The following is a 57,671-nucleotide window of genomic DNA, read 5'->3' on the forward strand; positions in this document are numbered from 1 at the left end:
GGCATTCATGTCACACATACCATCCGCGATTCCATCGCCTTTGGTAATGGCGCTTATGGTTTTACAAGCAATAGTAATCCAGGTGTGATCGCCATCAACAACATCGGATTTAACAATACGCGTGGTAATATAAGCTTCACCACTTATGATCACATTACTGCAGACTTTACGATTGACGGTTTCTTATCTTACCGAACTGCCAACATTGCAAAAGACCAATATCCAGCTTCTTTAGCTGCGGACAATAATTTCATGTTTGACGGTACGCGATCGGCGAATAAATCAGGTTTAGAACTGAGTGATTCTAACTTTGTCAGCTTAAATCCTGTAGTCAATTACTCTCGGGATACTGACGGGAATATAATCTGGGGCGATTTCTTGAAGTTCATTCCTTTGGATGGGCCGGAACCAAGTCCGACGGCTTCTCCGAGTCCAACGGCTTCTCCAAGTCCGACGGCTTCTCCGAGTCCGACTGTTTCTCCGAGCCCAACGGCTTCTCCAAGTCCGACGGCCTCACCGAGTCCGACTGTTTCTCCGAGTCCGACCGCTTCTCCAAGTCCGACCGCTTCTCCAAGTCCGACGGCTGCCGCGAGCTCAGGCAGTTCCGGATCATCGGTTGGAGATTCGGCCACTACTATACTCCATTTGGACGGTAGCGTAAGGATTGAGATACCTACTACTATGAATGGAGAAAAAGCTAGCGCAATATTGACTGAATCTTCCTTACAAAAGATTATGGCTTTAGCCAAACCTAATTCCGCAGGCCACAAAATCCTAAGAATTCAGCTCGCAGAGGAACAATCGTCAAATGTTAGCTCATTTGAAGTCACTCTCCCTGCCGCAGTATTTCTTGTTGGAACTTCCACACTGCAGCTGGAGATCAATACATCACTAGCTACCTTTGTACTTCCGGATAATCTATTCCCGGCGAAGACACTGGACAATGTGAAGACGGTTACCTTGCTCCTCAAACCTGTCGAAACAACAGGAAGTTTAAAGAAGCGATTGGGTGAAGGTTTGCTTATTGATTACGAGTTACTTTTAGATGGTACAACAGTTCAATTAGAGAGTTTAAATTCGGCCATACAAATTGGGCTTCCTTATCCAGCTGCTGTAGTTCCATTGAACAACGCCTTTATTGTAGTGTGGAACGTCAATGAGCACGGAGTCATCCAACCGGTAGTAGGCGGGAATTATGATTCAGATAAGAAGCAAGCTATTTTCTCAACAACAAATTCATCTGGGCAATATGCCGCCGTCTACAATCACAAAACGTTCAGGGACATATCTGATTCTCATTGGGCGAAGTTTATTGTAGAAGTACTAACATCAAAAGGTGTCATTAATGGTGTAACAGAAACAGAGTTTAGGCCCGACCAGACTGTTACACGTGCAGATTTCGCACTTTTATTGGTTAGAGCTTTAGGTCTATCTGCAGCAGAAGGAAATAGCTTTGCTGATGTGTCACCTAACGATTATTTTTATGAGGGACTTATGACAGCTCAGAAATTAGGGGTCGTTACGGGCCAAACCGACGGCCTTTACCACCCTCATGACTCCATCTCCAGACAAGAAATGTTTGTTATGGCAGCTAGGGCATTGAAGGCTGCTGAGGTATGGGAATCGAATACGACCGCTTCCTCCCCCTCTGCATTAGACAGCTACACTGACTATAATCAAATTTCTAATTATGCGGCAAATGATATTGCGGCGCTGGTATCAGCAGGTCTCATTAAAGGAGACTCTCAGCAGCAGCTTACACCAACTGCCCATTCCACACGTGCCGAAGCCGCCATGCTGATTTACAGAATTATGATGCAAAAATAAAAAAAAGAACTCCAAGACCACTATACTCGTGGTTTTGGAGTTCTTTTTTATCCTCTTCCCTCCCCCCTTTAAGTCTTCTAGTTCATTTCCTTATCAGGAGGATTGGAAACCCGATACCCTTTCGGCGATTGATGGGTGATTTTCTGGAAATTCCGATGAAATGACCGTAAGTTACTATAGCCGCAAAGGTTGGCAACTTCACCAATAGTCAGATTCGAGTTTTTTAATATATAACATGCTTGTGAGATCCGATAGTGATTCAAGTAATCTGTGAAGGGCATTTTCATCAGCTGGACAAATAGCTTTGATAAATACGGGTAATCATATTGCAGATGTTTTGCTACAGCTTTTAATGTGCAATCGGCAGAATAATTTTGTTCTACAAAAAGCAGGATTTTATAGAGCACCTTTGTTTGCGGGGACTGTTTGACCGGAGCAAATGATGTCTGACAGATCAACTGCGCACATACACCATACAGGAAACTTTTCTGGCTATAAATCGAATCCAGCTTTGTACAATCAGGTTCATTCACAGCATGGAGAACATTATCATTTGGTATAAAGCTTTTATAATTCATGTGAAAATCACCTATCAATTCTGTGGAGAAAAGGATTACCATAATCTCCGAAAAATCAATCGTCTCAAATTCATGCATCTGATTAGGAAAAATAAAAACCAGATCATTTTTCTGTACCTGATAGCTTTTCCCATCAATGGTGATAGATAACTGCCCGTCTTTGACATAAATAATCTCAAATGCCCGATGAAAATGAAGTGGAAAATGATAGTTTTTCAATGGAATGAGTTTAAAGTAATCTTTTTCGCTGACACCATGTTTTTCAAAAAAGGGCCACAAGTAGATTCTCCTTCACGAAAACACTAATTTTGTCTTAAAGTGTACTATATAAAGTATAGAACTAACAACGTTATTTCCTATAATATTGGATAAAGTCAACCAAGCGGAGGTTATAGGACAATGGAATATCACATATCAAAAACCGGTTCAGATCAAGGTCAAGGCACTCAGGTGGATCCCTTTTTAACCATCAATAAAGCGGCTTCAGTAGCTGTGGCTGGGGATAAGGTTATCGTTCATGAAGGGATATATCGCGAGTGGGTAAAACCGAGATACAAAGGATTAAGCGAACAAAGAAGAATTATTTATCAAGCCGCTGAAGACGAACAGGTTGTCATAAAAGGCTCTGAGCATATACAAGATTGGCAGCAGGTTGAGAACCAAATATGGAAAGTGATCTTGCCGAACACGTTTTTTGGCAGCTTTAATCCGTATGTTGAGGAAGTGTCTGGCGATTGGCTCGTCACTATAGAGGAGACAAGACACCTAGGGGATGTATATCTAAATGGCATGTCTTTTTATGAGGTCAGTCAGTATGATCAACTGGCAGCTCCTGTCGAAAAGCTGGAGTTCAAGGATCTCTGGACACAAGAGATGGTTCCGGTCCAAAATCCAAAACAGACGACCTACGTTTGGTTTGCCGAAGTAAGCCCTGACCACACCACGATTTACGCTAATTTCCAAGGTGCCAACCCGAACAAAGAACTGGTAGAAATCAATGTACGCAGATCTTGTTTCTACCCTGAAGAAACCGGAATTGATTATATTACTGTAAAAGGTTTTGAAATGGCGCATGCGGCAACACCTTGGGCACCTCCAACGGCAGACCAGCCCGGACTGCTGGGCACTAACTGGAGCAAAGGCTGGATTATTGAAAATAATATCATTCACGATGCCAAATGCAGCGCTATCAGTATCGGCAAAGAAGCTTCCACAGGCCATAATTACCGCACCCTTCGAAAAGACAAACCCGGATATCAATATCAGCTTGAATCCGTCTTCACTGCTGAGCGACAGGGCTGGAGCAAAGAATCGATCGGTTCACATCTTATCCGCCATAATACCATTTATGATTGCGGCCAAAATGCCATCGTCGGCCACTTAGGTTGTATTTTCAGCGAAATTCATCATAACCATATTTACAACATTGCGACAAAACGGGAATTCTGGGGCCACGAAATTGCGGGGATCAAGCTTCACGCACCGATCGATACTCACATCCACCATAACCGGATTCACGATTGTACTTTAGGTTTATGGCTGGATTGGCAGACCCAAGGGACAAGAATCAGCAAAAATCTGTTCTATCAAAATCATCGGGATTTGTTTATAGAAGTAAGCCATGGCCCTTACATTGTTGACCATAATATCTTGACAGCTAAACATGCTTTAGAGAATGTAGCCCAAGGTGGAGCCTATATCAACAATCTGATCGGCGGCAGGATGGTTCATCGAAAGGTACTAAACCGGTCCACGCAATATCATCTTCCGCATAGTACAAAAATTGCCGGTTTCTCACTTATTTATGGTGGGGACGATCGGTTCTATAACAATATCATTGTTGGAAAAGACGGATGGACAGGCGTGGGCACATCACATTTCAATAACTACACCACCTCTTTGGCGGAGTATATCGAGAATGTCCATAAGTTACACGGTGATCTTGAGGAGTTTGAACTCGTTGAACAGCCTATGTTCATTAATAACAACGCTTACTTAAACAGTGCAGAGCCTTTCGAAAGAGAGAATGTAAAGCTAGTTGAAGAAAGCTTTGATCCAGACTTCTTTATTGTAGATCAAGGAGATGAGGGATTCCTTTCCATTGATCTGCCTGAAAGCTTCGTTAACTTCTTAGGTGAGGTACATTCAACTGAGACTTTGCCGCGGGTGCGCATCGTGGATGCCGAGTTTGAGAATCCGGATGGCAGCAATATAATTCTGGATACAGATTTTCTGGATAACAAGAAAGAGAATAAAAGCACTTTAGGACCTCTTACACTTTTGAATAAGGGCAAAAATTATATTAAAGTGTGGTGATCGGTAAAGCAGGTGGCTAGTCCACCTGCTTTTTTCATTGCAATCATTGAGTCTGCTACTTATTGGCCTTAATCTTTTGAATAGATACTTCGTTTTGTTCTATTATGATTTGATATTCAACAATCTCTCCTGCTTTAAATTCTTCGTTAAATTCTTTACTGACCGATCAAAGAATTGATCTGAAGGTCATGGACGATAAATAAAACGAATATAGATAAGTCTTGTGAAAAGTTATCTGAATGATACTCTAATTCAAAATAATAATCCTGCCCGTGATTACACCCTTTTCATCTCTGGAAAATTGAAGTGCCCTAGTTTCTTTATCGTCCGCACTGAAGCTTACGGAATCCGAGTAACCGATTTGCCCTTCCTCAAACATATTTTGGACAAAAAGCTTAACACTCCAGTTATCGTATTCATAATTGAAAGCCCCTTGTTCATCAACACGCACTTCCTTTACAGATTCAGGGATAATCGTGCCGGTGGAGATTTTTTTCTTCATGTCCTCTATTTTTTTAATTAGTTCCTTCTCATCATCATCAATAGAGGCAGCTGCATCTGTTGAAACCGCTGAATCAACTTTGCTGTCGGCAGAGGGTTCTTTCAACAGCTCCTGTAAATAGCTCTCAGCTTTGACAGGGTCAGCTTTGGTTGGGTCCAGCGGAAGTTCAAATAGAATAGCGGTTCCCTTGTAATCGTTATTAGCGCTAATTTCCCCTGTACTTTCATTATAAGCAAACGCATCTTTGCTGAAAAAAGAACTACCATTACTGACAGCTAGATATACCCCTCGGTCAGCGAACATCTCCACTCCATCACATTCAATCAGCCGGTACATAATTCCATCTATAACAGCCTCGCTATAGCCACCATTCATTGTTGTGATATTAACCTGCCATGGTTTTAGTCCCTTTATAAGCGGTGACACAAAGAATGGATCCTGGCCATACTCCGGTTCACTTGTAGCAGGCATGGGGCCACCGTCTATTCTGGCGATGGATACAACGGCATAGGATCTGTTTGGGTTAATATTCTGATCAGACTTACTCAGTTCTGAAAGACCTTCCCCCGAGACTATTCCATTCAACGTCACGTTATAATCACCAGATATAACCGATTGGTTGATTTCAACAGCATCCCTGCTTTCGAATGCTTTTGCCAGCAGTTGCTGGCCCAGATGCTCAGCAACCTGCTTGGGGCTAAATAGCTGTGTAGCTGCATAAGCCGTTAAAGACATTACAAGCGTGAATATAGCAACCATTAGTCCAATCGAAACTCTTTTTTTATAGGCTGGTTTCATTGGTTTAGTCTCCTTAAACTGTTGGATGATTCTTTCGTTTAATTCCTCTGTCGGCTCTGCTGTAGAAGCTAGCGCTTGCTTTAGCAGTTGATCCAACTTTTCGGAGTCATTCATTGGGATTCAACCTCCAAAATCTTTTTCATCGCCTTGCGGGCTTGGAAAAGTCTGCTTTTAACTGTGCCCGGTGGAATCCTTAGCGCTGAAGCAATCTCTTCAACGGTCATTTCTGCGGTATAGTACAGATAGAGCGGTATTTTCAGTTTCTCATTCAGCCGGTCTGCGGCAGCATGAATCATGTGCCGAAGCTCCTGGGACAGCAATGCATCCTCTGGCATAACCTCTCCATCGGAAGTACACGCCAGATCGACCGCTTCATTATAATCTGCTGTAGGTGCAATTCTTTGCCGCCATGCCCATTTTCTGCGTTTGTTTTTGCGTAATGAGATAGCAATCGAGATAAGGAACGCTTTCGGATTTTGGTTCAGGTCCATTTTATGCCGCATTTCCATAGCTTTTAAAAAAGTCTCCTGATAGAGATCGTCCGTATCCACCCTATTCCCCGCAAGCGTAAAACAAAATGCGTAAATTGCTTTGCCATGTAATTTTATTAGGTCACTCAACTCTTCAATTTCCAAGTAGGCTACTCCTTTCTGAATGGCCATTCACCTATATATTGTCGTAACCTTAGAATCGGTTCACTATTTTGCTGTTGACTTTGACCTTAGGGTAAGGTGTTAAGTAGAGCTAGAACCAAACATCGATGTTTTGGCTTGGAAGCTTAATTAAAACGAAAAAAGGAGATGACTTTTTGCTGTCGATTGGAGAATTCTCAAAGATATGCGAAGTTTCTACGAAGACGCTTCGATATTATGATGAGATCGGATTAATTCATCCCGATGAGATTAACCCTGCGAACGGTTATAGGTATTACTCCATTAAACAACTAAAAAAAATGCTTTTTATCAATCGTCTGAAAGGTTATTGTTTCTCGCTGGAAGAAATCAAAGACATTTTACAATGGGAACAGAATCATTCAGAAGAGAAGCTCTACTCAGCCCTTAATCTCAAGAAAAAAGAAATACAGGAGAAAATAAGCGCTTATGAATACACCTTACAACAAATCAATAGTGATGTTTTAAATTTGGAGAAAGGTATTCCCATGATGTCTTACCTGAATGAGATAAAAGTAGAGCTTGTTGAAACTCAGCCTATGAATATTCTTTTTATGCGTCAGATGTTGAGCAGTGATGACTATGCGTTAGGTTATGGACATTATTTTAGCAGGCTATATGAAAAAATCGCCACGGAAAAACTCACTTTGCTCGGTACGCCAATAACGATATATCACAGCCATGAATATAATCCAGCCGGAAATGATACAGAGTTTGCTCTCCCCATAAAAGAGGGTGTAAAAGGTACAAGAGATTTGCCTGATGCTCTTTGTGCGAGATCTGTTCTTAAAGGCACCTATTCAGAATTGACCTCGGTCTATGCTCAGCTGAGAGAATGGATAGAAAATGAAGGTTATGAATGGGTGAACTCACCTTATGAAATCTACTTAACGGACCCGACACAGGTTGCTGTGCCTGAGGATCTGGTTACCGAGGTCTATTTTCCAGTAAAGAAAAAAAATTCATAAAGGAGTAACTTTCATGCTCAAAAACAATTATCCAACTTCAGATTGGCAAATCTCAGCCCCCGCAAACTTAGGAATGGATGCTGATATGCTTTCAGAGCTAGAATCAAGGATCAAATCCGAGTATAGCAATATCAACGGGATTGTTGTGGTAAGAAATGGAACTATTGCTTATGAAAAATATTATAATGGCGCTAGCCCGAATGACACACATCATGTGGCCTCTGTAACAAAAAGTATCATATCCGCGCTCATAGGCATTGCCATAGAGGCTGGCTTTATTAACAATGCAGATCAAAAGGTACTGGAGTTTTTCCCGGACTATGTTCCAAACGCTGCTCAAGATCCGCAAAAACAAGAAATCACCTTACGCCAACTCCTTACGATGACCGCACCTTATGCTTTTGCAGATTGGCACGAACCGCTGGAGCAAATGTGTATGCAGCCTGACTGGGTAAAATATACGCTGGATATGCTAGGCCAACAAGGAACAATTGGGGATTTCAAATATTCTACCGCTGGAGCACATCTGCTTTCTGCCATCATCACGCGCAGCACTGGACAAAGTGCCCGTGAGTTCGCCAACGAACGTTTATTTAAACCTATCGGAATGAATGAAATCCCGGATTATGAGATGAGCTCATTTGGGTTCGATGATTTGTTTGGGGTTAATGTGAAGGGGTGGGTGGAAGACCCCAATCGTATCACCACAGGAGGTTGGGGACTTACGTTGTCTCCACGCGATATGGCGCGTTTTGGTTTATTATATTTGAACCGTGGACAATGGGTGAATAATCAGATCATTTCGGAGACATGGATTGAGGAATCAACAGCGATGAACCCTAATCATTACGGTTACTTGTGGTGGCTACGCGAAGAAGACGGGGTTTACACCTACTCAGCGTTAGGTGATGGTGGTAATGTCATTTGCTGCATTCCAGAAAAAAAACTTGTCGTAGCTATCGCCTCAGAATTCACACTTCAGCCTCGTGACCGGTGGCCTCTTATTAAGGATTGTATTATTCCGTCTGTTGTAGAGTAAAGAAGATAGAAAACATGCTGGTTGCCACTACTTCATTAACAACTAGGAGAGCAACCAGCTGTCTACACTCTAAATCGTTTTGCTTCGAGGAAAAATAATATCGCCTTCGTTGCTGCTTACATCAAAAAATCCTACTTTGTGTTTTATAGCCAACTCCCGCATCGCCGTATAAGCTTCCTCAGCTACAGAATAAGCGAAAGCCGCATAGATGACGGATGAGCCAAGCGAGTAGTCAGTCAACCGGTTATCCGTTCCGGCTTCCTCCATCGCTTCAAAAATCTCGTCCTCTACATTCATATTAGGAAATTGCTCAGACAACTCACTATAAAAGCGTTGCAACGCCTCCGATAAAACTGATGGATCATTATAGGCATGGTCTTCCGACCACTGCACTTGCTGTTCATACCACTCCATAAACGCTGCTCTCTCTTGCGGTGCTTTAGACGTCTCGAATGCCATCAAATCATAGCTCATTTAAAATCCTCCTCTAACCCACCCTAATCGTGCATTTTCAGTTCCTATAAATTGTTGGGCTGTTTTGATTATATATTAAAAATCATCAGACCCATACTATAGAATCATGATACTTCCTCACCCGTTAAATATCATGTGAGCTCCGGTGTATCCACAAAAGTAACCACTGGCTCCATTACGCCATGTAGTTCGAATAAGATTAGCTCGTTATCACCTTGACGCAGAAGCGGCGCTGGTAAGTACAGTGTTTTAGTTGGACCCTTCTCCCAGTAGCGCCCTAAATTAAAGCCGTTTATAAAAACCTGACCTTTACTCCATCCATCCAGCTGCAAAAAAGTATCCTCAGGCTTACTGACTTGAAAGCTCCCCCGGTAAAAAGTGGGCTGCTGACGTTGCTCGCAATCTATCGGTGTGAATGATAATCCCTTAAGATGGGTTAAAGGCAAAGAACGAATCGTCCAATCATGCAGGAATTGATAGCCGAGTCTAACGCCACAGGTTATGCCTTTTGGATCACGAAGCAGCGGGCCATAATTTACACGCCCCATATTCTCCACAAGGATGTCGATCTGCAGTCCCTCCGTTGGAACCTCTAATGGAATTCCTCGCGGATCCCAGCGTTCAACTGTACCGACAAAGGCCCCATTCGCGAATACAAGCGCACGATCACGTACTTCTTGAAGGACGAGCTCCGTACTGCTGCGGGGTCCACTGATCTTCGTCGAATACAAAATGAACCCATAATTCTGATTCAGTTTCTCCATTGGCTCGGGACATGCTCTATGTACTGGGTGAGACAAAACGTCTAACTGAGTGAACAGTGGTGCTGCTTCTGTCATCAACACTTTACCATAAGCTTGTGACTTTATTAACGGCGGTAATTCCAGGGGCGGCAACGTTACGTATTTCTCAATTATTGTTCGAGCTGCATAGAATTTTGCAGTTGGCTTACCGGATTCGTCCAGCAGCGTATCATAATCGTAGCTGGTTACGATGGGCTCATATTTGTCAAAAAGATTTGCCCCATTCATAAATCCAAAATTCGTCCCCCCATGGAACATATAGAAGTTAACAGAGGCTCCTAAAGCCAGCATTTCATCCAAAGTCTCCGCTACTTCAGATTCGGGGCGTGTATTATGCGGTTTCATCCAGTGGTCAAACCATCCATTCCAGAATTCCATACACATCAACGGTCCCGTAGGCTGATATTCACGTAGTTTAGCAAAGGCTTCCTTTGCCCGTGAACCGAAATTCACCGTGGCGAACACTCCGACAATCATGCCCCCTTGGAGCATATGATCTTCAGCTCCATCTGAAGTAAACAGCAGAACGTCCATGCCCCGGGCGATCATTCCTGCTTTTAGATCATTCAGGTAAGTCTTATCACTACCAAAGCTTCCATATTCGTTCTCTACCTGAAGAGCAAGCACAGGCCCACCGTTAGTGCTTAACAAAGGCCGCAGACGTGGAAGCAACTCATCGAAATAGGCATCCAACTTAGATAAATAGACGTTATCATTACAACGCAGCTGTATGTTATTCTCCGCAAGTAACCAAGCTGGCAATCCACCGAATTCCCATTCCGCACAAATATAAGGACTTGGCCGCAAAATCACGTGCAAACCAAGCTCTCCAGCAAGTCTAACGAAAGCCTCGATGTCAGCAAATCCAGCAAAATTGAAGCTCCCCTCCTCTGGTTCGTGTAAATTCCAAGGAATATAGGTTTCAACAGTATTCAATCCACAAGCCTTCAGCTTCAGCAAACGATCCTGCCAATATTCCGGAACGATCCGGAAATAATGAAGCGCACCAGAAAGCAACCGGATGGGTTGTTCGTCTAATGTAAAATGATCCCCTGATATGGATAACTTCCGCATATAATTTCTCCTCCAACATTGAGATAGACTATTTAATTATAGGTAATAAAAATATCAACCCATATGGACGATTCTAATGAAATATATGGAGAATTCATTGGTTGCTAGAGGCTTTTGTGATGCTATACACTATATTCATAGGGGGTTGTTACGGATGTCAAAAAGAACTCATATTTGGTTAATTACCACAGATCAAATGCGTGCGGACGCACTAGGTATCGAAAACGCTTCCGTACTGACACCTGAGCTTGACAAGCTTGCTTCGGAAGGCACACTCTTCACTGGTGCTTACTGCGCTAGTCCTGTTTGCACGCCTTCACGTTCTTCCATTTTTACAGGCAGGTATCCGCATGTTCACGGTGCCTGGAACATCGGTACCACACTCAGAGAAGACGAACTTACCTTATGCGATCATTTAAAGAAAGCGGATTATAAAACCATCGGTATAGGAAAGATGCATTTCCGCCCTCAGATGAAGGGGGACTTTTCACAAGAATATGAAGAGCCTGCTTATCGTGACCGCGGAAGAGCTTCCGATGGAACGTACTACGGATTTGATGAACATCATATTACGGAAGACAATTGTATCGGGGAATATATGGAGTGGCTTAGAGAGCGCAACCCTGAAGCGGCAGAACGTTTCAGCAAGGACCGTTACAGAGCTTCTAATGCTCAAAACGATGTGTGGGAGAGCGAAATCCCTCCAGAGCTACACCAGTCATACTGGATTGCTGAACGGAGTATCGATGTGATCCTCGCCCACAAAACCGAACAACCGCTATTTTTATGGACCAGTTTCGTCGATCCACATCACCCTTTTGACCCTCCAAAAGCTTACGCGGATATGTACGCTGACACTGACATTCCATCTCCAGCCAGCGAAGCAGACGACGTGCATCTTCGTCCTCCACATCTGCTGCGTCAGAGTCATGGAGGATATTGGCCTGGTGGCGGTGAGGAGCATTCTCTTAATGAAGCGCATATGAAACGGCTCACCCGAAATTATTATGCGATGATTACCTTCATTGACGAGCAGATCGGACGTATTATAAAAGCTTGGCGTCAAAAAGATATGTACGATGATGTAGTCATCCTCTTCACCAGCGACCACGGAGAACTGCTCGGTGACCATGGGCTGATTTACAAAGGGCCGTGGTTTTATGAAGGGTTAACACGAATCCCGATGATCGTACGCGGTCCTGGGATTGCTTCCGGGCAACGGGTCCCTGCTTTGATGGAACATGTTGATATTGTCCCCACACTGCTTGCAGCCGCAGGTCTCAAAACTCCCTACGGAATTCAAGGTGTGTCACAGATGGAGGTGCTGGCTGGAAGAGAGTCCCATGTGCGCAATTCTGCCCTAACCGCTTATATTGCTCATGATCGCGGCATTAACGCTAAGTGTTTGCGTACAACACGCTATAAGCTGGTGATCTTCGCAGGTGAGACCTACGGTGAATTGTATGATTTGAAAGAGGATCCTCATGAGAACTCCAATCGTTTTGAAGATCCCGATTATAGTGATATTCGCCATTCGATGGTTGAATTGCTCGTCCATCGAATGATTCAAGATCAGGACCCTTTGCCTGAACGCCGGAGTAGCTGGTAAATTCACTAACCTTTCTTTCTATCCTTAACAGACTTAGGGCAACCTGAAAGTTCAGGTTGCCCTAAGTTATGATTATTTCCCCAATTGGGATGCCTTTAGAATATGAGAAATTGGGCGTCCGGCAATCCATTCGCCGTTGTTTACAAACCCTTCCTCTCGTCCCTCCAGCTCGTGAATAAGACGCTCTCTCCATTCTTTTATGCGCTCGAATTTATCAATACAGCCTATCGCATTAATCTTCTCAGAGGGGTCTGCCGCTAAATCAAAATACTGCTCTTCCCCTGTCTGAGAATACCAAATAAATTTCTCTCTTCCATCCGTTAAGAAGTGGTGGGACTTTTCTCCATAGGCTTGTTCCCCATGAATATAAGATCGCCACAATGTCTGATCTCCCCTGCACAGCGGCAACACACTTTGCCCTTCTACTGTAAATGGTATTTGGACGCCAGCAGCTTCAAGAAATGTGGGCATAATATCGCGAAGCTCTACAATGGAATCAAGCCGGGAGCCGGCAAGAAGTCCAAGCGTTTCTCCCGGATCAAACACTATGAAAGGAATCTTAGCACTTCCTTCATAAGGAAGAGATTTCCGGAAGTAATGGTGATCCCCCATCATTTCACCATGATCAGAAGTAAATAGAATCAAAGTTTCATTTAAAACTCCATACTCCTGCAGCCCATTGATCAACCTCCCAATTTGGTCGTCAAGATGCGTAATTAGCGCGTAATACGCGGCACGGGCACGATCCAATCTGCGCTTTGGCAAATTAGTGAACGAAGAAGTTGGATCCTTAGCTCCGTTTAAGGCAGCACTCTCGTCCACCCAATCTCCGATTGGAGGATCAGGAAATTCCAAGTCCTTGTACATATCTAGATAACATTGTGGCGGATCCAAGGGGGAATGCGGGCGAACGAAGGAAGACCATAGGAAAAATGGTTTCCCAGGATCTCTTCTTCGCAAAAAGTCTAGCGACTCGGTTACGCACCAATTCGTTGGATGCATCGCTTCCGGCAAGTGCCAGGGGCGGGCAACCGTTGAGGCGTTGCAATCGAGGCCTAAGTCAGTGATATCCGAATTGGTATCAGTTTGTCTTCGCAGCCACTGCAAATAATCGTCCACTTGATCATAGTGTTCATCATGGAACGTTTGGTTCTTATCCCGATTGTAGTGAAGATATCCATCATGAAGCACCACATTATGGAATCCACATAGATTACGTGCAGGATACACATGCATCTTGCCAACACACTGCGTATGATAACCAGCTTGAGCAAGCTCTCCGGCAATCGTATGGGCGTAATTCCATTCAACCTTATCCTGATAACCAACCCGGCCATGTGATCTTTGCCCCATTCCTGTCATGATAGCAGCCCTGGCGGGAATACAACTGGGGGTAGCCGAATACGCGTGCTCAAATAAGATCCCCCTTGATGCCAGAGCGTCCAGGTTGGGTGTCTCAACGACGGGATGTCCCATAATGCTCAGGCAATCAAAACGCATCTGATCTACGGTGATAAGCAGAAGGTTAGGCTGCTTTGTGTCCTTTTGATTGTCCAGATTAGTATCAATCATAACCTCACCCCCTTCTTAAACCCCAGCGATCACAGATGGTGTTGCAATCGTGTGCCATAAATTCGCACTTATCGCCCTGGGGTTGCCCTCGTCAACAAGGCCGTCGAACGTCAGAAGCTCCTCTTCTAATTCAGCAATCTGTTCCACGTTCCCTTCGACATAACGATTGATTCGATGAATCGCCGTTCTGATTCTCTGAAGCAATCCTCCCATACGAAGATCAAAGACATCAAGACCAAACACCTTATTTTCCTGCTCCCATTGCACTCGATAGTCGTCCATGAATTGTCTGGCCAAATCAGATAATTGTGGCAAAGTCACCTTGGCAAAGTGAGCCAATTCCTCTAAATCTCCACGATGATAAGCTTCGCGTATAGAAATCCCGATTTCGCTCTTTATTTCGAGCAAGCGACACAAGCTGGCTTGTACAGAGAATAAGGATTGCCAAGGCGAATTGCGAGTGATCGCCTGTTCGAGCTTTTCTGCACTTTGCTGATAATGCTTCGAATACGCGCTAGGAATAACATGTCGATCGAACAAACCACATAAAATATCTTGATAAAGCAAGTATTTAGCCGGATTGATAGAACATCCCCCCGGTGCCGAATTACCCGGAACCAAGTTGGCCGCATCGAGTGCCATAAAGTCATCATAATTGCCTTGCACGCAGCTACTGAATCTTTCTTTGACATGGTTCTCCACGAAACATCTCGTGTAGCAGAGCTCCGCCCAAAGTTGAAGGGTAGGAAGAACCGAGAAAACGGAAGCTTCAGCGCCATTATCTCCCCATGCGGTAATCAACACTTCTTGAATTCCATACTTAACACAGCTATCATGAGCCAGCAGACTGACATGGCGACTGAATTCATTGTTTGGAGCGAAGCCCATCCATTTCCAAGCACCACCTGCAAATCCAATATGATCATTCAGCTGCTTATGTTTGCTTAACATCCCGTCGTATTTCTCCTGCGTTTCCGAATAATAATCCCAGTAGATCAAGGTAACATCTTCAGGAATCAGCTTTACAATATCAGGGCTAATTGGACTTTCAGCATCGTAATATTCTCCGGAACTGGCCAGACGAAAAAACATGTCGCTCCACATCATCGTCTGGAAACCATATTTTCTGGCGATCTCCATAACAGTGCTAAAGTGTTTTAACATTAACGAGGAGCGATCCTGATACCCATGCTTATCCAGATATTTACCAAGTCCCATCATATGAGCTTCGTCCATCCCGATATTTATGCGGCGACTGCTTACATGAGCCGACATAAAAGCAAACATTCGATCAATTAACTCATAAGTTCTGGGATCATCAATAAGGAGAATATCCTGGAAATCCACAAGCGGTGCATGTGCCTGCCATTTCAACGCTTGGCCGAGATGGGCCAGGGTCTGAATACAAGGAACCAGTTCTATGCCAAATAACGCGGCATACTGATCCAGCTCCCGAATTTGATCTCCTGTATATCGGCCTCGCAAATAGCCGAAATAAGGGTATCCCTCCAGTTCGTAGGTGTCTTCCGTATACAACTGAACCGTTGAATATCCCATAAGCGCTAAACGCCGGATCAATTCCTTGTATCCTTCATAGTTAAGAACCGCATTTCGCGAACAGTCTACCATGAAGCCTAACTGTTCATAAACCGGCCGTTCATTAATTTCAACTCGTTCTCCACGGCGTACGTTCTCAAGAAATCGGCTGAGTGCCCGGAACAATTGATGTTCCTGTTCATACGCAATGGTGACCTGAGCCTCATCGTAAGATATTCGAATGCCCTTCCCTTGCTTCTTACAAATCACTGGTATCCCTGAGCGTTCCATTCGAATACTCAATATTCCCGCTACTTCTGAAACAGCTGCTAACTGTTTCTCGGTTAACCCTGTCAAATGAATGCTAAGGTTCATAGACTTTACCCTCCCAATCTTATAAGTATGCGGTCTGTAACGCCGCACAGTCTAAGCCATACTTCAAATAATTAAACGGAAGATCCGGGCTACTAGCGCCCGGATCTTCTCTATTCATCCATTATTCAATACCTTGTTCCTTGGACTTCTCATTTACTTCCTCTATCATTTTATCAAGACCTTTAGCCTTATAATCGTTCACAATGCTATTCCAGTAACTCTCAACGGGTTCTTTGGAAAGCATGATCTTAAGCAAATCATCATGGTCAAGCACAGTAAATTTATCCTTTGTTGGGGTGGACATATAAGTTAACCTAATGTCGTATTCTGGCACCTTTGTATTGTTCTGAATCCAGTCGATGTAATCGACAGCTTCTTTGCGAATTCCTTCATTAGCAATCGTCGGGTTATCCATGTTATAGCTATCTGAAGTTTCATAAGCCACCAAATTCTTCAGAAATCTGCTAGCTGGATACTTCTCATTTAATGAACCCTTTTCAATGACAACCTTCTGCCCATTTTCGAGCTTATAATCTACACCTTCGATGCCATAAGTCAACAGATCCTTGCCTTCAGGAGACAACACATAATCATAGAGTGCCATGATGCGATCCATCTTTTTATCGTCAATCTTATTGCTGAAATAGCTTTCTGACCAGTATGTTTTAAAGATGGCATGTGAGCGTTCACCATCAGGACCGATAAGCGGCTTGAGCGCCTTCACGCTCTCCGACATATCCTTATCCGGATAAGCTGTTTTCCAGCGTTTTTCATACATATCGCTATTTAAATTTATGAAACCTCCACCGCTTAGAAGAGCAGCTGCTTTGCCTGCTACGAAATTGTCATAGGACTCTGCTGGTTTGACGAGCGCGATGTCTGGATCGATCAATCCTTTTTCGTACATATTCTTCATGTTTTGCAGCGCTGGCAGCGCATTTTTAGAGAATACAGCAGGGATAAACTTTCCATCCTCTTTGATCCATTTAAAATCACTGCCGCTTCCATCACTAGTAGCAACCGGGTTGCCATACAACCAGAAGAATCCGCCCAGCATCTTGGTAGTTGTCGTCGTAAGACCAGTAACATGCTTGCCTTCCGGATCCGACTTTACGATTGCATCAAGCATGGCTTCAAACTCTTCCCATGTCTCTGGCTCTTTGGTGATCCCAGCCTTTTGAGCAAGATCCCAACGATAGAAGACCATACGATCCAGTGCGCTCCAATCAACACTCGGGAACATCCGGCGAGGCACAGTATAATACTTTCCATCTACTCCTAATCCTTTAATATCTGGCGATTCGAAGTATTTTGCAAGGTTTGGATACTTTGAAAGATCCGGGAGCGCTTTGACAACGCCTTGATTCACCCATTTGCGCTGATATTGCGTGCCGACGGCGTCGATCGCGAAAATGTCTGGCAATTGGCCGGAAGCGGCCCACATTTGAATCTTCTGGGTATAGTCATCCCAAGACAAATTGACAGGTTTTAGTGTGATGTTGAATTTCTCCAATACTTGTTTAGCGATCGGGTCCTTTTCGATGTTAGCAATCTCGGCATCCGCATCCCAAAACCCAAGAGAAATGGTCATTGGATCCTTGTAAGGATTATCCGTGGAGTTAGAAGAATTCGGAGATGTTTCACCGTTTGAACCAGCCTGCCCTTTGCCGTTATTGCCTCCACCGCAAGCCGTGAGTACTGAAGCCAACAAAGTTATACATAATGCCAATGTCATTATTTTCTTTCTATGCATGCTTGAAACCTCCCTTTATACTATTTTAGGATAGAATCAATCTATTTAAAATCTTTCTTATCCTTTTATTGAACCCACCATAATCCCTTTATTAAAATGCTTCTGCAGGAACGGATAAACAACAATAATCGGAATACTCGAAACTACAATCGCTGCCATTTGAAGTGCAGGTGTGTAGACCTTCCCCGTCTGCTCCTGCTCGGCCATCGTTTGTGCCATTTGGCTTAGCAAGGAATTCGAAGTAATAAGTGTCTCCCGCAGATAAATCTGAAGTGGTGCTTTTGCAGCGTCACTGATAAAAATCAGCGCATACCACCATTCATTCCATCTTTCCACAGCATAGAACAAAGCAAAAGTCGCCATGAATGGAGCAGAGATCGGAATAATGATTTTGAAAAGAATGTACAGATCATTCGCCCCGTCCAGCTTAGCCGATTCTTCCAAGCTTTCTGGAATGGTATTGAAATAGTTTTTCATAATGATTAGATAAAACGTATTGAGACCCGCGGGGATGATCATGACGAGTATATTGTTTACGAATCCTAGATCCTTAACGACTAAGTAAAAAGGAATTAAACCGCCATTGAAAAACATAGTGAACAAGATCAAGCTGAGCATTATGTTTCTGCCGGGCATACCCCGCTTGGATAATGCGTAAGCTCCCGCCACAGAGATTGTCATACTGAACAACACGCCAACCACAGTTACGATGACAGAATTAAAGATGGAAGTCCAAAACTTCATATCCTGAAGCAAAAGCTTGTAAGCGGACAGGTCAAACGAAAGCGGAAAAATATAAAAGTCACTTTTACTAATCGCTTCGAACTTTGCCACAGAGATAATAAGAACATTATAGAAAGGAAAAAATGTTACTATTGCTAGGAGCCCCAGAACCACGAATGCGACGATATCGAAGACACTCCACTTTTTTCTCTTTTTAACCGTTGTGTCGGTCACTTGCTTCTCCCCTTTTCCTGCAGATTAATACAGCCCTTCCTCGCCCATCTTCTTAGCGAACGTATTGGCCGCCCATAAAAGGATTAGGCTGATAATGGACTTGACGACACCCACGGCGGTCATATATCCAAAGTCTCCTCCAATCGTGAAGGAAGTCCGATAAATGTAAGTATCGATCGTGTCGGCAACCGAATATACCGGCGAACTATACAGGTTGAAAATTTGCTCGAAGCTCGAACCTTGGGTTAGTAGTTGTCCAACTTGAAGGATTAACAGAACTGCGACTGTACTCTTCAAACCCGGCCATGCGATGTTTAGCAAACGGCGAAACCGGTTCGCTCCGTCCACTTCAGCCGCTTCAAACAGCTCAGGATTGATCCCTGCCAGAGACGCCAGGTAAATGATTGAATCCCAACCGATCTCTCGCCACACATGCGTGATATACAGAACGGGTCTGAATGCATTTTCATCGACAAGAGGAGAATTCGGATCTCCACCAAACAGCATGATGATCTGGTTATAAATCCCGTCCTTGCTTAAAATATTGATAATAATCCCCGACAGTACAACCCACGATATAAAATGTGGGAACGTCAGGATCGTCTGAAAAAAACGCTTCATTTTTGTCCTGGAAAACTCATATAAAACAATCGCCAGGATAATGGGCATCGGGAAATGAGTGACCAGCTTCATCAAGCTGATAATGACCGTATTCCAAAACGCCTTGCGAAAATCGGGGTCGGTCAGCAGCGTTTGAAAATTCTCCAACCCAACCCAAGGACTTCCCAGAATCCCCTCACTGTAATTAAATGTTTTGAACGCTAGCGTTACACCGTACATGGGAGCATAGCTGAAGAGGGCATACCAGATTAACACCGGTAGAACCATGAGGTAAAAATACTTGTACTGTAAAATCGTTTTTTCTAAACTTTGCTTTGGAGCACGAGTTTTTAAGCTTCGTTTAGGTGTACGAGCGGTTACAGAATCAGCCAATCTTCTCCCCACCTTTCTGTATGAGTTTGTTATGCTTGTAAGCGATTTATATGGTAAATTATATCGGGAGTGTAAATTCTCTTGTATAGAGAATACAACTCCGATCATGTGGATTTTTCACACCTTTGCGGGAGACCTTCCTGTGGCACGTAATATCGGACATAGTGAGCGTAAGATCGTCCATACCCCCCTTGGTCCACAATCGCTAGGATAAATCTAAGAGCTCTATAAAGAGAGGGGGATTCACTTATGCGTTCAGTAATTATTGCAGATGATGAGAAGTGGATTGTAGAAGGAATTAAAGCAGGAGTGAATTGGAAGAAATACGGCTTTGAAGTGATCGACGATGCCGAAAACGGGCAAGAAGCCCTTCAATTAATTCAATCGCTTCGCCCCACCCTTGTTCTAACAGATATCAAGATGCCTGTTATGAATGGACTAGAGCTCATTCAACGTGGCAAGGCCATCGCGCCGGATACGATCTTTATCGTACTCAGCGGACATGCCGAGTTCGCTTATGCACAAAAAGCAATGAATTATGGCACTTTCGGATATTGCCTCAAACCCTTTGAAATCGAAGAAATTGAAGGAATGCTCAACCGAATAGCCCAGCAACACGATTCCAAGACAGTTAAAGAACAACCTATCCACGACTTCGAACTTTATGAAGCGGTTTGTTCCGGAGATCTTGAACGAATTAACTTATGGTTGGATGAGAAGAAAATACCCTTGTCGAAAGATACCCCTCATATCCCCATTGTTATCCAAGGGTTAAGTTCACCTGTAGATGTCAGGCAGTTCTCTTCCCTGGTCTTCCCAATGAGCCGCCGTCGGTATGGTTACTTATTGGAAGAGTGCCAATACGAAGTCTTCCTCCAGGGTCTTGAACAAACAGAAGTTGTACAAGAGTGCGGAGTCGGGATCGGTCCTCCTATTTCGGATATACACCAATTAGATGCGTCTTTAGAGTCCGCCTCTCATGCTGCTTTCAGTATGTTCGCAACAGGGATGCCCGGATGTTACAGGGTGAATCCACAGCAGGACATACCGATCGACGAGAAACTCAAAGAGATTTCCCGGATTCTTCATAATAAAGACCGGCTCGGTTTCATAGCAGCCATGGAATCGATAAAGAAATTATTCAAAGAGGGAACGTTCACCATTAAAGAAGCCTATTTGCTCTATACATCGATCCTCTACTTATTTCCTCGGGAAGGGACTCGGGTTAGCGGCCGTTTTTTTGAAGGATATGAACAGCTCTATTATCGGTACGGCACGGCTGAAGCTATGATCGATGATCTGATTCTTATGACACTTGATATTTTTATGAACAGAAACGAATCTGATATTTCACGAATCTCAAACCACAAAGTCAAAGAAATCATGTTATACATCCGCAACCATTTCAATCAAGAGATTTCGATCCAGCAATTAGCCAATCAGTTTTTTTTAAGCCCAAATTACTTATGCCAATTATTCAAAAAAGAGGTCGGCGAGACCATCATCGAACATATCAGTCGTTTACGAATTGAATACGCTTGTAAAACGCTGATCGAAACCAACCTTTCCATTTACCAAATCGGTGAGAAATGCGGTTTTCAGGATTATTTCTATTTCACACGAATTTTTAAGCGGCATCTCAAAATGACACCTACACAATATAGGGAACTAAACAATGAAGACATTTAAGAGACTATCCATCCGTACTCAGGTTTTGCTATTCGGGTTATTTATTGTTGCCATTATCCCAATCATCGTTTCACGAGTCTACCAACTATCAAGCGAGACTATCATTAATCAAAATACGCAATACAATACGGAGCTGGTCTCCCTCCTCAAACAACGGATTTCTGACAACTATGCCAACGTCTCTTCCATGATGATGAATGTGGGTTACGATTCGACCGTCCAAAAGTTCCTAGTCGAGAATGATAAGCTTCGAGTCTACGATCTATCCCAAAAAGTTGAAGGATTGTTGAGCATCGCCCGAAATATGAACACGGATATCTTAGATATTATTGTTATCGGTAGCTCAAACACACGTATTTCCTTAGCAGGAAGAACAAAATATGCTATCGATCTTATGAAAACAGCTGAGGAGGATGGAATCGTTCATTATCGCGGATACAGTCCTCCAGACAAAGTCATCGACAAGAGAAAACTGCTTTTCGGGATGAACATCTTCGCTTCAGGTGACACGTCCCTATATGGTGAAAAAATTGGCTATCTCGCAGTTATTGTAGATATGAAAGCCATTCAAACTGAAATTTCTGAGTATCCCCGATTGGTCGGAACCAGCTTTTTTATGATGGATGATAAAGGCATGATCTACTCTAATAGCAATGAGCCGGAGGATATGCTCCAGCAGTTTCAAACTCGGGCAACTGGAAGGGATGGAGAGTCCATCGTCGAGACGGTTCATGGAAAGAAATATGCAATTCAGTCCTTTAGCTTACCGGAGATCTCTGGAAAAATCATAACTGCTGTTCCTGTCCATAATTTAATGAAAGAACTGGAGAAATTGAAGAAGGTCAGCTATGCTCTTCTAGCCTTAATCTTGCTGGTCGTCTCTATTCCCTATTCTGTACTTATGATGAATCTCTTAAGACCGTTGTCTAGGCTTATGCGCTATATGAATCAATTAAAGGGTGGAAGTCTGGGGATATTGAACAACAAGGTCGATTTAAAGGGCTATGCTGAGATTGAAATCATCTCTCGACAGTTCAACGATATGACCACACGGATCCACGATTTGACGGACCAATTAATCGATGCTTCAACTCAACTTTATCTGACCGATCTGGAAAAGCAGCGGGCGGAATATTCGTATTTACAAAGTCAAATTAATCCGCATTTCTTAAGCAATACTTTAGATACAATCAAGGGCGTTGCGATCGTAAAAGGAAATCGGGATATCTTCGAGATGACTACCGCCTTAAGCACAATGCTCAAGTACAGCATCAAAGGCAAAGAGGAGGTAACTCTTGGGGAAGAGCTGAAAATCGCGGAATCTTGTGTGAGGATTTACCAAGGCCGTTTCCCGGACAAATTTACTTACAAGCTGTTGTGTCCACAGGAATGGCTACACATTCCCGTGCCTAAAATGATCCTTCAACCTATTGTTGAAAATGCGCTTGGTCATGGGCTTGAGGCACAAGGACAAGGAATTTTGCTGATCTCCGTAGAGAAAAACGAAGCGGGGCTGCTTGAAATCGTGGTTGAAGATAATGGTGTAGGTATCGATACAACAAGACTGGAACAACTTACGGAGTTGCTGGCTGGTAAGAATATAGAATCAGGAGATCATATCGGTCTCCTAAATGTCAATAATCGTCTAAATCTTAAGTATGGCGATCCTTGCGGCGTTCTGCTGTACAGTAAGGAGGGTAGCGGGACGAAGACCGTTTTGAGGCTTCCCGGATCTTTAATAGATCCACAAAAAGCGAGAACATAAATAGGGAGGTTGCCCATTCAGGGCAACCTCCCTTTCATATGTCTTTCATTCACCGCATTTACTAGGATATTATTAAGCATCCTATAAGGATGAGCTCAGATACTCTTTGGCATGGTAGGGTCCACCTTCCATAAGTACCGTCCATAATGGATCGATATCACAATCCATGGAGCCCATCATATGATCATGCCATTCATTCAACAAATAGACAGCCTCCATACAAACGTCTTTACGCACTTCGGCAAGATTATGTTGTTCATAAGGATCATGCTTCAAATCAAACAGCATTTCTTGCGGGAATCCATGGTGTCCGTCATGATAGGTACGTATATATAACCAATCCGCAAACCGGACGCTGCGTTGACACACATGCGCGCATTGTGAGATTACGAGATACTCACGCCCTCCCAAATTCCCCTCCAGAATGGCACCTGCATAACTTTCACCATCCCAAGAAGCAGCCCCTTTCAAATTCAAAAGGCTCGCTAATGTAGGTCCTAGATCAAGGTGATAATGTAGCCCCTCCTCCACGATTCCCTTCTTGCCCCCTGGCCAGCGAACAATCATCGGAATACGGCAAGTCGCCTCGTCTGCTGTGCCATGTTCGGAGTAAATTCCTAGTTCACCCAGACTCTCTCCATGATCCGCAGAGATCAAGATAGCCGTATCTTCCATCACGCCAAGTTCTCTCAGCTTAGAAAAAACTTTCCCGAGATGCTCGTCCAGATACTTAACTCCAGCATCATAGTTGTCAAAGATAACACGCAGGTCATCACGGTTCTCTATCTCCTGCTGATGCCTGAAATGCTGCTGATAATGCGATTTCGCGAGCGTATTCATATCTTCAATACTATGCTGCCCCTTCTTAATTCGGTGAAGCTCAAACACGTCTTCCGTGATCCAATCGGGTAAAGGCTCCTTCTTGAATGGATTACCGTAGCTCTCAGGTGTACGATAAGGCGTATGCGGATCCCAGAAATTCAGGTGCAGAAACCAATTTTCGGACTCCCCATTATCTTCAAGCCATTTAAGTGCCACTGGAAGCACCTGCTCTGCCGTCTCATGCCCTCTACCACCAACATTAAACACTTCTTGGAACCCGGCGTTAAAGGTCCAAGCCGAGTGACGTTCAGAGAAGGTGCTGATCGATGCGGTTTTCATCGCCGCTTGCCTTAATATAGCCGGAAGGCTCTCCATCCCCAGACGGTCATTGAATTCACGTTTGGCTCCTTCTCTACGCATATCAGCAGCGGTTCCGCCATGCCCTACAATCCCATTATGAATGCCAAATCGCCCCGACATTAAAGCGGAACGAGACGGCAGGCAAGGAGCATCTGAACAATAGTAGTTGGTAAAGGTGACACCTTCTTTAGCGATTGAATCGATATTCGGGGAGGTATTCCGATGATAGCCATAACATCCCAGATGGTCCGGGCGAAGCGAATCCAAATCCAAATACAAGATTCTCATGAGTTATTCCCTGCCTTTCCTTTTCATCGAAATGGTTACGCTCGATTCAGGCAGCTTAGAATGATCTGCTCATGCTTATAAGAGTAAATGAATATGGAAAACTCCGCTATGGAGCAGCGATGTTTGTATTTGTAAATTCGATACTTTTCCGGTACTCTGCCGGCCCCTTGCCGTATTCGCCACGAAATACCTTGCTGAAGTGTGAAGCATCATAATAACCACATCTCTGGGAGATATGCTCGACTGTATAATCCGTATATTCCAGCATTTGTTTAGCTTGCTGCAGCCGCAATTTTCGCAGCATTTGCATGGGTGTCAGTTTATATATTTTCTGAAATGCCCGGCTAAAATAAACAGGATTCATATGATAGAGCTTGGAAAGCTCCTCTCTACTAATCTCTTGATCAAGCCTCTCCTCCATATATTGCAACGCTTCGTTAAAGCGGTCGGTGATAAAGGGATCTCGTGAAGAACGTCGCCCGCCAAGCTTGGTACTCTCCATAATTTCATAAAGAAGAAAAAATGCCAATGAACCGACCTGAACATTCCTGAAATCATCTTCCTCCTGCAACCACAGGCTCCGCAATTCGTCAAATCTTCGCTCATATTCGCTTCGATCCCGGACCCGAATCACCTTGCCTAGAGGGAATAACTTAAAGAAGTCATCTCCGTCTTTAACTTTAGCGTTAATATTAAACAGATAATGTATGCCATCCGTTTTGGAGATCACATTAAAAGGCTCGTTAGGACGGTGGATCATCACGTCTCCGGCAGAAGCAACATATTCTCCTTCGGAGGATGTCGTCAATACCTCACCTTTTTGGATATAAGAGACGGTATAACAAGACTGGACGTAATCGAACAGGATCCGCTTCTGATATTGAATCTTTAGGACGTCCAGCACGCTGATGTCAAACTGACTATGGATGATAGAGGACAAGGAAGTTCCTCCTTCTTATGTAGTAGTCGTAAAAGTGCTCTAACCTGTATAATCAGCCGCACATCGAAAGCCAATATTTCCGGCAGAGCTGTCTGGAGTATTTTTGCTTCTAGCCGCCACCCGATAACGGTTGCAGTAAGATTTATGGCACAAATATGATCCTCCACGCATCGATCTTGCGACACCACTTACTGGACCTTTCGGATTCACGGCTTCGGAAGATAAATGATAATCCTTAGTAAACCAATCCGCGCACCATTCCCACACGTTTCCTGACATATTATAAAGACCATAGCCGTTAGGCAGATAGGAACTTACAGGTGCGGTACCTGCAAAACCATCGCTGGCATGATTTTTATCGGGAAACTTTCCCTGCCATATATTACAGCGATGCTCTCCGCCTGGTTTTAATTCGTCCCCCCAAGGATACCGTTTCTGAACCAGTCCTCCTCGTGCGGCATACTCCCACTCCGCTTCCGTAGGCAGACGTTTACCAGCCCAACGACAATATGCATCCGCATCATGCCATGATAGGTGAATAGCCGGATGATCAAGTCGTTCATCTACATGGGAATCCGGACCTTCAGGATGACACCAATCCGCTCCCTCCACCACCCACCACCAGGGGGTTTGAGTGGCTACTTGGGTCACCTTTTTCCCAGTCTCCATGGAAACAAAAGAATGAAACACGTAAGACCATCCAAATCGTTCCGCATCTGTAACATAGTTTGTTTCCTTGATAAAAGCAGCAAACTGCTTGTTCGTAACCGCCGTTGCATCCATCAAAAAGGAAGATAAGGTAACCTTCCTAGTCGGCCCTTCTCCATCTGCGGGGAACCCTTCCTTATCATCCGTCCCCATAAGAAAAGTGCCTCCAGGGATAAGGATCATGTCCGAGAAATCTTTATCCCCTGTTACTCCTTGAACCGTTGTGTTCTCCTTACAAACATCAATAGATTCTTGTTTCGCGACTTGATTTCGACTAGCTGAACAACAAGCCCGTATATTCTCTGACATGATTTACCTCCAATCTGGGATTGTCCCGGCTCTGTCTAAAAAAAAGCTACCCCAAGAATGCCAGAAGCAACGATAATGGTGAGCGGATGCAGCTTATATTTCATTAAACCATAAAGTGCAGCGAATACAATGATCAACATGCCAAGGGTCTGCCAAGTAATAAAAGCATGTTCCACGCTATTTAAGCCAAAACGAATCGCAGCATAGGCAATCAAGCCTGTAATCACTGGCCGCAAACCATAAAATAACGTTTTAATCCATTGACTGTCCCTCACCCGATAAAAGAAGACGGAAATAACGATGATGATTAAAAATGAGGGCAGAACCATGCCTAATGTTGACACAATCGCTCCTTCGATTCCGGCTATACGATATCCGATCAAGGTTGCACTGTTCGTTGCAACAGGCCCGGGTGACATCCCTGCGATGGAAACTACCTCTTGGAATTCCCCTTCGGATAACCACCCCCCAGCCATAGCTTCATGCTGAATCATCGGAATGATGGCGTACCCTCCTCCAAAAGAAAGAAGGCCAATTTTTATAAAAGTGAAAAACAAACTCCAAATCACATCGCTTCCCCCTAGATGTAATACTCCGGATAATTCGATTCTTCATCAGAAGCTTTCAAGGACTCCTTCTCCGTTCGAACTTGGAGCCCTAAGAGCTGTTTAATTTGCAGATATACAAACCCAATACATAAACCAATTGCAATCACGTAAATGGGATTAATTCCGAAAACCAGTAAAACAACCGGTATAACTAACGCCGTAACAGCGGTAGTCTTGTCAATTATAGCGTTCTTGGCCATTCGATATGCAGCTACTAGGATCAAGGCAATAACAGCACCATTTATCCCTTTCATAGCGGCAATGACTTTTGGCTGGTCTGCCAGTTGGGAGTATACGGCGCTAAGCAAACAAACAATGATAAAGGTCGGAATCGTTATCCCTGCGATTGCAGCAATCGCACCCTTCACACCAGCAAGACGATAACCAATGAATGCTGCTGCATTTACACCTACACCCCCAGGTGCAGCACCAGCTAAAGATAGAATTTCATCCATCTCCTCTTCACCCAGCCATTTTCGTTTAGCGGAAATTTCCCGTTCGATCATAGGGATCATCGCATAACCTCCCCCGAAGGTTACAGGACCAATTCGAACAAATACCCAAAACAACTGAAACAATAGACTTATCCTCAGGTCTGTATTCGGTATCATATTTGTTTTCATAGTTGTTCTCATGGAATCCACCCTTATATAATCTGTCGTAATTTCATTATATCACTTTTTCCCAAAATGGAATTAAGTTTTTTGAACGGTAAAATACAACCAAGGGTTTATGAGTTATACTATATTCATGTTAATAAATACAAACTATATAAAAAACGATCTTACAAGTTCATCCTATATATAGCTTGGAGGTATATCGTGGAAAAGCGCTCGACACATATTCCGTCACCAAAAAAACTCCTATACGACCGAATCGCCGAACAAGGCACTGTTTCCAAGTTGGATCTTTTACAGACATTTTCGCTTACCAAAAGCACAATGACCCGGATATTAGATGAGATGACGGAAGAAGGCTTGCTGATAGAAAGCGGATTTGGAGAATCTAGCGGAGGCAGAAGACCTATTTTATACCAGATCAATCCTTCCTACGGTTATATAATCGGTTTAGAGATTTCCAGGGTGTATTCTTCCCTTGGTTTATTTGATATGCAAATGAACCCAAAATCAATAGTTCACTGGCGAATGGATCAGGCATTCACACCTGAAAGATTTATAGATCATATCAGTATTCAAATACGCGCTTTCCTTAGGGACCATCAGTTAGTGGACAGTCAAATCATCGGGATAGGAATAGGGGCTGTGGGGCCACTTGATCGGGAACAAGGCTTGATCCTAAAACCGCTGCACTTCCCTTCTTCAGGCTGGAACAATCTGCCGATTTGCAAACTGGTAGAGGAACGGACGGGGTTCAAGGCATGGTTGGACAACGGTGCCAATTCTGCACTGCTTGGGGAACGATGGTCTATCCGTCACGCAAACATTCAGCATATGCTTTATGTACATGCTGGAGCAGGACTCCGCTATGCGATGATGTCGCATGGAAGTATTGTTCATGGCACAATGGATATGGAAGATGCCATTGGTCAAATGATCATCCAGACAGATGGACCCCGATTAAATCATGACGGGAACTACGGGGCTCTGGAAGCATTCGTATCTGTGCAGGCACTAGAACAAAGTGCGCGCTCAGAGGCGAAAATGGACAACGATCTGATCCTCCAAAGATATAAAGTGGCGCCTGAGAAGCTGACTTATGATGTATTGGTACAAGCCTTTAGAGACGGTAATCCACACGCGCGTGAATTATTTACCCAAGCTGCCAGCCACTTCGGGATCGGACTCGCCAACGTTATCAACCTGTTTCATCCAGAGACCATCATTCTAGGCGGTGCACTCATTCACTCTCACGAGTTGTTTTTCCAAACAGCGGTGGAGGTGGCACAGAGAAACACTTACCGTTATCCTGAATACCAACCTCACTTCTCCCTAGGTATATTAAAAGAAGAAGCTGTGGTGACGGGTGCGGCAATAATGGTGAGAAATCATATGGTTCTATAGCATAACAAAAAGGTTGCTCCCAATCCTTTGCATGACTGTTGGGACAACCTTGTCTAGTCTAATCTATAATGCCTGACAGCAATTTTTGAATTTCTTCCCGCTTCCGCAGAAACATGGATCATTTCGACCTGGAAGTGGTTTTGCACTTTTCCTGTACTCCAGCATCCGCTCCGATCTAAGTCGGTTCGCCAGTAATAGCATGCGTTCATAGGCGTATGAGTAGAACATTTTGTAGCTGTGGCAGAAATAATCAACCTCAGTCCGATCATTAACATCAAGCCAATTCCGGTTGCGCGGACATCCCCCATTGCAAAAGCTAAGGTACTCACACTTATAGCATGATTCATTCATATTGGGCTTCATTAACAAAAAATCATCATATACTGGGCTGCTTAGCAGTGCTTCCAAGTCAGTTTGGCCGATATTTCCTAGCCTATGCTCTTCATCAATAAAGAAATCGCAAGGGTAGGCATCCCCGTTCGTTTCAAGCACCATCATCTTCGGGCAACATGAGTTGTGAACGCATAACTCTGCCTCACGATGCATGAATACAAGAAGCATATTCTCAAAAATACGAATAGGAAGCTCTGGGTACCCACCGTTGTACCACAGGTCAAATGTATGGCATAAAAAGACTCCGTATTGTTCAGGTGTAATTCGGAAGCGTCCCGCTACATCACTTTTCTGAGAAACAAAATCCATGCAGGGGATAAACTGAATATTAGGAAATTTATGTTCTTGGTAAAATGCCATCAACTCATCTGGTTTCGTCACGTTATCTTCATGAATCACTGTCAGAATACTATACTCCACACCCTCATTCTGTAAATGACGAATCCCACGCATAACTAGATCATAACTGCCTTTCCCCGAACCCGTTACACGATGAGCATCATGAATAGGCTCTGGACCATCCAGACTAATCCCGACCAAAAAGTTATACCGTTTAAAAAATTTCGCCCATTTCTCATGGATAAGCGTTCCATTGGTCTGCAGTGCATTACTGATCATCGTATGAGTCGGAGCGTACTTAGCTTGAAATGAAATCACTTGTTCAAAATACGGAAGTCCGGCCAATAATGGCTCCCCACCCTGCCAAGAGAAAGTCGCTATCCCTGATGATCTTTTCATGTACTGAGCGATAAACCGCTCCAGAAGCTCCGTATCCATCACTCGGATCGGTTGCTGAGGATGTCCCCCGGCAGTACTGTAATAGCAATAATCACAGGCTAGATTACAATCCTCTGAGACGGTTTTCCACATGACATGAAGGGTCTTCTGCTTAGAGGTTTGTATACATGCAGTCATACGATTCTGCCCCTCCTATGTAATACTATCTTTGTAAAACCTAATTCCTATTTGTTCAATTAAATCATAGATCTGCGAGTCAACGATGAGTAAAACATCATAGCTGGTCAAATAACTGGGCACAAAAAAACTGCACTCCCCATTGTCCGTTGGTACAAAGCAATAAGGGTGTGCAGTTTCTTTGTGGATGAGTCTAACGGTAGTTAGAGACTAGTCTTATTAATTACGGACGTATTCTCTATTTGCTGTTTCCAACATGGATTTCCAATCCGCAAACTTCGTCTCCCTAACAACATGACGATCAAACAGTTCATCAGGTATGTCAGCAACATCTTCTTCTGTCTTTACTTGAAAGTTCCCTTTGGTTACAAACTCATCGAAACTTTTGTAATTGGAATACTTACTCATAAACGCTTCATTAAACAATTTCTCGAAAGAGATGTGATTGGGATCTTCTTGATACGTTTTCTGTCCTTGTAACTCATTCATCAATTCTTCCATGGTCATTGGTTTTTGTCTTCTCAAATTACCACTCCTAATTTTCTGTTATAGTTGTAGAATATCATGTTAATCCATAAATCACACGAATCCTAAGCTTACCATAATTTTGACGATTTCACCTTTCAAATTTCACTTATTATGCAAATAGTCGGCCTCTATACTTAAAATACAACAAAAAACCTTCCTTATTCATAAGGAAGGCTTCTTATTATTAGGACAATTTCACCAGGCTGTAGTTTTTCTTACCCTTACGGATAATGATAAAACGTCCGCCGATGGCTTCGCTGGCTGTAACTTCAAATGCTACATCGCTAACTTTTTCACCGTTCATGGAAATTGCGCCTTTGGTGATGTCTTCACGCGCTTGACGTTTGGATGGCTCAATTCCTAGATCTACCAGCCACTCCACAATATTTTTGGACTCCAATGTCGTTTCGTAGGTCGGCATTTCCTTGAAGCCTTGCTCGATCTCGTCAGCGGTTAGAGATTTAATATCTCCACTGAACAGAGCGGCAGTAATACGTTTAGCCTGCTCCAGCAATTCCTCACCATGCACGAATCTGGTCATTTCTTCAGCCAGTGTTATTTGCGCTTCACGTTTATGCGGTTCGGTCTGCACCTTTTCTGCAAGTGCATCAATTTGTTCTTTAGAGAGGAATGTAAAGTACTTCAGGTATTTCACAACATCACGGTCATCTGTATTCGCCCAGAACTGGTAGAATTCAAAAGCTGTCGTTTTGTTCGGATCCAGCCAAATGGCTCCGCCAGCTGTTTTACCGAATTTTGTACCATCGGCTTTCAGCATAAGCGGGATGGTAAGTCCGAATGCTACCGCCTCAGAACCTTCTTTTTTACGAATCAGATCTAAGCCACTTGTGATGTTCCCCCATTGGTCAGAACCACCGATTTGCAGCTGCACATCTTCATGCTGGAACAGGTGCAGGTAGTCCAGGGATTGCAGGATTTGGTAGGAGAATTCCGTAAAGGAAATTCCGCTGTCCAATCTGCTCGCTACAACATCCTTGGCAAGCATCGAATTGATGCTGAAGTTTTTACCATAGTCACGCAAAAATTCGATAACATTGATTTTATGCGTCCAATCGTAGTTGTTCACCATGCGGATTTGATTGTCGCCATCAGTCACGAACAGTTTTTTCATCTGTGCTGTAAGTGCATCAACGTTGGCTTGGATTTGCTCCAGCGTTTGCAAAGAGCGTTCGGATTGACGTCCACTTGGATCACCAATCGTTCCCGTAGCCCCACCAATAAGAATCACCGGACGATGTCCTGCCAGTTGAAATCTTTTGAGCACCATGAATGGAATCAAGTGGCCAATATGCATACTGTCACCTGTTGGATCTACACCGCAGTACAGGGATACCGATTTTTGATTGGTCAGTTCTCTAAGCCCTTCGGCATCTGTTTGTTGATTGATGGCATCGCGCCATTCTAGTTCGTCGATAATATTCATTGCCTTACACCCCTCAAAATTAGTAGTTATCCTATAAATGAAACATCAGTCCGCCAAGCGGAAACGGTTCGCCCTCCTGATTAGGACGGGACCGTTTCAGCGAGAAATATAAGGAGTATTGATGAAGTGAACCCTATAAATCCTTATATTTAAAAACAAAAAAAATCGTCCCCTTGTCTATTGTAGACATAGGGACGATTGAATAACCGTGTTACCACCCAGATTGCACCCATGAAACGCTTATGCTCAAGCATACCATTGATACCACTCTTGACGAGATATCGTTCGCCATTCCGCTCGGTATTACCCGAGATACTCCAAAGTGTAATTCGCAAGCTTAGTGTGTACCGGGTTTCATCAACCCCCGGCTTTCTGAAACAGGGACTAAGTTACTACTGGGCTCCTTCAACGTATATCGTATATAAGATTACAGCCAGTATAGTGAAATAATTCTTTTATGTCAACTATCTTCAGGAGAGAATGCCGTCACACACTTCTACTGTAAAGCGCTACTAGGCATTTCCACTTTTTTTCTGATACAATTACGAAAAAAGAGGTGAACGAATCCGCATGTTAGATCCTATCGATAACCATATTTTGATGCGGCTGGCCCAAAACAGCAGAATTTCCTATACTGATCTAGCTAAAGAAGTCAGTTTATCAAGTGTCGCGGTGAAAGATCGTATTGATCGGCTAGTCAATCAAGGGATTATTGAACAGTTCTCGATTGTCATCAGTGCTGAAAAGCTAGGAAAGAAAATCTCCGCCTACCTGGAACTTGAAGTAGAACCTGCTCATTTAAATCATATCGTCGATGTATTAAAGGAAAACGAACGCGTAGCTGTATTATACGAAATGACGGGACCATGTATTCTGCATATTCACATCTTGGTAGAGAATCTTGAAGAGATGGAACGGTTTATGCATGAATCAATCTACTGTCTGGATGGACTGGTACGTGTAGAAAACCAAATCTTATTAAAACGCCACAAAAATCAGGACGGAATGAATATATAAGAAAAAGAACCGCCTATAAAGACGGTTCTTTTCTCATATGGATTTTTTTAGGATTATCGAATAATTGCTATTTCGTCCTACTCTGTCTTAGCCAGCTTAGCTTTATAAAAGTTCACGAAATATTCGCTGACCACGATCTTCCCGTTCACAACACTTATTGGGGCTGCAAGCTTCACTGTCTCTCCGTTGTAAATCCCCGTTGTCGCTCCAACCTTCATCACCAGAACATTGCCATTGTAACTTAGCGTAACTGTCTTAGTGGCTGGCTGCCAGCCAACCTTTGCTCCAAAGTTCTCAAAGCTGCTCCGTAAAACCACGGGCTTGCGCTCGAAATCGCCGAATTGACCTTTATCAATTAAGGCGTGTACGCCCCAGTTTCCATCCACCACTTGTGTAATTCCAAAATCAGCTGACACAGACATCAGAGAGTACGCTTCATCTTCGCTCAATTCCATTCCAGCCATTAAAAAATCTTTTGTTTTACGAGCGGCATCCTTCATCGCTTTGTCGATGGACGAGTTTTTGAAGATATCCGTCTGAGCACTAGCCCCCAGCTCCTCCAAATAATTGGCGTAGCTGAATCCATGCACAACCCACTCGTTCTCATTTTCAAGTAATGGGAAGTTTAAACCTTTCAGCTTGTTGTTAAGCGATGCTTTTTTATGAAGAATGACTTGTATATCCCCAGTGACCGATGTCTCGATCGCAGTTCCGTTAATCTCCGAATCACCTTGACCGGCATGCGGGTCACCGATCGACAGAAGTGCACCAGCTACGGATACTGGATAATACATCGTTGCACCTTCGGTAATCCGCCAATCATCTACGTTACCGCCGTTGTAAGAAGGTGGAACGGAGTCAACAACATCCGCTTCTTTCGGCGCCACACCCATTGTACCAAAGTGGAGACGAACCGGAATTTTCACACCTTTTAGCACATCGAAGTTCTTATCAATCGTATTATGGTCAACGATAACACCCGGGTAGTCAATTGTCGGGTGCACTTGACCATCTGGATCGGTTTGCACAGACCATTTGTAGTTATATACAGCTGTTGCATAATCTGTTCCACCCTCCGTATCCATCTCGTAGATGGTTACTACCTCACGCTTTTTCGGCTCCTCCACCATATCTCCATATAGATAACCCCAGTTCGCTGCGGCATTCACGCCATATGTTTTGCCAGCGTATTGGTCATTCCCATTTGGTCTCAGCTTCATGTCCAGAATCTTAACTTCCAGCACATCTCCTGGTTCAGCACCTTCAACAGCGATGGGACCCGTCATAATATGTACGCCTGGCCCGCGGAGCGCTTCGTTCTTCTCCCCCTCAATCCAGTGGAAAATATCCTCTACTCCCGCATCTCCTTTAATCATCCGCTCGTAATCATCACCAGAGTGATGTGTAATGGCCTCAACCGTTACGATGTCTCCCGAATGCACAGTTAGAGCTGGATCTCCCTTACCTATATTCCCCCATCGAACAGTCTCCGAATTCGCCTTCAGAACATGGGTTTTTGGTTTATACGCATAGTCCGTTGTGTTAGCATACATAACACCAGATAACGAATTCACCCCTAAAAATAGGGATAACGTGACACCTACATTACGAATTATTTGTTTTTTCATACGAAAATCCTCCATCCCTTTAATAAGTGTTAGTTTTTATAACATTTGGTGTTTCTGAGTATAACAGATGACTTGAGGATTAACAATATAAATATTTTCACGAATTTCGGTTTAAATAATAAACACGAAGGAGTCTTTCTCTTGAATTATCCAAGTTAACTCCCCAATAAAAAACGCCAACACTTATTAGCTCATAGTGTTTGGCGTTGGATTATCCAGTCTAAAGTAATGCACTAATTTTATTTTTGATCAGTAATACTTCTTGTTGCCCGGGTTACAATCCGCTTTGTTTCCTTGGTACCTGATAGGTTCAACCATTCATCACAAATTTGCTGTACCCATGCCGGATGGCTTTTGCTAGCATCATTTAACCAATTGCTTACAGAATCCTGAACGTATTTTGCCGGATCAGAGTTAAGCGGTTCTAATAGCGGAAGGGCAATCGCTGGATTTTCTTTGAGTGCTGTAATATGCTTTGCCCATACCCCATGTGGGCGCGTCAATTCGATCGCAAATCTCCTAATATTCGCGTCCTGATCATGAACCCAATCCTTTAATAATTCAATGGAAGCATCCAGCTCGGCAATGACTGATTCCCTCAAAGCCATCCATGAAATCTCACGCACCCCAAAATGCTCATCCGCTGCAAAAGGACGGATTGCTGTTAGTTTTTGAACTAGACTCCATTGATGATTCTGGCCCACGATATAAGCAGCCCAGCAGCGAACACTATCGGATTTATGATGAGCCAACACAGCAAATAGCCGGGAACGTTCCAGCTCTGATTTACAGTCAAATAGAAGCTGCCACTCACGTGAAATCACCGGGATGAGCTTCATGATTTTCTTTTCCGATAACGCATTCAGCCTTTGTAAAATTGGTTTAGCTTCCTGTTCAAAACCTAGCTCATTCAGTACATTTTCCAACAAGACAAGATGATCCACAGCAAGCCATTCCGTTAAATTCACGCTCTGTAAATATCCTTTATTCAGCAGTTCTACAATCTCAACGGGAATTTCAGTAACCCTCCGAGCACCCTTCCTGTGTTCCATGGAAATCGTCCCTTCACTATGATTTGAAAGCTTAAATCACCTTCATGTCATAGCTAGGATACCGTTGTTTCTAAAAATGAAGCTGTAATCTCGTTTACAACTCGATAGCTATGTTATATTTGTTTCCAAAGTCTTGTCTCGCTGGATATAGATAGTTCTGAACCCTGTCTGAATAACCTCCGCTTTCACCAATTCTTGCAATGCCACTGTTACAGCTTCTCTGCTGGCTCCAATTAAATTAGCGATTTCTTGATGCGATAGAGGAACATTAATTTTGTAACAATTATCCTTATGCTCAACCCCATGCTGATCCGCTAGCTTTAAAAGAACGCACAATATTTTATCATGCAGATTTCCGATGGCTAGATTTTGAGTTAACTGACTCATACTTTTTATGCGGTCGCTCAATACTTGCAATAATGACATCATAAACCTAGGCCGGTGAGAGATGAATTCTTCAAACCTTGCAGGATCAATTGTGCAGATATGGCTTTCCTCAATCGTTTCAATATAATGTTCCTTCGTTCCAAAAGAAATCATACCCATTTCACCAAAAACATTACCCTCACTGAGGATATCCGATGTAAATTGCTTACCGTTTGCGTTTAATTGGTATAAGCGAACCTTTCCTTTTTTCACAAAAAACAGTCCTTCAGAAAAGGTTGACGGTGTTTGGATATATGTATTTTTGGGGACTACTGTTATTCGCGTTAATTCTTCCATTTCAATTAGATCTTCCAGTCCTAACGATTGAAGCAAATTGAATTGAGATAAATAATGATTTTTTTCCATTGCCCCTCCTGTATAAAACGCTATTCATTTCTTCAGTATACCTTACAAAAAAAGCCACGTCCTAAGGACGCAGCTTACTAAATTACCGATTACTTGCTTCCCAGCGCGCTACTTCTTCCCGCACACGTGGGGCCACTTCGGTGCCCAGCAGTCTAATCGCCTGCATAACATCCTCATGAGGCATCGTGCCGTGCGGCACATGTAAAAAGAATCGCGTAATTCCCACATGCTTGCGCAGATGAATGATTTTATTAGCGACAGTTTCTGGATCACCTACGTAAAGGGCGCCCTCTAAGCTGCACGCCGCATCATAATCTGCACGATGGTACGGAGGTGTTCCTTTTTCCTTCGCCCGCACATTGGTCCGGGCATGCGTTGAAGGAAAAAATTTCTCCAGCGCTAACTGATTAGTCTCCGCTATAAACCCGTGTGAATGCGAAGCGATTGGAAATTTTGAAATATCATGCCCGGCTTCAGCTGCTGCTTTTTTGTAAAGCTGTACATGTGACGCATAATCCAGTGGTAGAACATTCCCTATAATCGCTAAAACAAAAGGCAAACCTAGTGATCCTGTGCGGATCGCAGACTCTGGACTTCCTGCACTCCCGATCCAAATCGGTAAAGGATCTTGAACCGGACGCGGGTAAATCCCCAAATTTTCTATAGCTGCTCGGTGTTTGCCTTTCCAGGTCACTTTTTCTGACTTTTGGATGGCTAATAACAATTCCAGCTTCTCATTAAACAGTTCTTCATAATCCTTCAGATCATATCCGAATAGAGGAAAAGACTCTGTAAACGAACCCCGGCCGATCATAATCTCCGCACGTCCGTTTGAAATTCCGTCCAGCGTTGCAAAGTCCTGAAACACACGCACCGGATCGGCTGAAGACAGGATCATTACAGCACTGCTCAACCGGATCTTAGTAGTCAACGAAGCAGCCGCAGCCAGTACAACCGCAGGTGAAGACGCCGCATAATCATGCCGATGATGCTCACCTACTCCGTATACATCTAATCCCACCTCTTCGGCAAGTACAATTTCCTCCACTACTTCACGTAGTCGTTCTGCATGACTTATTGTCTCACCCGTTTGGACATCAGGTGTGGTCTCGACAAATGTGCTTACTCCAAGTTCCACTATTCATTTCCTCCTAATATTCTGCACGATGCATTATTCTCTAGATGTAAAAAACCATAAAGGGACTACCTAATTATACTAACTAATTTAGGTCCCTTCGACTATAATCGAAGTTCATCTAATTAGATCCCCCTCACTATAGATCGGACTGAGGAGCCGTTAATTTAATAATTTCATTCATTTTGCTAAATTATCGGACTTAGATGCAGCTATTCGTGCAAAGTAGCTTCCATAATGTGTGTTTTTATGGAAATAAGCGCAATACAGTCCGAAACTATCGCAAAATGAACTAAAAAGTGAAAATAGCTGCAATACGGTCCGAACAAACAAGACCTCGTGTGAACTGACCATAATACAACAATTATACTGGGACTTTACCGCCAATGTGCCAGAGTGCAGCTATGCGAGGTAACGACGAAGTTTGTTTAATTGTATTTTGTGCAACTATATACGCTTTGAAGGTAGCCTTTGTGGATTTAGTTGCACTCTATACACTTAAATACGAGCAATTGCCTCAATATGGCGGGAATCTAAAATAATAGTTGTAAAATATACAATTAAACTGCCTCAAAGCTGCGAGCATAAGAGCTTAATTGTACTTCTTACAACTATTTTGCTTTTTTAATGAGAATTGAGAGGATGCTGCTAGTGCGATGTAATAGCGATGTAATAGCAATGTAATAGCAATGTAATAGCGAAGTAATCGCAATAATACAAAAACAAAAAAGACCACTAATCACCTAAACAGACGATTAGCGGCCGGTCAAATCCAAGCTAGTTTGCATTCCCAATATTCGGAGTTATCGGCTTATCCAGCGATTTCGGTGGTTTGCTTGGGTTTATCCCAACGCCGATCCGACCGAATACATACGCTCCGCCAGGAATTCGATTCGCTAAATTCATTATAAGTGCCGAGCCTACCACACAACCGACAAATTGCAGCAGAACACTAAATAGTCCAAGGTTTTGCAACCCAAATGAAGCTGGAAGCTTAACGAATATAGCCAATAGCAAAGGATGAAGCAAGTATATGCCAAAAGAATATCTGCTGCTCCATTCCAGCACACGTGGCACTTTCTTCATTTTCGATGCCACGGAGAAGAGCAGCAAAATCATGCTTAAGGCGAATAGAAGCATATCAATTCTTTTGGAGCTATGCGCCGTTATCAAGCCTTGACTATTCACGAACAGCACTAGCGCACCTGTCAGAACCGGGAGCGTGTATACGGCTATGCGGAACTTTTTTAATTTTTCCCGGAACCACAGCTCATTTCGTCCCAAGTAATAGGCTACTGTAAAGTAAAAAATCCAACCAGGTGCGAAAATCCAGTACATTTTATCCCAGAAATAATGGGCGGCTGCCGTATCTGCGGGCGTAGTAAAGTTGAAGAAACCCAAATAGATAACGTTAATAAGGAACGATACGATTAGAATATTGCGGGGGTTAAGCCGCTTCGCATACGTCTGAAACCAGAGGAATAAAGCATAAAACTGAAAGATAATCAGTATAAAATAACCATGGAAATCTCCAATCAGCAAATGACGCCAGAGGTAATACCAAAAAGCCTGCAGCAAAGGAATGCCGTCACTACTCGACAGCTCCAATCCTTTTAGTCCTGCATACAAGGTCCCGAAAAAAAAGTAAGGCAATAAAATATACTTGATTCTTTTCTCCCAAAATCTCGCTGGAATTTCATTGGGATAGGCAAATGACAACACGAATTGGGAGATAAATACGAATACAGGTGTGCCAAACGTTAGCAGTAAACCCACCGACTCTACCCAAGGTGTATTTCCATCGTCATAAACCCGATAAAGAGCATGCAGCAGGGCTATACTTAAGCAGGCTACACTACGAAGAACGAACATTTCCGAGTTCATTTTGCGTTCCATGCGGAGTGCCCCTTTCAATGGGTGCTTTTAATAATCTACTGCGCTTCCTACACTTAAGCGGTCAGTAATTGTTTTTTCCAGCCCGGTATGAAAGTTATGGTTAGGGAACCAAGACAATAATTCCTGGGCTTTTTGATTGTTTAAATAGCTATGGAGAATATCCCCCGGACGGGGCTCCGCATAGGTTGTCAGGAAATCCCGACCCGTGATGTCCCCTAACATCCGAACCATCGTATTTATCGAGGTTGGTATTCCGCAGCTAATATTCATCGTCTCATTATTCACCCTGCCTTCGGTCTGAAGCGCGTCAACGAACGCTTGCGCCACATCCTCCACATAGACGAAATCTCTAGTCTGCTCACCGTCCCCATAGATTACGAGATCCTTCCCTTGCTTTATACGATCCAGAAAAACGGAAACAACGCCAGCTTCTCCATGCGAACTTTGCCTTGGCCCATATACATTAGCGAGACGCAGAATCGTATATTTCAGCCCATGTAAGCTGGCAAACATCCGAATATATGACTCTGGTACACTTTTGGATACACCATAGCAGGACTCGGGATTTAAGGGATGCTGCTCATCAATGCTCAAATATTCCGGGTTCCCATAAACCGCTGCCGACGAGGCATAAACTAGCTTTTGAACCTGATGGATCTCGCACATGCGCAGTACATTCAGCGTGCCAACAATATTCACATTCGCATCAAATAACGGGTTCCGCTGTGATTCTCTGACGTCGATCTGTGCAGCCAGATGAATGACTGCATTTGGCTTTTCAAGGTTAAACACCTCATGCAAAGTCTCATCCCGAATATCGTACTTATACAGAACCGCAGCAGGATTCATATAAGTCAGACCGGAGGCTCCGGATACATTATCTACAATCACAGTTTCTATGCCCTTTTTTATTAGCCGATCAACCACATGGGATCCAATAAAGCCTAACCCCCCAGTTACCAATACCTTCAAAATAAAAAACTCCTTTCGCCCGCTAAGAGTGATCTTTGTACCGTGCATTCCCCGAAAAATTCACATAAAATACAAAATCAAAGGATAAAGGAGTGAAGTATATGGCTACTGCCCCTATTCCAGACAGCTCGGTGACTACGTCCATCCTTTCTGATGGTGCGGTCACATCTATTAAATTAGACCCTGAGACTAACGGTTATGTGAACGTCCGATCGTACGGCGCTGTAGGAAACGGTATCAAGGACGATACAGTAGCGATTCAAAATGCTATCAATGCGGGAAACGCCAAAAACAAAGTAGTAATCTTTCCTCCAGGTGTATATAAGGTATCTTCGGGACGCATGCGTAACCCCTCCGTCCTCGACTGGTGGTGTCTTCGAATTCCGTCCAAAACGAATTTAAGCTTTGAAGCCGGCTCCAAACTTGTGCTTGCCCCGAACCCACCCTCAGACACTAGGGTTCTAGTAATCTTAAATGCCTCAAATATCACAATCGCGGGCACCCTTGAAATTGATGGAAGTGCATCGACTGTTAAAACAGCCGTCAACGATCAGCTTCACGGCTTGTTCATTTCTTCTTCGCAAAATATAACGATAGAGTCAGTGTACTCTCACGATTGCTATGGGGATAATATCTTCATTGGGGGGACAGAAGAAATCCCCTCCGTTAATGTGCACATCGGATATGCACGCTGTGAGACTGCTGGACGAAAGAACTTTGTGGTCCATTTTGTAGACCAGCTTCATGTCAACAGAGCGGTTCTGAATAATAGCCGCGGTGGCGCGCCTGGTTTTACTGGTGCTAACTCTCTCGATCTTGAACCCGATGTCTTTAAAGGAACGCGCAGCTTTTATCAGCGATTCGACTCCTTGACAACCATAGGTTTCGGTAACGACCTATCAGCAGGGCTTACAGATGCTATCGCTAGACTCTGGACACTCGACATCGGTTCACTAGATATGCGTGTAAGCGGATCGGTAAGTCCAGCCTTACTGTCCTATGGACTGACGCTGAAAATCAATCATTTGGCTATCCGTTCCACCGATCATAAAGCTAACTTCGGTCTACAGACGATCTATTCACAATTTATTGATATCGCTAGCGCCAAGTTCGATGGCATCGGGGGCCCTGCGATCTATGCAGCGTTTAATGCTGCCGGAGGTAAACCAAGGTTGCACATCGGTTCTTTAGGAATGTACGGTTCGGGTTCCACCTTAGCAAGTGGTGTCCGAATCGACGGAGGAGATCTTTATGTGGGGACGATAGATGCACAGGATTTAACGGGCAATACCTTGCATTTATTCACAACGGAGTCTGACGCGATGGCTACTGTCGACAATATGATCGTCCGCAATAGCGGAACCAATCAGGTAGTGCTAGTCTCTTCTTACGGTGCAGCTAAACCGTCTCTGCGCCTCAATAATGTAGCGGTGTTTGATACCCGAGCAGTGAAGGTAAAGCGAATTCTAGAATTCGAAACACTAATCGGCATGCAAGGCACATCACTAGGAACCTTGTATAATCCATATTCGCTCCCTGAATGGTTCTCGACCTACGGTAACTTCAAACGGGCCATTCGCCTCACTGGCGGGGCAGTGTTGCCCGCGGTGTTCATAGTAGAGGGTTCGCCCGAGGGAGTCGTAACCGCCCCAGTTGGCAGTCTGGCCATGCGAACGGATGGCACGGCACAAGCCACTTTGTATGTGAAGGAAAGCGGATCAGCAGCCAGCGGATGGAAGGCTAAATAAGATGAATCAACGGTATTGGTTACATGTCTCTATCGCATAAACGACACGTTCCAAATCCTCATCCGATAAAGAGCTTCCAGAAGGCAGGCAGACACCTGTTGAAAATAATTTATCCGATACACTGTATTCCTCACTGTAAGGATAGTAGTAATTGCTCTCGAACAAGGGTTGTAAATGCAGCGGTTTCCATACAGGTCTAGCTTCGATATTGTGCTGTTCCAGACATGACAGGAGTTGTTGTGAAGAGAACCCCGCCACTTCTTCATCGATGGTCAGCGCACTCAACCAGTGCGTGCTGCGACAATTGCGCGCTTCCGGCATAAAATGAAGACCCGGTATGGAACCTAAACGTTCCCTATATCGCCGGCCAATAGATCTGCGACGCTCTACTCGCTCTTCAAGCAGTTCTAATTGACCGCGTCCTATGGCTGCCAACAGGTTGCTTAACCGATAGTTGTATCCCATTTCGGAATGTTGATAATGAGGGGCAGTGTCTCGGGCTTGCGTAGACCAGAAGCGCGCTTGATCTAAGGCTTCGGTATCGTCGGATACGAGCATGCCCCCACCTGACGTCGTAATAATCTTATTTCCGTTGAAAGAATAGATTCCGAATTGGCCCCAGGTTCCGCTGGCCTTGCCTTGGTAGAAAGCGCCCAGTGATTCGGCAGCATCTTCAATCAAGGTAATTCCATATTGGTTAGCTATTTCTACAATGGGCGCCATGTCTGCACTTTGTCCGTATAAATTGACGACAACAGCCGCTTTTGGCAGCAGCCCTTTGTCATTCAAAGCTTGGCAGGCCCGCTGAAAAGCTAGCGGACACATGTTCCAGGTCTCAGGCTCTGAATCGACAAATACGGGGGTGGCCCCCAAATATAAAATAGGATTGGCGCTAGCAACGAACGTGAGCGTTGAACAGATCACGTAATCTCCTTGTGTGACACCGGCTAGACGAAGTGCGAGATGAATCGCCGCCGTGCCAGAGCTTAACGCTAGTGCACCCTTTGATCCTGTGTAGGCGGCCATCTCCCGCTCGAACGCATCAACTTGCGGACCAATAGGAGCAATCCAACCAGAGTGTATCGCCTCCTCCATGTAGACCTGCTCACGTCCACTAATATGCGGCGGGGATAACAAGATTCGTGGCAGAATGCTCGTTTGACGAATGCTCATGCGAAGCTCCTTTCTCCATTTGGCCCGATTTCTTCAGATGGAATACATATCATATCGAGATCTGGATGCCGATAGAGCGGAAAGTAATTTCCTGATATTCTGGTGTCACAAAAGGATATGATCCGCTCATACAACTCTGGGAAAAAAATTCGTTTACCTAAGTAATAGTCAAGGGGTTCCAGTTGTGTCGCGAATCTATGCTTGAATTGAAATAAGTCGTCATTCCCCTTATATCCCCCGCCAAGATGAAAGCGTTCAAAGCCATTTTCCATCCCCCACTTGGCTGCTGCGTGTATTAGCAATTTGGTAGGTGACCACTGCAGATAGGCGCGATCCCAACCACATAGGTGATAATGCATCCACGGTCGTTCATGTAACACGATGCTGGTCGCCACCGTTTTCTCCCCATCCATAGCTTCGAATAGCTCTACTCTCCCCTCAAGTAGATGACTAGTATCTTCTATAAATTTTTTGGGAAAATAATAAAAAGAATCCGCCTGTAAATCGTTTAGTGTTCCGTAATACAATTCACTGAAGGACTCAATACGATCCTTCAGATTCGAATTTCGAATCGTAAAGGGTGCGGACTTTAATTTATGAATATTCCGTTTATGATTGCTGCCATAATGCCGGATAAGCTCTGACTCCGAACCCACAGTCAAATCAATATAAATTGTATTCCTATTCCATTCGGTGGTCAGACCGCTTTGATATTCCGTAGCGTTGCCAATCAAGGGATGAAATCTTACAAACTCGGTCATGATCTTTTTCTCTCTACAGTAATCCGTGAACGTTTCACTGAATTGCTGGTACAGCTCACTTCGTTCGGCTCCCGGAGGGAGATTCGATATCGGTCCCCCGTATCCATAGGGTGTACTAATGTCGTACCAATCGCCTTCAAGCCCCAGTTGGATTACGGCAGGAAGATGGCTTATGGAGCGAAGTAAGTAAGGATAAACTATGAGCTGATCTCCCTGCTTAAAAACAAACAGCTCTGCCTGCTGATGCTCTCCATCCTCGAACAGCCGAAAAAACGCTGAGGAGAAATAGATATCCTTCGTCTCTAACTGGTTCAAATAGGCATCCCATTCCGCTGAACTAGAGCTGCCTAACACGATGAAGTTACTCATACAACACCTCTTGATTCTCCAATATTTTGATCATACGTATACTTTCAGTGCTTAAGATTAGCCCGGGGTCTCGCTCACGCAAATAAGCATCTGAAGAAAGCAACAATAGCCTTTTCTCCCGGTCTAAATCCATTAATACGTCTGTCAAAAGATTGCAGCCACTCCACCCTCCACTTTGCAGTTGGATACGATAATACTGTTCACCTAACCGGCCCACAACTGAAGTCTCTTCCTTCGTTCTAATCTTAAGAGAAGAGAATCCATACTTTTGATGATGTGCCTCTGCCATCGGATAATCATCTATGATGTACGCCAATGCTTCTCTATCCCTATCAATCGATGGAGCCAAATCTCTTACATACCAGTAAGTCCGGCCTTCCTCTGCAAAACCAAGCCGCAAATACCAAGCATGAGCTTGCTCATTCCACGAAAATACATCAAGTGCCAGCTTCGAAATGCCATCCTTTTGGGCCAACGTCTCCCCGTAGGCCATAAGCTTGCCACCGATGCCGTCTTTTCGATAAGCTGCGTCCACATTCAAGTTATTCAGAACCAGCATCTGCTCCATTCTTCGCCATTCAGCGAATCCAATAAGAAGATCTTCAGAATAGGCACCAATCAGCAGTGTTGCTGAATGGCTTCCGCATTTACATGCTGCTTTCAAATATTCGGGATAACCGCCACAGGCGAATATGGTTTGATTATAGACCGACTCTGGCAAGTTGCTCTGTAAGAGCCGGCATGCAAGGTGAATATCATCTTCCTGAAGCGGACTAAACCGCAAATTCATGCCGACCCCTCCTTTTGGTTCATTCTGTACTCATCGAGCGGCAAACTATGCTCACCCGGATTGGCCACAACGTCATCTTGGCGGATCACCTTCAGCACAGTTTTGCATAAGATCAACGCATCTAATCTAAAGCTCAGCTTCTCAACATAGGTAACGTCATAGGAGAGCCGCTGTTTCCACTCCGAAGTATTACGTCCAGATACCTGCGCCAATCCCGTTATTCCGGGTCTTACAGTAAATCGCAGCCGCTCCCGTTCAGAGTAATGCGGGCTGTAACGGATGAGCAAAGGTCTTGGTCCGATCAGACTCATTTCTCCCTTCACAACATTTACTAATTGCGGGAGCTCATCCAGACTCAGCTTTCGAATCAATCCGCCGAATTTGATATAACGCCGAGCATCCGATAACGGCTGGCCCTGCGCATCATACATTTCAGCCATGGTTCGGAACTTGTAGATGTAGAAGGGTCTTTCTCCCATTCCCGGCCGTTGCTGCTTGAACAAAATAGGACTTCCCAGCTTTATCCGAAGCAGCAACGCCACCACAGCCATGACCGGACTAAACACACCTAACATAACGATCGCTCCCACCAAATCGAAGCCCCGCTTCATATGGCGATACATGGTAGTCTTTCCCCCGCCTTTCTCTTATTCCGTAAAAAGACGTTCTGTAAGTGACTTTACCTCTTCCGGATTTGCACTCCAATAATACACTTTGGTTCGGACGAGCGGATCTAGAGCAGAGCTGTTATGGCCAGGAATCTGTTCATAAGCAAAATCCGCGGAATCCATTCCCTTGAATAGCCAAGCTAAGCTCATCAAATCACTGTCACTAAAACTCGTATCAATAATGTCTTTCTTTTCACGCAGTAGCAGTCCCGCTAGATCAGGAATATGCTCCGGACTTAATAGCTTTTTGGCTACAGCCCGAACGATATTGAATTGCTCCCGTTGGCGGCTAAAGTCACCCTCCGGAGTCGAGTAGCGCTCCCTTGCTAAATAAAGCGTGTGGGCACCATCCAGATGCTGCTCACCTTTCTTGATGGTGATCTCCGGAGTGATGGTCACATCCTGATCAATCAGCATATCGATCCCGCCGATCGAATCGATGAAATCACGAACACCGGAGAAGTTCGTCTTGATGTAGTAATGAATAGGAATATTCATAAAATCACTAACGGCTTGAATCAGTGTCAGCGTACCCTGCTGATTCCCACCCTTTGTTTCACCAACGATATGTGCATGATTGATCTTGGTATAACCGATGTTCTGCACATAAACCCGCGTGTCCCGCGGCACAGATACGATATTCGCCTTCCGTTGATCCGGCATCACATGGGCAACCATGATCGTATCTGCCCGCGAGCTTTCTCCGCCCCAAGTGTCTGTTCCAATTAGCACTACATTAAAGGATGAGCTTTTCTTGTCTGTTGGAGATGTCACCGCAGTTGGAGTCTGTGTAGACGTTGTAAGGGTAAGCTCATCCGTTTGCGCTTGTGGGGCTGGTGTGCTGAGCGATTGCACCATCGTTTCATTGTCCGTAACCACATTAGAGCTAGGGATCGTCAAAGGGTTAAGAATCGCCTTATTAAAACGATGCTCTGGATTCAATATCCCTCCAATCCAGATCCCCCCAACTACAACCACAACAAGAATAACAATCAGGCTGTATCGTCCCACCCGCCGCATGCGTGAACGTTTACCAGTAATTGCCTTGTCGCGCTTGCCCCATAATCTTGTCATCCATGAATGCTTAGTCGACTTCATAGGTCAGATTCCCGCATGAACTTCGGATTTAATGCGTTCAAGATCATGTGTGCCCACCTGCGGTTCTTCCTGAAAACCCGAATAGCTTGGAATTAGCTGCTTTAGCAGTTTTTTGATCTGATGACTGCTTGGCATCAGTTCATACCGTTTGCACAGGTTCTCCAGAACCCCCAACACCAAATTCAGTTCAGATCTGGAGACACTTTGCGGGCGGCTAATCATAATACGGTAGTTGTTAGTGACCAATAACCCTTCTTCTTCAGTCAAAAGCTCCTCAAACAATTTTTCTCCAGGACGAATGCCAGTGACCACAATGGGAATATCTTTGTCAGGCTCGAGACCCGACAAGCGGATTAAATCCCTCGCTAGATCGTATATACGAACTGGCTTACCCATATCCAGCACAAACACTTCTCCCCCTTGTGCCAGCACACTTGCTTGAATAACCAACTGTACCGCTTCGGGTATCGTCATGAAGTAACGCACCATATCCATATGTGTAACCGTCACCGGGCCGCCGTTTTCGATTTGTCTTTTGAATAACGGAATGACACTGCCCCGACTGCCCAGCACATTACCAAACCGTACAGCGGCAAAAACCGTCTTACTTAAGGAATTCTGATCATTAATGATCATTTCCGCAGCTCGTTTCGTGGCCCCCATAACACTGGTAGGATTAACCGCCTTATCCGATGAGATGAGGATGAACCGTTTAGCGCCATATTTAGCACTCGCTTCCGCTACATTCCTTGTGCCGATCACATTATTTTTAACTGCCTCTACTGGATTCATCTCCATAAGAGGAACATGCTTGTGAGCAGCGGCATGATACACAATGGAGGGGCGGAACTTTTGAAAAACGTTATCGATCCGCGATACATCCTGAATGTCCGCTATAATGGGATGAATGATCTGATCGGGATATAACTGCCGCAACTCTTGTTCAATAAGATAAATGCTATTTTCTCCATGCCCCAAAAGCAGCATTTCCTTCGGACGATACGCAGCCAATTGCCGGCATAATTCCGAACCAATTGAACCGCCTGCACCCGTGATGAGAATACACTCGCTTCCCAGATTCTCACGAATCTCTTCCGTATTAATTTCTACGGGACTTCTCCCCAACAAATCATTTACGGATACTTCACGGATCATGTTAATGGCCATTTTCCCGTCCAAAATATCGGTCATACTAGGCATTAACTTGATCTGAGCTTTGGTAGATTTGCAGATTTCGATGATCTCCAGTAATTCCTTTTGAGGAGCCGTAGGCAAAGCGATGATAATGAACGAAATGTCCAGCTCCTCGACTGCCTGGGGAATGAAGTTACGGTTACCGACTATCGGCAACCCCATAAGCTCCAGCTTGCGCTTTGAGATATCATCATCTATGAAGGCAACTGGGTTCATGAATTTAAATCTTGAATGCTTGATATCTTTGGTAACGAGGATGCCTGCTTTTCCCGCCCCAACAATTAGCAGATTGCCTTCGGATGAACCCTTTGTTCCCAGTGTTTCGAATCTATCGTTGATGAGGCGGTTAACTAAACGTAAGCCGGCAATGCCGAGAAATACGTAACCCGCTGCAAAATAAATCGAAATCGGCAATCGATAGGAAGGGACGAATACATGCGCAGATACATTGACAACGACCACTCCGCAGAGTGTTAAAGCACTCACTTTTAGCAGCTGCAATAACTCACCTATACCGGTGTATCGCCAAATATTGTTATACACCTTGAATCCAAATGAGAACGCTGCGTACACCATTATGTGAATGAGTATCGCCCACGGAAGCATCCACATGTACTGCTCAGGGATTTGAAAATCAAACCGAAGTAAAAACACAAGCCACACTGAAGCCGCTATAATTCCCGCATCCAACATGACTAAACGTACGATCCGCATTTTCATCACTTCTTTCTCCCTAATTAACTAATTATTCGTTTATTCGTTTGTTGTCGTATATGCGAGAATGAATTATCTATCTGCTGTCAGACCCGGTTGTAATTCAGACGGAAATGGCTTTATCCCTGGTTCTTTCAGCGCTTCTATATAAATCGAGTCCATTTCACGAAGCACCGCTGGCAATCCATAGCGAATAATCCTGTCCTTGTTCGCCTTACCCATTGCTGCGGTCAAAGCTGCGTCCGCTCGCAGTTGAACCAGTGCTTTTGCCGTAGCGGCAATATCATCCACTGGAACCAACATGCCCGTTGACTCATGCTCAATCAAATCGCGAATGCCCCGAATATGTGTGCCGATCACGGGTTTGCCTGCTGCCATCGCCTCCATAATCGCCCGGGGTAACCCCTCACGATAGGACACAAGTGCCGCAACATCACACGCTTGTAGTAAATCCGGTATATCTCTTCGGAACCCCAGAAAATGCACCTGATCCCTAACCTCTAACCGAGTAGCAAGTTCTATAAGGGTTTGCTCGAAAGGACCTGTACCTGCGAATGCTAGATGAATATCGCTTGCTTGATCACCCAAATGATGTAGTGCTTCGATCAACTGTTTTTGGTTTTTGTTAGCATTTAACTCAGCGACGCAGAGAACAACGAATGAAGGATTATCATTGTCACTCTTAGGTAAATCAAATAGCTGGTGACGACTTACCCCCTTCATTTTTGCAATTTCATCATCCCCCTCACCGCTACCGTATACCTGAAGATCAAGCCCGACTCCGCTCACATAAGTTACTCTTTTTCGCACAGGGAATTTCAGAGCACGCTCATAATCTTCACTATTAATGGTGATCAGTACATCCGTCCAACGTGCCATCAAATACTCCAACGGATAATAAAGCATCCAGTTCAGAAAAGGAGCACCTTTAAAAAAATGAAAACCATGAGCTGTATACAATACGCTAGGGACACCTGCTCTATGGGCTGCAATCCGTCCGAGAATCGAAGCCACTGGTGTATGTACATGGACGAACTGAAATTTTTCCGCTTGGAAGCTTTTCGTTAAGATCCGCAGAGCCGTCCAATTCTTCAACTGTAAAGGACTTCGTTGTATAGGTACGTCGTGACATACAATTCCCCGCTGTTCCAAGCGCTGTCTGGCTTCGCCCGGCTGAGCGTAAGCATGGACTTCACACCCTTTTTGCAGCAATAACACCATGTAAGGTAAATGAAAACTCTCGAAATGCCCATATATGGAGGCTACAAAAGCAACCTTTGCTTGTAAGCCACCCTCAGCTGGAATACTCCCGATGTCCTTACTTGAGCTTTTATTGAGGTTGCTCTGCTCGTTGTCGAAGCTTGCGCCCAGTTGACCGTTCAACGTGTTGGGTTCGATAGGGCATCTCTCCTTTCAGGTTTTTGTCTGTTAACCGGATGCAAGCTCCGTTCATCGCCATCATGAACCACCAATACCGCTGGAATAACGCCTCAATACCCATCGATAACCCAATCATCGCCGCATGGGACAACAGCAATGCCATAATAATTGGCCTATGAATGGGATCTGCTGCACGATAAGAACGGATACCCACAATGAAGAACCAAATCATAAATCCTCCATATACAATCAAGCCCAATAAGCCGAATTCAGTCAAAAACCATATTGGCGTGTTGTGGATAATAATGCGCAGTTCGTAATTATAGGAACCAAGCCCAATGCCTAATAATGGACTTTGTGCGATCCAATCCACCGCTTTGTCAATGATGTCAAGACGCGACTGGATCTGGGAAGGTCTGCTGGACATAGACTCCAGCACATTTAGATAAGCGGTGCCTTTATACAGCAGCAGAGCTATAAAAGCCACACCAAACCCCATTCCGATCTTGAGCAGTCTGGAAGGTTTGGTAATCAAAAGTGTAAGTAATACAAGGAAGAGACCAATCCATGACGAGCGCGAGAAAGTCATCATAATGCCCCCGGCTAAGCTTATCGTCGCTAGTATGCTGACCCATCCCCGCAGCAGCTTTATCTTCTCCCCACTCGTCATGATATGAATGGCAAAAGCCGTCACCAGCAATCCCCCGTATGCATTGGGATCAATTAACATGCCGGACAACCGCCCGTCTTGCACCATAAACGGAACCTTTACTCCGCTGAAAAAAGCGAATAGGGCAACACCATTTAAGAGCAGCACACTGATCAGGAAAAATCGGAGCATCTTATATAACCGTTCCCAGCTATCTACGGCTTGCACAAGCATGATGTAGGTCAACAATAGGAGTATGAATCCAATATCTTTTTGCAGTAAGGCGTATTGGGTTATGAAGCCGTTGCGCCAAATGGATACAAAGGAAGCTAGAACAAAAATGAACAACATGCCCCAATGCCATGAACTGAATATCCTCCGGTCCAATTTGAGATGGAATCCAGCGGCAAACAAACCTAACATTAAGAAGAGATCCGACGGGGCGATACGGAAGGCTCCACCAAAATCAAACTGTGCCGGAAGGCATATGATATACCCCATGACCGCAAACAGAAATAAATTATGCATGGTGTAGGGCTTCCCTACAACAGATACAGATGTCATACAAGTTCCTACTTTCCTACTTTCCTACTTTCCTACTTTCCTATAAAACAAAGAACTTATGCTGCCGCTTCCGACTGTTCCCGATTTCTTACCTTTCCGATGACACGATACAGCACAACTACACTGCCAATCATCTGTACAAATAACGACGAACTAGCTCCCATCGCAGCACCTACTACCCCGTAATGAGGTACGAAGATCAGACAACATAAGCCATTAGTGAATGCTGTGCACAGAAACAATGGAATCTGGGCTTTGTACCTTCCGGTAGCCGTTATGGCGTACCACAGGTAGGATGAAATAAATACCAGCATGGTGGACGCCAGCAGCCAATGAAACAACCCTAACTCTCCTGCCACGTCTGAACTGAATAATAAGGTTAACAGCTTGTGTCCAAACAACCACCCTATCAAACAAGCGACCGAACTAAAACCCAAACCCATCGCTATCATTCGGCTGAGTAAAGTGACAAACTCCTTGTGTCTCCCGGCTGAATGCCACCTGGCAAGACGTGGTGTTATGGCTTCACCAAGTGCGGTGACGACAACATTACAGGCAACAATCATATATGAGAGTGAAGCATAAATACCTAAGTCATGCTCCCCTTTAAAATAGGAAATCGCGTATAATGGGATATTCGTATTTAACGACATCAACGCCAACACCACGCCTAGCGGTGAACTGACGATCAGTAAACTCCATAGGCTTCTTTTGTTGAAGAGTGGCCTGAGAGAAGTGTATATTCTCGCTTTACGAGCATCATATCCAATCGTTATCGCTAACCATCCGATAATCATGACTAACAAGGCAAGAATAAGGCTCTGTGTAGGGATAAATACGAGGATGAAGATTAGAATGGAGAATAACCCTTTTGCCATTCTGGAGATTGAGATTTGATCTAATCTCTCCTCCTTTTGAACGATGCCTAATAAAATATCACTGATTGATTCAACGATTCTATACAGACCGATGAAGAAAATAACCAATGCTGTATTCCAATCCAAACCACTCATTATGCAAAAACCTGCGGTAATCGTAAACGCAAGGGCGGTTGTTATCAGCCGTAAGCCCAGAAAGTCTCCAAAACTGTATTTCCCCGATGAATCAACGATTAATACGGAACGAAGATGTAGATGCGACAGCATAAAGATCGGAGCAGTAACTGCAAGCCCTAGCGAATATTGCCCCACGATTGCCGATGACCCGAATTTATTCAGCAGGATCACAATCACAAACTGAGCACCAGCGTAAGTGATATTCCCGAGCAAATAACGAAGAGAAGCAAATGACATAGACGTCAGACCATTCCTGAAGAAGAGGCCCACTCGGCAAAATCTTCACCACGAATCTTGGAACGCCTGCTCTTTTTCCGATAATTCAATACGGCTCCCAGTAAATGTGCTCCCTGCTGCTCTAACAAGTGCTTGGCAGAACTCGTGTGCTTTAAGAGCACTTTTCCGGATTTCACAACTAGCAATACCCCCTCAGTCATCGTTGCCAAAATAAGGGCATCCGAAAATGGCATTAATACAGAAGATGAGTCGATGACAATCGTATCAAAACGCACGCTCAGCTCTGCAAACAATCGCTTCATTCCTTCAGAGCCTAGTAATTCAGCGGGATTTGGTGAAATCGGACCAGAGGTCAATACAGACAAACCTTCTGCTTCCTCAATAGAAATAATGCAATCCTCTAAGCGGGTATGATCCACTAAGATACTGCTAAGCCCGATCCAATTAGGCAGATCAAATGCCTTATGCACCGTTGGCGTACGTAGATCCCCATCAATGAGTAGAACTGTCTTACCAGCTTCCGCCATGGCAATCGCCAGGTTTATCGCTACCGTTGATTTCCCTTCATCCGGAAGCGAGCTTGTGACTAATAAAGAGCGGATCTCTCCACCAACGCGGGTATAACGAATATTGGAGCGTATGCTTCGGAATTGATCTCCGTTAGATGACTTCGGTTGTTCCAGGCAATATAATTTTGGCGTCTTCTTCTTCATAACTTGTGGCTCCTTCTGCTGATTTGGTTTTCGCTTTATTCCGCCGTTTACGTGGCTTCAATTTGCCCACGGTTCCCAGAAGCGGAAGCTGCAAATCAAGCTGAATATCTTTGGCACTTCTCACGGGTTTCTCCATCATTTCCCGGAGGATAGAGATTGCGATCCCGGTAATCAGCGCCAATCCGAAGGCAATAGCCATATTGAAGACCGGCTTAGGTGAGACAGGATCAGAAGGAACCTTGGCACGGTCGAGAAATACAACATTCTCAACCCCCATAATCGATTGGATATTTGCATTAAAGGCTTCTCCGAAGCCATTCGCGATATCTGTTGCCCGTTGAGCTTTTGAATCAGTCACAATTACCGTTGTTACGAGTGATTCACTGTTGGTTCTTGTCTTCACATTTTTGAGCAACTCTTCCGCTGTCATTTTTAGCTGCAGCGTTCTGACAACCTCTTCCGCTATCCTGCTGCTTCGAATGATCTCCCCGTAAGTGGTTACCAGCTTTTGTCCGGCCATAATGTCATTAATTGCTTTCTGCTGCCTGTCCCCTTGAATAAGTATAGAAGCTGTCGCCTCGTATTTCGGCTGTAAAACATAATAGCTAACACTACCAGCGAGCCCGACTGCAGCGATACATAATACAATAATGAACAGCAGCCTACGTTTTACTAGTTTCAAAATGCTGCCCAGTTCGAATTCCATCGATCATTTCTCCTAACTAGTTAATGTATTGTCGCCTCTTTAACAAGATTATTGTTGTATATTCATATTCTCTTTCTCTCAACATATGTCCAAGTCCGTACTTAAAATTTAAATGTCAAAATATTAAAGGGCTCATTTAGCTCACCTGTTAAAATCCAACAAAAAAAGGCATTCTTCCAGTAAAATCAACTGGTAGAATACCTTACATATAATCTATCTAGTTCAGGAATGTACAAGTGCAGTTAACACCATCAGGAGATATCTTTACGTTTCAGAACATGATGAACATTGCTTAACATGCCGGATAGAACTCCAGCAATTGGGAATACTGCCCAATTGACGTCCCAGCGCCCATAGACAAAACCCGTGAACAGAAAAATCGCCGTCGCCAAAGGCCATAATACAGCCCCAACAACTCCAACAAATCGGTTCTCTTCCTGCTTCTCTGCAGTGATATTCGGCTCCTCCAGCAACTTCGTATAAGTACCCTGGATATTCCCGTAATAGATGAACAAAAACACCGCCACAGCTGCAATAAACAGAAAAGCAGCGACTCCATAGGGAGCATAGTCATCGTTGACATAGCTAGTGGTAAAGATAAAAGCCGGCGACAGCACGCATAGGCAGACTCCTGTAATCAGAGAAAGACGGTAAGTCGGAGCATAAAGACTTTGGCTGCGTTGAAGCGCCATTTTTAGAGCATAAGGCAGCTGAAAGCCTTGCTCCAGACTCTTAAAGCGATCCAGCTTCATTCCGCTGTGTATAAACATCCCGACCGCGATAGCGACCAGCACGAACATTCCGACCAGCCCCAGCATCGAACCTTTATCACTCATAACAGCCTTATTTTCAAATATTGTATCCAGGGTGATCAAAAACGCCACTCCGCATGCGCAGAGAAAAACGCCGATCCCCGTCCATAATCCAGCGCTTCGTCTGGCCGCCGCATAAGCGTAAACCTCTTCTTCCGTCAGCACCGGAATAGCCTGTTCTGGCGCAACTGGATCGATGCCAAGCTCCGCTGTCAGCTCTTCAATATTGCCGAATTCCGATATGACGATACCAATCGCCTCATTCTCCGACTTGCCAGCAAGCTTCAGCTCCAGGTACTTCTCCTCCATCCCTGATAGCAGCTCTTGCTTCAGATGTTCCAGTTCCGGAGTCTTTGGCAGACCCGCAAACATATTATCCAGATATACTATGATCGTCTCCATGCTCTATCACCACTCCTTGATAAATTGGTTTACAACTTGCTGTGTAACCTTCCATTCCTCACATTTTTCTCGGTAATAGGCGAGACCCAAAGGGGTAATCCGGTAATACGTACGCCGCTTGCCAAGACTCTCATCCAGATAAAAGGATTCTATATATCCGTTTTTCTCCAGTCGGGTGAAGGCAGAATATAACGTTGTCTCCTTCATGACATATTTCTCCTGCGTTAACTGCCTGATATTTTTGGAAATCTCGTACCCGTAAGATTCCCCGTCCAGCAGCATGTATAGGATCATCGTATCATTGTAGCCGCGTATAACATCACTGCTGATCAAAAATATCCCCCCATGATTACTTCATCTGTCGTAGTAGTTGCAGTATAACATAATTACTACGACAGATGAAGTAGTTAATGGAAAAATAGGCCAACATAATTTGAGGACCGAACCTTCCTTGATTAAATCACAATTGCTGTCTGCGCATGAGGTAGCTTCCAATATGAGGTTAGGTATACGAAGGTGCAGGCCAGTAGTGTTTGCGGGGACGATGGTGTTTACTAGTAGGCTGTTTGCGAGGGCGGGGTGTTTACCAATTGGTTGTTTGCAGGACGATGGTGTTTACTAGTAGGCTGTGTGCATAGACGGTGACGTTTACCTACTCTTACATTGGCGGACGAGCTACTATCGGACTCAGTTGACCTTATTCGCAGAAATTCCCCATTTTGCTGATCCTATCGGACCCCAATGCACCTATTGGCGCACAAAACATCATATTTAGGGCACTTTCTAGGGAATAGCTGCACTGGAGTCCGAAACTGCGCTGGAACTGCGAAAAACATACTAATAACGCCATTGGGGTCCGTTAGCCTTCCTTGCCCCATTATCTATTGAAGCAACAAACCAACGCTGGTTTGTTGTCCTTTTTATTGAACCTTAATACAATAAGGTTGACTGCAAGAACATAGGTGTTTACTTCCCCTTACTTTGCCGGACGAGCTACTATCGGACTCAGTTGACCTTATTCGCAGAAATTCCCCATTTTGCTGATCCTATCGGACTCCAATGCACCTATTGGCGCACAAAACATCATATTTAGGGCCCTTTCTAGGGAATAGCTGCACTGGAGTCCGAAACTACGCTAGAACTGCGAAAAACATACTAATAGTGTCATTGGGGTCCGTTAGCCTTACTTGCCCCATTATCTATTGAAGCAACAAACCAACGCTGGTTTGTTTTCCTTTTTATTGAACCTTAATACAAAAAGGTTGACTGCAAGAACATAGGTGTTTACTTCCCCTTACTTTGCCGGACGAGCTACTATCGGACTCAGTTGACCTTATTCGCAGAAATTCCCCATTTTGCTGATCCTATCGGACTCCAATGCACCTATTGGCGCACAAAACATCATATTTAGGGCACTTTCTAGGGAATAGCTGCACTGGAGTCCGAAACTGCGCTGGAACTGCGAAAAACATACTAATAGTGTCATTGGGGTCCGTTAGCCTTCCTTGCCC

Annotated in this window: 47 protein-coding genes (1 of these 47 running past the window's edge); 10 read left to right on the top strand and 37 right to left on the bottom strand. The window is 44.3% G+C overall.

Annotated features, from left to right (window positions below):
• Positions 1 to 1,827: the final stretch of a bacterial Ig-like domain-containing protein gene (locus MKY54_RS18090; RefSeq protein ID WP_339187401.1), read on the top strand. Its footprint begins 4,017 nt before the window's first position; the window shows 1,827 of its 5,844 coding nt (coding positions 4,018-5,844); the start codon falls outside the window, past its left edge; the stop codon is at positions 1,825 to 1,827.
• A 77-nt stretch (positions 1,828 to 1,904) separates the two neighbouring features.
• Here the strand turns inward: MKY54_RS18090 and MKY54_RS18095 are convergent, their stop codons facing one another.
• Positions 1,905 to 2,684, bottom strand: a complete 780-nt coding sequence (locus tag MKY54_RS18095; protein ID WP_076281666.1) for a helix-turn-helix domain-containing protein — start codon at positions 2,682 to 2,684, stop codon at positions 1,905 to 1,907.
• Between the two features lie 120 nt (positions 2,685 to 2,804).
• Between MKY54_RS18095 and MKY54_RS18100 the strand changes: the two genes are divergently transcribed.
• The gene (locus MKY54_RS18100) at positions 2,805 to 4,721 is read left to right on the top strand and encodes a right-handed parallel beta-helix repeat-containing protein (protein ID WP_339187403.1); all 1,917 of its coding nucleotides are present in this window, start codon (positions 2,805 to 2,807) and stop codon (positions 4,719 to 4,721) included.
• A 247-nt stretch (positions 4,722 to 4,968) separates the two neighbouring features.
• Here the strand turns inward: MKY54_RS18100 and MKY54_RS18105 are convergent, their stop codons facing one another.
• Both MKY54_RS18105 and MKY54_RS18110 read right to left on the bottom strand, forming a co-directional pair.
• Complete coding sequence (locus MKY54_RS18105) at positions 4,969 to 6,135, bottom strand: hypothetical protein (RefSeq protein WP_076129716.1); 1,167 nt, start codon at positions 6,133 to 6,135, stop codon at positions 4,969 to 4,971.
• A complete protein-coding gene (locus MKY54_RS18110; RefSeq protein ID WP_339187406.1) occupies positions 6,132 to 6,683 on the bottom strand; it encodes a sigma-70 family RNA polymerase sigma factor in 552 nt (183 codons plus the stop codon). The genes MKY54_RS18105 and MKY54_RS18110 overlap by 4 nt, the downstream gene beginning before the upstream one ends.
• Before the next feature lie 146 nt (positions 6,684 to 6,829).
• Between MKY54_RS18110 and MKY54_RS18115 the strand changes: the two genes are divergently transcribed.
• Entirely contained in the window at positions 6,830 to 7,660 is an 831-nt protein-coding gene (locus MKY54_RS18115) for a MerR family transcriptional regulator (protein ID WP_339187407.1), read from the top strand.
• 13 nt (positions 7,661 to 7,673) lie between these two features.
• Entirely contained in the window at positions 7,674 to 8,699 is a 1,026-nt protein-coding gene (locus MKY54_RS18120) for a serine hydrolase (RefSeq protein WP_339187409.1), read from the top strand.
• A gap of 69 nt (positions 8,700 to 8,768) precedes the next feature.
• Here the strand turns inward: MKY54_RS18120 and MKY54_RS18125 are convergent, their stop codons facing one another.
• The gene (locus tag MKY54_RS18125; RefSeq protein ID WP_076303309.1) at positions 8,769 to 9,173 is read right to left on the bottom strand and encodes a hypothetical protein; all 405 of its coding nucleotides are present in this window, start codon (positions 9,171 to 9,173) and stop codon (positions 8,769 to 8,771) included.
• A gap of 131 nt (positions 9,174 to 9,304) precedes the next feature.
• Positions 9,305 to 11,050, bottom strand: a complete 1,746-nt coding sequence (locus MKY54_RS18130) for a beta-galactosidase family protein (RefSeq protein ID WP_339187411.1) — start codon at positions 11,048 to 11,050, stop codon at positions 9,305 to 9,307.
• Between the two features lie 154 nt (positions 11,051 to 11,204).
• Here MKY54_RS18130 and MKY54_RS18135 point away from each other — a divergent pair, with 154 nt between their 5' ends.
• Positions 11,205 to 12,659: a sulfatase-like hydrolase/transferase gene (locus MKY54_RS18135; protein WP_339187413.1), complete on the top strand. Its 1,455-nt coding sequence runs from the start codon at positions 11,205 to 11,207 to the stop codon at positions 12,657 to 12,659.
• A gap of 72 nt (positions 12,660 to 12,731) precedes the next feature.
• Here MKY54_RS18135 and MKY54_RS18140 read toward each other — a convergent pair whose 3' ends face one another.
• From MKY54_RS18140 to MKY54_RS18160, 5 genes are all read right to left on the bottom strand, one after another.
• Positions 12,732 to 14,231 carry an arylsulfatase gene (locus tag MKY54_RS18140; RefSeq protein ID WP_339187415.1) on the bottom strand — a complete coding sequence of 500 codons (1,500 nt, stop codon included), beginning with the start codon at positions 14,229 to 14,231 and terminating at the stop codon, positions 12,732 to 12,734.
• Positions 14,232 to 14,246: 15 nt separating this feature from the next.
• Positions 14,247 to 16,142 (bottom strand): family 20 glycosylhydrolase, encoded by a 1,896-nt coding sequence (locus MKY54_RS18145; protein ID WP_076194910.1) that lies wholly within the window; start codon positions 16,140 to 16,142, stop codon positions 14,247 to 14,249.
• A 121-nt stretch (positions 16,143 to 16,263) separates the two neighbouring features.
• Positions 16,264 to 17,895, bottom strand: a complete 1,632-nt coding sequence (locus MKY54_RS18150; RefSeq protein ID WP_339187418.1) for an extracellular solute-binding protein — start codon at positions 17,893 to 17,895, stop codon at positions 16,264 to 16,266.
• Positions 17,896 to 17,952: 57 nt separating this feature from the next.
• The gene (locus MKY54_RS18155) at positions 17,953 to 18,852 is read right to left on the bottom strand and encodes a carbohydrate ABC transporter permease (RefSeq protein WP_076129726.1); all 900 of its coding nucleotides are present in this window, start codon (positions 18,850 to 18,852) and stop codon (positions 17,953 to 17,955) included.
• Positions 18,853 to 18,876: 24 nt separating this feature from the next.
• Entirely contained in the window at positions 18,877 to 19,845 is a 969-nt protein-coding gene (locus MKY54_RS18160) for an ABC transporter permease subunit (RefSeq protein ID WP_339187420.1), read from the bottom strand.
• A 249-nt stretch (positions 19,846 to 20,094) separates the two neighbouring features.
• Here MKY54_RS18160 and MKY54_RS18165 point away from each other — a divergent pair, with 249 nt between their 5' ends.
• Both MKY54_RS18165 and MKY54_RS18170 read left to right on the top strand, forming a co-directional pair.
• A complete protein-coding gene (locus MKY54_RS18165) occupies positions 20,095 to 21,534 on the top strand; it encodes a response regulator (protein WP_339187422.1) in 1,440 nt (479 codons plus the stop codon).
• Positions 21,521 to 23,299, top strand: coding sequence for a histidine kinase (locus MKY54_RS18170; RefSeq protein WP_036688197.1), 1,779 nt, complete (start codon positions 21,521 to 21,523; stop codon positions 23,297 to 23,299). Before MKY54_RS18165 ends, MKY54_RS18170 begins: the two co-directional genes overlap by 14 nt.
• Positions 23,300 to 23,380: 81 nt before the next feature.
• Here MKY54_RS18170 and MKY54_RS18175 read toward each other — a convergent pair whose 3' ends face one another.
• The 5 genes from MKY54_RS18175 to MKY54_RS18195 all read right to left on the bottom strand — a co-directional run bounded on the left by MKY54_RS18175 (position 23,381) and on the right by MKY54_RS18195 (position 27,969).
• Positions 23,381 to 24,769, bottom strand: a complete 1,389-nt coding sequence (locus MKY54_RS18175; RefSeq protein WP_339187424.1) for a sulfatase — start codon at positions 24,767 to 24,769, stop codon at positions 23,381 to 23,383.
• A gap of 106 nt (positions 24,770 to 24,875) precedes the next feature.
• Positions 24,876 to 25,709 carry an AraC family transcriptional regulator gene (locus tag MKY54_RS18180; RefSeq protein ID WP_339187427.1) on the bottom strand — a complete coding sequence of 278 codons (834 nt, stop codon included), beginning with the start codon at positions 25,707 to 25,709 and terminating at the stop codon, positions 24,876 to 24,878.
• A 39-nt stretch (positions 25,710 to 25,748) separates the two neighbouring features.
• The gene (locus MKY54_RS18185; RefSeq protein ID WP_076306132.1) at positions 25,749 to 26,726 is read right to left on the bottom strand and encodes a formylglycine-generating enzyme family protein; all 978 of its coding nucleotides are present in this window, start codon (positions 26,724 to 26,726) and stop codon (positions 25,749 to 25,751) included.
• 35 nt (positions 26,727 to 26,761) lie between these two features.
• Complete coding sequence (locus MKY54_RS18190) at positions 26,762 to 27,295, bottom strand: chromate transporter (protein WP_076129733.1); 534 nt, start codon at positions 27,293 to 27,295, stop codon at positions 26,762 to 26,764.
• Between the two features lie 11 nt (positions 27,296 to 27,306).
• On the bottom strand, positions 27,307 to 27,969 hold the full coding sequence (locus tag MKY54_RS18195) for a chromate transporter (RefSeq protein ID WP_254857000.1): 663 nt from the start codon (positions 27,967 to 27,969) through the stop codon (positions 27,307 to 27,309).
• Positions 27,970 to 28,155: 186 nt separating this feature from the next.
• On the opposite strand from MKY54_RS18195, the gene MKY54_RS18200 reads away from it, so the two are divergent.
• Entirely contained in the window at positions 28,156 to 29,355 is a 1,200-nt protein-coding gene (locus MKY54_RS18200; RefSeq protein WP_076182375.1) for an ROK family protein, read from the top strand.
• A gap of 63 nt (positions 29,356 to 29,418) precedes the next feature.
• On the opposite strand, the gene MKY54_RS18205 is transcribed toward MKY54_RS18200, so the two are convergent.
• The 3 genes from MKY54_RS18205 to tyrS all read right to left on the bottom strand — a co-directional run bounded on the left by MKY54_RS18205 (position 29,419) and on the right by tyrS (position 32,635).
• The gene (locus MKY54_RS18205) at positions 29,419 to 30,663 is read right to left on the bottom strand and encodes an anaerobic sulfatase maturase (protein WP_076306133.1); all 1,245 of its coding nucleotides are present in this window, start codon (positions 30,661 to 30,663) and stop codon (positions 29,419 to 29,421) included.
• A 219-nt stretch (positions 30,664 to 30,882) separates the two neighbouring features.
• Positions 30,883 to 31,170, bottom strand: a complete 288-nt coding sequence (locus MKY54_RS18210) for a hypothetical protein (protein WP_036688213.1) — start codon at positions 31,168 to 31,170, stop codon at positions 30,883 to 30,885.
• Positions 31,171 to 31,375: 205 nt separating this feature from the next.
• Entirely contained in the window at positions 31,376 to 32,635 is a 1,260-nt protein-coding gene (gene tyrS / locus MKY54_RS18215; protein WP_076129736.1) for a tyrosine--tRNA ligase, read from the bottom strand.
• A gap of 570 nt (positions 32,636 to 33,205) precedes the next feature.
• Here tyrS and MKY54_RS18220 point away from each other — a divergent pair.
• A complete protein-coding gene (locus tag MKY54_RS18220) occupies positions 33,206 to 33,652 on the top strand; it encodes an Lrp/AsnC family transcriptional regulator (RefSeq protein WP_339187433.1) in 447 nt (148 codons plus the stop codon).
• Between the two features lie 77 nt (positions 33,653 to 33,729).
• Here MKY54_RS18220 and MKY54_RS18225 read toward each other — a convergent pair whose 3' ends face one another.
• From MKY54_RS18225 to MKY54_RS18250, 6 genes are all read right to left on the bottom strand, one after another.
• On the bottom strand, positions 33,730 to 35,280 hold the full coding sequence (locus MKY54_RS18225) for an acetamidase/formamidase family protein (protein ID WP_339187435.1): 1,551 nt from the start codon (positions 35,278 to 35,280) through the stop codon (positions 33,730 to 33,732).
• A gap of 239 nt (positions 35,281 to 35,519) precedes the next feature.
• On the bottom strand, positions 35,520 to 36,332 hold the full coding sequence (locus MKY54_RS18230; RefSeq protein WP_076305396.1) for a DNA alkylation repair protein: 813 nt from the start codon (positions 36,330 to 36,332) through the stop codon (positions 35,520 to 35,522).
• A gap of 108 nt (positions 36,333 to 36,440) precedes the next feature.
• A complete protein-coding gene (locus MKY54_RS18235; RefSeq protein WP_339187437.1) occupies positions 36,441 to 37,124 on the bottom strand; it encodes a Crp/Fnr family transcriptional regulator in 684 nt (227 codons plus the stop codon).
• Between the two features lie 82 nt (positions 37,125 to 37,206).
• Positions 37,207 to 38,262: an LLM class flavin-dependent oxidoreductase gene (locus MKY54_RS18240; protein ID WP_076129739.1), complete on the bottom strand. Its 1,056-nt coding sequence runs from the start codon at positions 38,260 to 38,262 to the stop codon at positions 37,207 to 37,209.
• Positions 38,263 to 39,036: 774 nt separating this feature from the next.
• Positions 39,037 to 40,155 carry an acyltransferase family protein gene (locus MKY54_RS18245; protein WP_339187440.1) on the bottom strand — a complete coding sequence of 373 codons (1,119 nt, stop codon included), beginning with the start codon at positions 40,153 to 40,155 and terminating at the stop codon, positions 39,037 to 39,039.
• Positions 40,156 to 40,182: 27 nt separating this feature from the next.
• Entirely contained in the window at positions 40,183 to 41,127 is a 945-nt protein-coding gene (locus MKY54_RS18250; RefSeq protein ID WP_339187443.1) for an NAD-dependent epimerase/dehydratase family protein, read from the bottom strand.
• A gap of 101 nt (positions 41,128 to 41,228) precedes the next feature.
• Here MKY54_RS18250 and MKY54_RS18255 point away from each other — a divergent pair, with 101 nt between their 5' ends.
• The gene (locus tag MKY54_RS18255; protein WP_339187445.1) at positions 41,229 to 42,875 is read left to right on the top strand and encodes a glycosyl hydrolase family 28-related protein; all 1,647 of its coding nucleotides are present in this window, start codon (positions 41,229 to 41,231) and stop codon (positions 42,873 to 42,875) included.
• 6 nt (positions 42,876 to 42,881) lie between these two features.
• Here the strand turns inward: MKY54_RS18255 and MKY54_RS18260 are convergent, their stop codons facing one another.
• The 13 genes from MKY54_RS18260 to MKY54_RS18320 all read right to left on the bottom strand — a co-directional run bounded on the left by MKY54_RS18260 (position 42,882) and on the right by MKY54_RS18320 (position 56,493).
• Positions 42,882 to 44,048, bottom strand: coding sequence for a DegT/DnrJ/EryC1/StrS family aminotransferase (locus MKY54_RS18260; RefSeq protein WP_339187447.1), 1,167 nt, complete (start codon positions 44,046 to 44,048; stop codon positions 42,882 to 42,884).
• Positions 44,045 to 45,178, bottom strand: coding sequence for a GNAT family N-acetyltransferase (locus tag MKY54_RS18265; protein ID WP_339187450.1), 1,134 nt, complete (start codon positions 45,176 to 45,178; stop codon positions 44,045 to 44,047). The genes MKY54_RS18260 and MKY54_RS18265 overlap by 4 nt, the downstream gene beginning before the upstream one ends.
• The gene (locus tag MKY54_RS18270) at positions 45,171 to 45,968 is read right to left on the bottom strand and encodes a GNAT family N-acetyltransferase (protein WP_339187453.1); all 798 of its coding nucleotides are present in this window, start codon (positions 45,966 to 45,968) and stop codon (positions 45,171 to 45,173) included. The genes MKY54_RS18265 and MKY54_RS18270 overlap by 8 nt, the downstream gene beginning before the upstream one ends.
• On the bottom strand, positions 45,965 to 46,591 hold the full coding sequence (locus MKY54_RS18275; protein WP_076129746.1) for a sugar transferase: 627 nt from the start codon (positions 46,589 to 46,591) through the stop codon (positions 45,965 to 45,967). Before MKY54_RS18275 ends, MKY54_RS18270 begins: the two co-directional genes overlap by 4 nt.
• 24 nt (positions 46,592 to 46,615) lie before the next feature.
• Positions 46,616 to 47,734: an LCP family protein gene (locus MKY54_RS18280; protein ID WP_339187455.1), complete on the bottom strand. Its 1,119-nt coding sequence runs from the start codon at positions 47,732 to 47,734 to the stop codon at positions 46,616 to 46,618.
• Positions 47,735 to 47,737: 3 nt separating this feature from the next.
• Positions 47,738 to 49,648 (bottom strand): nucleoside-diphosphate sugar epimerase/dehydratase, encoded by a 1,911-nt coding sequence (locus MKY54_RS18285; RefSeq protein WP_076129747.1) that lies wholly within the window; start codon positions 49,646 to 49,648, stop codon positions 47,738 to 47,740.
• Between the two features lie 66 nt (positions 49,649 to 49,714).
• On the bottom strand, positions 49,715 to 51,025 hold the full coding sequence (locus MKY54_RS18290; RefSeq protein WP_339187459.1) for a glycosyltransferase family 4 protein: 1,311 nt from the start codon (positions 51,023 to 51,025) through the stop codon (positions 49,715 to 49,717).
• A complete protein-coding gene (locus MKY54_RS18295) occupies positions 50,973 to 52,199 on the bottom strand; it encodes an O-antigen ligase family protein (RefSeq protein ID WP_076194873.1) in 1,227 nt (408 codons plus the stop codon). The genes MKY54_RS18290 and MKY54_RS18295 overlap by 53 nt, the downstream gene beginning before the upstream one ends.
• Before the next feature lie 92 nt (positions 52,200 to 52,291).
• Entirely contained in the window at positions 52,292 to 53,527 is a 1,236-nt protein-coding gene (locus MKY54_RS18300; RefSeq protein ID WP_076194869.1) for an oligosaccharide flippase family protein, read from the bottom strand.
• Positions 53,528 to 53,532: 5 nt separating this feature from the next.
• The gene (locus MKY54_RS18305) at positions 53,533 to 54,240 is read right to left on the bottom strand and encodes a CpsD/CapB family tyrosine-protein kinase (RefSeq protein WP_076277771.1); all 708 of its coding nucleotides are present in this window, start codon (positions 54,238 to 54,240) and stop codon (positions 53,533 to 53,535) included.
• Positions 54,188 to 54,946 (bottom strand): Wzz/FepE/Etk N-terminal domain-containing protein, encoded by a 759-nt coding sequence (locus MKY54_RS18310; protein ID WP_339187464.1) that lies wholly within the window; start codon positions 54,944 to 54,946, stop codon positions 54,188 to 54,190. Before MKY54_RS18310 ends, MKY54_RS18305 begins: the two co-directional genes overlap by 53 nt.
• 251 nt (positions 54,947 to 55,197) lie before the next feature.
• On the bottom strand, positions 55,198 to 56,160 hold the full coding sequence (locus MKY54_RS18315; RefSeq protein ID WP_076129752.1) for a permease prefix domain 1-containing protein: 963 nt from the start codon (positions 56,158 to 56,160) through the stop codon (positions 55,198 to 55,200).
• A 6-nt stretch (positions 56,161 to 56,166) separates the two neighbouring features.
• Positions 56,167 to 56,493: a PadR family transcriptional regulator gene (locus MKY54_RS18320; RefSeq protein WP_076129753.1), complete on the bottom strand. Its 327-nt coding sequence runs from the start codon at positions 56,491 to 56,493 to the stop codon at positions 56,167 to 56,169.
• Positions 56,494 to 57,671 lie beyond the last annotated feature (1,178 nt).

Source organism: Paenibacillus sp. FSL P2-0121, assembly GCF_037975345.1.
Classification (GTDB): Bacteria; Bacillota; Bacilli; order Paenibacillales; family Paenibacillaceae; genus Paenibacillus_AQ; species Paenibacillus_AQ odorifer.

What these genes read in the sequence shown, in the direction of transcription:
- MKY54_RS18100 (WP_339187403.1), top strand. Translation starts at nt 2,805, where the DNA reads ATGGAATATCACATATCAAAAACCGGTTCAGATCAAGGTCAAGGCACT.
- MKY54_RS18105 (WP_076129716.1), bottom strand. Translation starts at nt 6,135, where the DNA reads ATGAATGACTCCGAAAAGTTGGATCAACTGCTAAAGCAAGCGCTAGCT.
- MKY54_RS18110 (WP_339187406.1), bottom strand. Translation starts at nt 6,683, where the DNA reads ATGGCCATTCAGAAAGGAGTAGCCTACTTGGAAATTGAAGAGTTGAGT.
- MKY54_RS18120 (WP_339187409.1), top strand. Translation starts at nt 7,674, where the DNA reads ATGCTCAAAAACAATTATCCAACTTCAGATTGGCAAATCTCAGCCCCC.
- MKY54_RS18125 (WP_076303309.1), bottom strand. Translation starts at nt 9,173, where the DNA reads ATGAGCTATGATTTGATGGCATTCGAGACGTCTAAAGCACCGCAAGAG.
- MKY54_RS18130 (WP_339187411.1), bottom strand. Translation starts at nt 11,050, where the DNA reads ATGCGGAAGTTATCCATATCAGGGGATCATTTTACATTAGACGAACAA.
- MKY54_RS18135 (WP_339187413.1), top strand. Translation starts at nt 11,205, where the DNA reads ATGTCAAAAAGAACTCATATTTGGTTAATTACCACAGATCAAATGCGT.
- MKY54_RS18140 (WP_339187415.1), bottom strand. Translation starts at nt 14,231, where the DNA reads ATGATTGATACTAATCTGGACAATCAAAAGGACACAAAGCAGCCTAAC.
- MKY54_RS18145 (WP_076194910.1), bottom strand. Translation starts at nt 16,142, where the DNA reads ATGAACCTTAGCATTCATTTGACAGGGTTAACCGAGAAACAGTTAGCA.
- MKY54_RS18150 (WP_339187418.1), bottom strand. Translation starts at nt 17,895, where the DNA reads ATGCATAGAAAGAAAATAATGACATTGGCATTATGTATAACTTTGTTG.
- MKY54_RS18165 (WP_339187422.1), top strand. Translation starts at nt 20,095, where the DNA reads ATGCGTTCAGTAATTATTGCAGATGATGAGAAGTGGATTGTAGAAGGA.
- MKY54_RS18170 (WP_036688197.1), top strand. Translation starts at nt 21,521, where the DNA reads ATGAAGACATTTAAGAGACTATCCATCCGTACTCAGGTTTTGCTATTC.
- MKY54_RS18175 (WP_339187424.1), bottom strand. Translation starts at nt 24,769, where the DNA reads ATGAGAATCTTGTATTTGGATTTGGATTCGCTTCGCCCGGACCATCTG.
- MKY54_RS18185 (WP_076306132.1), bottom strand. Translation starts at nt 26,726, where the DNA reads ATGTCAGAGAATATACGGGCTTGTTGTTCAGCTAGTCGAAATCAAGTC.
- MKY54_RS18195 (WP_254857000.1), bottom strand. Translation starts at nt 27,969, where the DNA reads ATGAGAACAACTATGAAAACAAATATGATACCGAATACAGACCTGAGG.
- MKY54_RS18205 (WP_076306133.1), bottom strand. Translation starts at nt 30,663, where the DNA reads ATGACTGCATGTATACAAACCTCTAAGCAGAAGACCCTTCATGTCATG.
- MKY54_RS18210 (WP_036688213.1), bottom strand. Translation starts at nt 31,170, where the DNA reads ATGACCATGGAAGAATTGATGAATGAGTTACAAGGACAGAAAACGTAT.
- tyrS (WP_076129736.1), bottom strand. Translation starts at nt 32,635, where the DNA reads ATGAATATTATCGACGAACTAGAATGGCGCGATGCCATCAATCAACAA.
- MKY54_RS18220 (WP_339187433.1), top strand. Translation starts at nt 33,206, where the DNA reads ATGTTAGATCCTATCGATAACCATATTTTGATGCGGCTGGCCCAAAAC.
- MKY54_RS18225 (WP_339187435.1), bottom strand. Translation starts at nt 35,280, where the DNA reads ATGAAAAAACAAATAATTCGTAATGTAGGTGTCACGTTATCCCTATTT.
- MKY54_RS18230 (WP_076305396.1), bottom strand. Translation starts at nt 36,332, where the DNA reads ATGGAACACAGGAAGGGTGCTCGGAGGGTTACTGAAATTCCCGTTGAG.
- MKY54_RS18235 (WP_339187437.1), bottom strand. Translation starts at nt 37,124, where the DNA reads ATGGAAAAAAATCATTATTTATCTCAATTCAATTTGCTTCAATCGTTA.
- MKY54_RS18245 (WP_339187440.1), bottom strand. Translation starts at nt 40,155, where the DNA reads ATGGAACGCAAAATGAACTCGGAAATGTTCGTTCTTCGTAGTGTAGCC.
- MKY54_RS18255 (WP_339187445.1), top strand. Translation starts at nt 41,229, where the DNA reads ATGGCTACTGCCCCTATTCCAGACAGCTCGGTGACTACGTCCATCCTT.
- MKY54_RS18260 (WP_339187447.1), bottom strand. Translation starts at nt 44,048, where the DNA reads ATGAGCATTCGTCAAACGAGCATTCTGCCACGAATCTTGTTATCCCCG.
- MKY54_RS18265 (WP_339187450.1), bottom strand. Translation starts at nt 45,178, where the DNA reads ATGAGTAACTTCATCGTGTTAGGCAGCTCTAGTTCAGCGGAATGGGAT.
- MKY54_RS18270 (WP_339187453.1), bottom strand. Translation starts at nt 45,968, where the DNA reads ATGAATTTGCGGTTTAGTCCGCTTCAGGAAGATGATATTCACCTTGCA.
- MKY54_RS18275 (WP_076129746.1), bottom strand. Translation starts at nt 46,591, where the DNA reads ATGTATCGCCATATGAAGCGGGGCTTCGATTTGGTGGGAGCGATCGTT.
- MKY54_RS18280 (WP_339187455.1), bottom strand. Translation starts at nt 47,734, where the DNA reads ATGAAGTCGACTAAGCATTCATGGATGACAAGATTATGGGGCAAGCGC.
- MKY54_RS18285 (WP_076129747.1), bottom strand. Translation starts at nt 49,648, where the DNA reads ATGAAAATGCGGATCGTACGTTTAGTCATGTTGGATGCGGGAATTATA.
- MKY54_RS18295 (WP_076194873.1), bottom strand. Translation starts at nt 52,199, where the DNA reads ATGCATAATTTATTTCTGTTTGCGGTCATGGGGTATATCATATGCCTT.
- MKY54_RS18300 (WP_076194869.1), bottom strand. Translation starts at nt 53,527, where the DNA reads ATGTCATTTGCTTCTCTTCGTTATTTGCTCGGGAATATCACTTACGCT.
- MKY54_RS18305 (WP_076277771.1), bottom strand. Translation starts at nt 54,240, where the DNA reads ATGAAGAAGAAGACGCCAAAATTATATTGCCTGGAACAACCGAAGTCA.
- MKY54_RS18310 (WP_339187464.1), bottom strand. Translation starts at nt 54,946, where the DNA reads ATGGAATTCGAACTGGGCAGCATTTTGAAACTAGTAAAACGTAGGCTG.
- MKY54_RS18315 (WP_076129752.1), bottom strand. Translation starts at nt 56,160, where the DNA reads ATGGAGACGATCATAGTATATCTGGATAATATGTTTGCGGGTCTGCCA.